At 55.9% G+C, this 48644-nt stretch carries 40 protein-coding genes and 2 tRNA genes; 17 read left to right on the top strand and 25 right to left on the bottom strand.

Annotated features, from left to right (window positions below; translation table 11 throughout):
* Positions 1-230: 230 nt before the first annotated feature.
* The gene (locus tag HMPREF2550_RS12265; protein ID WP_168167693.1) at positions 231-386 is read right to left on the bottom strand and encodes a Panacea domain-containing protein; all 156 of its coding nucleotides are present in this window, start codon (positions 384-386) and stop codon (positions 231-233) included.
* A gap of 260 nt (positions 387-646) precedes the next feature.
* Between HMPREF2550_RS12265 and HMPREF2550_RS06610 the strand changes: the two genes are divergently transcribed.
* Together HMPREF2550_RS06610 and HMPREF2550_RS06605 are read left to right on the top strand one after the other, a co-directional pair.
* Positions 647-3076 carry a DEAD/DEAH box helicase gene (locus HMPREF2550_RS06610; RefSeq protein ID WP_070790413.1) on the top strand — a complete coding sequence of 810 codons (2430 nt, stop codon included), beginning with the start codon at positions 647-649 and terminating at the stop codon, positions 3074-3076.
* A gap of 43 nt (positions 3077-3119) precedes the next feature.
* Positions 3120-3557, top strand: a complete 438-nt coding sequence (locus HMPREF2550_RS06605) for a hypothetical protein (protein ID WP_070790412.1) — start codon at positions 3120-3122, stop codon at positions 3555-3557.
* Positions 3558-3619: 62 nt separating this feature from the next.
* On the opposite strand, the gene HMPREF2550_RS06600 is transcribed toward HMPREF2550_RS06605, so the two are convergent.
* Positions 3620-3693 (bottom strand) — tRNA-Ile (locus HMPREF2550_RS06600).
* A 123-nt stretch (positions 3694-3816) separates the two neighbouring features.
* Between HMPREF2550_RS06600 and HMPREF2550_RS06595 the strand changes: the two genes are divergently transcribed.
* The 7 genes from HMPREF2550_RS06595 to HMPREF2550_RS12095 all read left to right on the top strand — a co-directional run bounded on the left by HMPREF2550_RS06595 (position 3817) and on the right by HMPREF2550_RS12095 (position 12019).
* Positions 3817-3892, top strand: a tRNA-Asn gene (locus HMPREF2550_RS06595).
* A gap of 1497 nt (positions 3893-5389) precedes the next feature.
* Positions 5390-6532, top strand: a complete 1143-nt coding sequence (locus HMPREF2550_RS06590) for a hypothetical protein (RefSeq protein ID WP_070790411.1) — start codon at positions 5390-5392, stop codon at positions 6530-6532.
* A 110-nt stretch (positions 6533-6642) separates the two neighbouring features.
* Complete coding sequence (locus HMPREF2550_RS12100) at positions 6643-8055, top strand: hypothetical protein (protein WP_141760543.1); 1413 nt, start codon at positions 6643-6645, stop codon at positions 8053-8055.
* A 17-nt stretch (positions 8056-8072) separates the two neighbouring features.
* On the top strand, positions 8073-8441 hold the full coding sequence (locus tag HMPREF2550_RS06580) for an HAD family hydrolase (RefSeq protein WP_070790409.1): 369 nt from the start codon (positions 8073-8075) through the stop codon (positions 8439-8441).
* Positions 8438-10009, top strand: a complete 1572-nt coding sequence (locus HMPREF2550_RS06575; RefSeq protein ID WP_070790408.1) for a hypothetical protein — start codon at positions 8438-8440, stop codon at positions 10007-10009. The genes HMPREF2550_RS06580 and HMPREF2550_RS06575 overlap by 4 nt, the downstream gene beginning before the upstream one ends.
* A complete protein-coding gene (locus tag HMPREF2550_RS06570; protein ID WP_070790407.1) occupies positions 10006-10740 on the top strand; it encodes a glycosyltransferase family protein in 735 nt (244 codons plus the stop codon). Before HMPREF2550_RS06575 ends, HMPREF2550_RS06570 begins: the two co-directional genes overlap by 4 nt.
* A gap of 109 nt (positions 10741-10849) precedes the next feature.
* Positions 10850-12019: a hypothetical protein gene (locus HMPREF2550_RS12095; protein WP_141760542.1), complete on the top strand. Its 1170-nt coding sequence runs from the start codon at positions 10850-10852 to the stop codon at positions 12017-12019.
* 827 nt (positions 12020-12846) lie between these two features.
* Here HMPREF2550_RS12095 and HMPREF2550_RS12090 read toward each other — a convergent pair.
* From HMPREF2550_RS12090 to HMPREF2550_RS06560, 3 genes are read right to left on the bottom strand one after another with little or no spacing between them, the layout of a single operon-like run.
* Complete coding sequence (locus HMPREF2550_RS12090; RefSeq protein ID WP_141760541.1) at positions 12847-13449, bottom strand: hypothetical protein; 603 nt, start codon at positions 13447-13449, stop codon at positions 12847-12849.
* The gene (locus HMPREF2550_RS06565; RefSeq protein ID WP_168167692.1) at positions 13439-15454 is read right to left on the bottom strand and encodes a glycosyltransferase; all 2016 of its coding nucleotides are present in this window, start codon (positions 15452-15454) and stop codon (positions 13439-13441) included. Before HMPREF2550_RS06565 ends, HMPREF2550_RS12090 begins: the two co-directional genes overlap by 11 nt.
* Before the next feature lie 16 nt (positions 15455-15470).
* On the bottom strand, positions 15471-15860 hold the full coding sequence (locus tag HMPREF2550_RS06560) for a hypothetical protein (protein WP_070790405.1): 390 nt from the start codon (positions 15858-15860) through the stop codon (positions 15471-15473).
* A 222-nt stretch (positions 15861-16082) separates the two neighbouring features.
* Between HMPREF2550_RS06560 and HMPREF2550_RS11870 the strand changes: the two genes are divergently transcribed.
* Positions 16083-17390, top strand: a complete 1308-nt coding sequence (locus HMPREF2550_RS11870) for a glycosyltransferase family 25 protein (RefSeq protein WP_083319816.1) — start codon at positions 16083-16085, stop codon at positions 17388-17390.
* 92 nt (positions 17391-17482) lie between these two features.
* Here the strand turns inward: HMPREF2550_RS11870 and HMPREF2550_RS12460 are convergent, their stop codons facing one another.
* Both HMPREF2550_RS12460 and HMPREF2550_RS06545 read right to left on the bottom strand, forming a co-directional pair.
* Positions 17483-17869: a hypothetical protein gene (locus HMPREF2550_RS12460; RefSeq protein WP_246819774.1), complete on the bottom strand. Its 387-nt coding sequence runs from the start codon at positions 17867-17869 to the stop codon at positions 17483-17485.
* A gap of 1296 nt (positions 17870-19165) precedes the next feature.
* A complete protein-coding gene (locus HMPREF2550_RS06545; RefSeq protein WP_070790403.1) occupies positions 19166-20362 on the bottom strand; it encodes a glycosyltransferase in 1197 nt (398 codons plus the stop codon).
* A 184-nt stretch (positions 20363-20546) separates the two neighbouring features.
* Between HMPREF2550_RS06545 and wecC the strand changes: the two genes are divergently transcribed.
* Complete coding sequence (gene wecC / locus HMPREF2550_RS06540; protein ID WP_070790402.1) at positions 20547-21806, top strand: UDP-N-acetyl-D-mannosamine dehydrogenase; 1260 nt, start codon at positions 20547-20549, stop codon at positions 21804-21806.
* Between the two features lie 851 nt (positions 21807-22657).
* Here wecC and HMPREF2550_RS06535 read toward each other — a convergent pair.
* The 8 genes from HMPREF2550_RS06535 to HMPREF2550_RS11845 all read right to left on the bottom strand — a co-directional run bounded on the left by HMPREF2550_RS06535 (position 22658) and on the right by HMPREF2550_RS11845 (position 34309).
* Positions 22658-24607, bottom strand: coding sequence for a glycosyltransferase (locus tag HMPREF2550_RS06535; protein ID WP_070790401.1), 1950 nt, complete (start codon positions 24605-24607; stop codon positions 22658-22660).
* An 11-nt stretch (positions 24608-24618) separates the two neighbouring features.
* The gene (locus tag HMPREF2550_RS11860; RefSeq protein WP_083319814.1) at positions 24619-26997 is read right to left on the bottom strand and encodes a CgeB family protein; all 2379 of its coding nucleotides are present in this window, start codon (positions 26995-26997) and stop codon (positions 24619-24621) included.
* A gap of 114 nt (positions 26998-27111) precedes the next feature.
* Positions 27112-27963, bottom strand: a complete 852-nt coding sequence (locus tag HMPREF2550_RS11855; RefSeq protein ID WP_168167691.1) for an ABC transporter ATP-binding protein — start codon at positions 27961-27963, stop codon at positions 27112-27114.
* Positions 27947-28810 (bottom strand): ABC transporter permease, encoded by an 864-nt coding sequence (locus HMPREF2550_RS06520; RefSeq protein ID WP_083319812.1) that lies wholly within the window; start codon positions 28808-28810, stop codon positions 27947-27949. The genes HMPREF2550_RS11855 and HMPREF2550_RS06520 overlap by 17 nt, the downstream gene beginning before the upstream one ends.
* 17 nt (positions 28811-28827) lie before the next feature.
* The gene (locus HMPREF2550_RS11850; RefSeq protein WP_168167690.1) at positions 28828-30870 is read right to left on the bottom strand and encodes a glycosyltransferase; all 2043 of its coding nucleotides are present in this window, start codon (positions 30868-30870) and stop codon (positions 28828-28830) included.
* A gap of 17 nt (positions 30871-30887) precedes the next feature.
* Positions 30888-31496, bottom strand: a complete 609-nt coding sequence (locus tag HMPREF2550_RS06515; RefSeq protein WP_141760540.1) for a hypothetical protein — start codon at positions 31494-31496, stop codon at positions 30888-30890.
* A 4-nt stretch (positions 31497-31500) separates the two neighbouring features.
* Positions 31501-32751, bottom strand: a complete 1251-nt coding sequence (locus HMPREF2550_RS06510; protein WP_246819776.1) for a glycosyltransferase family 4 protein — start codon at positions 32749-32751, stop codon at positions 31501-31503.
* Between the two features lie 136 nt (positions 32752-32887).
* A complete protein-coding gene (locus HMPREF2550_RS11845; protein WP_083319810.1) occupies positions 32888-34309 on the bottom strand; it encodes a glycosyltransferase in 1422 nt (473 codons plus the stop codon).
* A 60-nt stretch (positions 34310-34369) separates the two neighbouring features.
* Between HMPREF2550_RS11845 and HMPREF2550_RS12080 the strand changes: the two genes are divergently transcribed.
* Positions 34370-35248, top strand: a complete 879-nt coding sequence (locus HMPREF2550_RS12080; protein ID WP_141760539.1) for a hypothetical protein — start codon at positions 34370-34372, stop codon at positions 35246-35248.
* Positions 35249-35255: 7 nt separating this feature from the next.
* On the opposite strand, the gene wecB is transcribed toward HMPREF2550_RS12080, so the two are convergent.
* On the bottom strand, positions 35256-36389 hold the full coding sequence (gene wecB, locus HMPREF2550_RS06500; protein WP_070790395.1) for a non-hydrolyzing UDP-N-acetylglucosamine 2-epimerase: 1134 nt from the start codon (positions 36387-36389) through the stop codon (positions 35256-35258).
* Positions 36390-36514: 125 nt separating this feature from the next.
* Here wecB and HMPREF2550_RS06495 point away from each other — a divergent pair, with 125 nt between their 5' ends.
* On the top strand, positions 36515-36787 hold the full coding sequence (locus tag HMPREF2550_RS06495; protein ID WP_070790394.1) for a hypothetical protein: 273 nt from the start codon (positions 36515-36517) through the stop codon (positions 36785-36787).
* Here HMPREF2550_RS06495 and HMPREF2550_RS06490 read toward each other — a convergent pair.
* The 6 genes from HMPREF2550_RS06490 to HMPREF2550_RS06465 form a co-directional block, all read right to left on the bottom strand.
* Positions 36784-37728: a Ppx/GppA phosphatase family protein gene (locus HMPREF2550_RS06490; RefSeq protein WP_070790393.1), complete on the bottom strand. Its 945-nt coding sequence runs from the start codon at positions 37726-37728 to the stop codon at positions 36784-36786. The two genes, HMPREF2550_RS06495 and HMPREF2550_RS06490, sit on opposite strands and share 4 nt — an antisense overlap.
* Positions 37725-38291, bottom strand: a complete 567-nt coding sequence (locus HMPREF2550_RS06485) for a DUF501 domain-containing protein (RefSeq protein ID WP_070790392.1) — start codon at positions 38289-38291, stop codon at positions 37725-37727. The genes HMPREF2550_RS06490 and HMPREF2550_RS06485 overlap by 4 nt, the downstream gene beginning before the upstream one ends.
* A gap of 322 nt (positions 38292-38613) precedes the next feature.
* Entirely contained in the window at positions 38614-39228 is a 615-nt protein-coding gene (locus HMPREF2550_RS06480) for an FtsB family cell division protein (protein ID WP_070790391.1), read from the bottom strand.
* Between the two features lie 82 nt (positions 39229-39310).
* On the bottom strand, positions 39311-41182 hold the full coding sequence (locus HMPREF2550_RS06475; RefSeq protein WP_070790390.1) for a CAP domain-containing protein: 1872 nt from the start codon (positions 41180-41182) through the stop codon (positions 39311-39313).
* A 177-nt stretch (positions 41183-41359) separates the two neighbouring features.
* Positions 41360-42634, bottom strand: a complete 1275-nt coding sequence (gene eno, locus HMPREF2550_RS06470; RefSeq protein ID WP_070790389.1) for a phosphopyruvate hydratase — start codon at positions 42632-42634, stop codon at positions 41360-41362.
* 99 nt (positions 42635-42733) lie between these two features.
* Positions 42734-43537 (bottom strand): lytic murein transglycosylase, encoded by an 804-nt coding sequence (locus tag HMPREF2550_RS06465; protein ID WP_070790388.1) that lies wholly within the window; start codon positions 43535-43537, stop codon positions 42734-42736.
* 179 nt (positions 43538-43716) lie between these two features.
* Between HMPREF2550_RS06465 and HMPREF2550_RS06460 the strand changes: the two genes are divergently transcribed.
* Positions 43717-44133, top strand: a complete 417-nt coding sequence (locus tag HMPREF2550_RS06460; protein WP_070790387.1) for a hypothetical protein — start codon at positions 43717-43719, stop codon at positions 44131-44133.
* A 7-nt stretch (positions 44134-44140) separates the two neighbouring features.
* Here the strand turns inward: HMPREF2550_RS06460 and HMPREF2550_RS06455 are convergent, their stop codons facing one another.
* Positions 44141-44746 carry a MazG nucleotide pyrophosphohydrolase domain-containing protein gene (locus tag HMPREF2550_RS06455; protein WP_070790386.1) on the bottom strand — a complete coding sequence of 202 codons (606 nt, stop codon included), beginning with the start codon at positions 44744-44746 and terminating at the stop codon, positions 44141-44143.
* 61 nt (positions 44747-44807) lie between these two features.
* Between HMPREF2550_RS06455 and HMPREF2550_RS06450 the strand changes: the two genes are divergently transcribed.
* On the top strand, positions 44808-45443 hold the full coding sequence (locus tag HMPREF2550_RS06450; protein ID WP_070790385.1) for an 8-oxoguanine DNA glycosylase OGG fold protein: 636 nt from the start codon (positions 44808-44810) through the stop codon (positions 45441-45443).
* Between the two features lie 55 nt (positions 45444-45498).
* Here HMPREF2550_RS06450 and HMPREF2550_RS06445 read toward each other — a convergent pair whose 3' ends face one another.
* Both HMPREF2550_RS06445 and dnaG read right to left on the bottom strand, forming a co-directional pair.
* Entirely contained in the window at positions 45499-45975 is a 477-nt protein-coding gene (locus tag HMPREF2550_RS06445) for a hypothetical protein (RefSeq protein WP_070790384.1), read from the bottom strand.
* 86 nt (positions 45976-46061) lie between these two features.
* The gene (dnaG, locus tag HMPREF2550_RS06440) at positions 46062-47954 is read right to left on the bottom strand and encodes a DNA primase (RefSeq protein WP_070790383.1); all 1893 of its coding nucleotides are present in this window, start codon (positions 47952-47954) and stop codon (positions 46062-46064) included.
* Positions 47955-47977: 23 nt separating this feature from the next.
* On the opposite strand from dnaG, the gene HMPREF2550_RS06435 reads away from it, so the two are divergent.
* Entirely contained in the window at positions 47978-48346 is a 369-nt protein-coding gene (locus HMPREF2550_RS06435) for a guanyl-specific ribonuclease (RefSeq protein ID WP_083316900.1), read from the top strand.
* Complete coding sequence (locus HMPREF2550_RS06430; protein ID WP_070762223.1) at positions 48339-48602, top strand: hypothetical protein; 264 nt, start codon at positions 48339-48341, stop codon at positions 48600-48602. The genes HMPREF2550_RS06435 and HMPREF2550_RS06430 overlap by 8 nt, the downstream gene beginning before the upstream one ends.
* The last annotated feature ends 42 nt before the right edge of the window (positions 48603-48644 follow it).

Raw genomic sequence — 48644 nt, 5'->3', positions numbered from 1 at the left:
ATCAGGTGTCTACCTAACGGGGGTCAGGTCCGAGCCTCTCTCCACGCCAAACCATGGCTCATTTGAGACAGCGCTCTAGAGGTCCGCCCGCCATAGAAGCTGACAACACTTAACACCACCGCCCGTTCATAGGACGTCAGTTTGTCCGAGTTTCCCCGGGGTACGTTAGGAATCTCCCATCCACGCGCAACGGCATCCGCTTCTCGACGAAGCCTCGCAGGCACTGGCCCCTACGAGCAAGCCAGCAACTTCTCTTCAAAAAGGGGCCTACCGGTCCAAGCCAGGTGCCACCCTTGAGAAAAGAAGCACAATTTATAGAGTTTCATCTTTTCAACACTTGGAATCAGTTCCGTCACCAGTTGGCCGACATCGAATACGTTCGACATGATCGCCCCCCTTTGATATTCAAACTGAACGTCTGCCCTCGAGCCATCACGCTCTTAGCTTTGTTCTGAAAGTGTAGCCAGAATTCCGCCGAGGCAATATATCCTCGCGATCTCGACTCCATAACTGCCAGGTAAAAGCGATTTCATCGTTCGCTGGCTCCCTTTCGCGGAGCAAAGACTGTTGAAACTTCAGAATCCCCGTCCCCGCCCCAACTACACTGACCTCTTACAACCCTCTCCCCCTATCCCGCGGAGCCCCCATGCCAGATGCGCACGATCTCGAAGCCCGCGTGCAGCTGCTCGAGCGCGCGCTCGCCAAGCTGCTCGACACCGACGACTTCGAGGCCTTCCTCGCGCAACCAGAGCGCACAACAACCAACCGCAGCGCCAGCACCACCCACGCCGAAGCCCCCGCCCCACAGCTCCCGCTTGACCCCGCACTCACGCCACAAGCCGCAGCCGCGCCACACGCCGAACCCACACCTCAGCCCCAAACCACACCACCCGAACCCGCAAAAGTCACCAACACCTCCTCCCCCGACGCGAAGCTCCGCCTGTTCGCCGACTACTTCCGCGGCCGCGAGGACGTCTACGCCACCGCCTGGCACAACGGCGAGAAGAAAGGCTGGTCGCCTGCCTCCTACGGCCGCTACGACCGGAACAACCCAAACCTCAGACCACTCACCCCGCAGGTCCTCGAGCAGCACCTCCGCCGTGACAACACCCTCCACGTCGGCCTGTACCCGCTGTGCAAGGGCGATACTTGCTTCCTCCTGGCGTGCGATTTTGACGACGCCGACTTCCGCACCGCCGCCCGCACCTACGCCGACACCTGCCGCGAGTTCGGCCTCGACCCGCTCATCGAGCTCTCCCGCTCCGGCACCGGAGCACACGTCTGGCTCTTCTTCGACGAGCCCGTCTCGGCCTCCCTCGCCCGCACCGTAGGCATCGGCTTGCTCGCCAAGGCCAGCCCGAAGCAGTACTTCGCCAGCTTCGACCGCTTCTTCCCTTCCCAGGACACGCTGCCGGGCAAGCGCCGCGGCTTCGGCAACCTCATCGCACTCCCGCTCGCCGGCCAGCATCGCGCCGAGCAGCGCACCATCTTCGTCAACCACGACTTCGAGCCCGCCGACGACCAGTTCGCCGCCCTCGCCACTACAACCAAGGCCTCCAAACAACAGCTCAAACAGATCGCCGCGGCCCTCCAACCCGACCCGGAGACCCAACTTCCCCAACCACCAACCAAAGCAGAACTCAAAGCCTTAAAACGTTCCGGCAAGGTCCGCGTCACGCACGATTCCCGCGTCCACATCGACCTCGAGGGCGTCGACGCCACCACCGCCACTGCCCTTCGCCACCTCGGCGCGATCCCCAACCCGCAGTTCTACATTCGCCAGGCCCAGCGCCTGTCCACCTACCAGACTCCCCGCCTAATCATCCGCTTCGACGAACACGACGGCACACTCACCCTCGACCGCGGCACCCTCGACGACGCCATCAACATCCTCAAAACCGCCGGCTACACCGTCACCCGCCGCAGCAAAACCCCAAAGCCACGCACCATGCCTGTCGAGTTCACCGGCGAGCTCTACCCCGCGCAGCGCAAAGCCGTCAACGCAATGCGCAAGCACCGCACCGGCGTCCTCGTCGCCCCACCCGGCGCTGGCAAAACCGTCATGGCCTGCGCACTTATCGCGCACCGCCAAGTTCCCACCGCCATCATCGTCCCCAACGTGGAGCTCGCCGCCCAGTGGCGCGACGCACTCACCACTTTCCTCAACAACCCCGCCATCGGCCAGCACGGCGGCAAGTCGAAGAAACTCAGCGGCGACATCGACATCATCACCGCCCAGTCGATCAGCCGCACTGACTCTCGCACGCAGTTCCTCGCCGACTACGGCTACCTCATCATCGATGAGTGCCACCGCGTCGGCGCCGCCGGCCTCACCCGCGTGCTCGCAGACCTCAACGTCCGTTTCGTCACCGGACTGACCGCCACCCCGTTCCGCTCCGACGGCCTCGACGCGCTCCTACCGCTGATCTGCGGCCCCATCCGCCACACCATGGAGATCGAGCGCCCCGGCCCGAAGCACTACAACGTGCAGACCACCGAGTTCACCTACGACGAGCCGCACCTCTACTGGCCCGACCTCGACAACGCACTTGCCGCCGACCCCACCCGCAATGCCCTGATCGCCGAGACTATCGCCCGCGCCGCCACCAGCGGCATGAACGTCCTCGTCCTGGTCAAGCGCCGCGAGCACATCACCACATTAGAAGCACTCCTCGCCCGCAACCACCCCGATCTCCCGGTCCCCGTCTTCACGCTCCACGGCGCGCAGCACACGAAAGACCGCAGCGCCACCCGCAAGGCGCTCACCACCACTCCGCGCTTCGTGCTCATCGCCATGACTCAGATCGCCGGCGAGGGCGTGGACCTCCCGGCTCTCGACGCCCTCGTGCTTGCCGCCCCAGTCGCGTTCAAAGGCAACGTCATCCAGCAGATCGGCCGCGTCACTCGCGGGACCACGGCCTCCGCCACGGTTTTCGACTTCCACGACCACCTCGTCCCCGCGCTTACCGCCGCATTCCGCAAGCGCCGCTCCGTCATCCGCACCCAAGACTTCACCCATCCACCTGGGCTTTCGCTCCTCGACGCTTGCCAGATCCCCCACCCACCACTACCCTAAGTGACACGTGCCATATATCATCCAATTATCCCGGGAGATCACCATGAAGACACGTACCACCGCCACCCTCGCCGGTGCCACCATTGTCCTTGCGACCATCACTCTCACCGCCCCTGCAGCCAACGCCGCCACGTATACCTACTCCAACCAAAGCGGCGATGTGCGCTGCGAGATCTACAACACCCCACAGGGCCACACCACCCTGTGTGTCTCCGATAAGGCCCGAAAATCTCAGCCCGAGTGCAACCCGCCACAGGCGCTTATCCCAGCAGTGAAGGTGGAGAAGAACTGGGTCGGCACAATGTGCTGGAACCAGGGCTTCACCCAGCCCCCGGAGAAGCTCAGCCCCATGTCTGTACGCTCCGGCGGTGGAGCCACCGTCTTCGCGGCCCCTGGCGGCGACCTCTTCGTCTTCGACACCGTCAAGATGACGCTCATCCAGGTCGGTTCAACCAACAAGGTGCTGTTCCCTGGCCTCTAGGACCATCCGTGCAAACGAAAAACCGCTGGGCAGGGAATCTTCCCCGTCCAGCGGTTCTCGTGTGGGGCCAGCGGGGCTCGAACCCGCGACCAGCGGATTATGAGTCCGCGGCTCTAACCGACTGAGCTATAGCCCCATCCTTTACGCCAAAGCGCTGTAGGAACTATACCCTGCTCGGGGCTCCAGGCGAATTTCAGCCCAGGACGCAACCGAGCCAGATTTCCCATTGCAGCCGAGTCCCCATATACTGGCAGAGCATTCCTCCATAGCTCAGTTGGCAGAGCATTCGACTGTTAATCGAAGGGTCACTGGTTCGAGCCCAGTTGGAGGAGCCAAAGCCCGGGGCCTCCACACTCCCGGGCTTTATCAGTGCGCGTTTTTAAAGACTGGCTACGAAAAGTGGTAGCTACCACTCTGAGTGCGTCACGAAATCCCGCTCGGCAGGAGAGCTTCTTGAACCTGGAGGCCCGTGGACCCACAGCCAACCTCAAAACCCATCGATCCTACCCGGCACCGCATCACCGCAAGCCATGGGTTAGCCACGACGCGGGCAGATCATGGCCCTGGGTTCGCTCCCCCACTCAGCTTTTGCATCGATTGGTCCAATACTATTTGGATCGTAGTTATACTCGAGGGCTTTCTCGCACTCATCCGGCTTCCTGCGGGTACTCTCAACTTGTCAGCTGCATTAGCCTTATGGAGCAAAATCGATGAAAACCCCAGTAGTACGTCAAACTCATATAGGCCCTCCTGGGTTTTTGCCATGGCTATCGGTTCAGCAATCGGATGGGGGCATTCGCGTTACCTTTCGATTGGATCCAACAAAATGGTTGGATTGGCACAACCGTCGGATTCATCATTGGCGGCTCAATGATCGCGGTTATTGGCTTGAACTATAGTGTTGCAGTCAAGTGTCTCCCGGTTAGTGGAGGCGGTGTTGTCCATGCGCTCGCCGCCAGCGGAAGGATCCACTGCGCGATCGCAGGCTGGTCTTTAGCCCTTGGCTACAGTTCAATAGTTGCTTTGAACACCTCGGCAGTCCCACTGATTTTTAGGCCGTTGAACCCTACATCAAATGCTGGATTGCCGCTTTACACTGTCGCGGGCTGGCAAGTCTACCTGTCAGACGTTCTACTCTCAACGCTTTCGATCGTCATTTTCGCACTAATCGCTACTCGGGGAGCCAGAATCTCAGGACGCTTTCAGTCCATGTCGGTGATCATAATGATTATTACCGTTGTCACACTTCTCGTATGGACAACCACAGTGTGCAACTCCGCTGGTGCTCTCAGTAGCCAGTCACAACCCAGTGGCTTGAGCGCCTTTACAGCGGCGGGAGCAATAGTCGCAATAGCCCCTTGGGCATACGTTGGTTTCGACAGTATCCCTCAGCTTGCGGGGGAATTCTCGTTCTCCCCAGAGAAAGCCCGCCGATTACTTTTTTTGGGAATCGCAGGAGCAACGGCAATCTACATCGCGATGATCTTAGTTACTGCACTTCTGACACAGAGCAGCATTGACGATTGGCGGTTTTCCGCTTGGCCAATTGCCGATGCGGTCCTACCTTCCTGGTACCCCCAGTAGCCTCTCTTCCCAATCGCTGACTGTCCTCGCCGCCTGGCTAGGAGTGGCGACCGCGTTCTTCCTGATTAGGCGAAAGCAAATATTCGGGATGCCAACAGTTGAGCTATATGAAAACGTTTTTGGAGATAAGATACGGTCAGAGCACCATCCCTTGGTTAGAATTAGACCAATTGCCAAAAGTCAACTAGACGTACGACCCCACTCTAAACAAGAAAATAGATCAGATTCCGCAGAGTAATGGAGCCCCCATGAACGACTATAGGCACCTCAAGAAGATGATCACCGATACGGTTGCCTCCCCAGGATTGACTCGAAACAACTACAAGAGTTTCAAAAGTCGCACGAAGCTACTGCTCGATGAGGCAGTAAAGAAAGGCTGGACCCTCCACCAAGTTTGGAAAAGCACCTGGCTATTTCTCGACGACGGCAAAGTTGTCGGAGGCACCTACGAACACGCTCTGTCGAACCAAGCGCATCTAGCGCGTACCCTCTCAACCCACAAAGAGGCCACAAAGCTAGCACTTTCGACAATCGGAGTGCCTGTGCCCGCGGGCAAAGTGTATGAACCAACTGACCTTCAGATAGCAGTAGACGAATTCGCTGGAAGCACGAGAGCTAAGATTATGAAGCCATCCTCAGGGGCGACAAGCACTGCGGTGAGCTTGTCCCTGCCAGATGAGGATGCCTTTATCGAGGCTTGGTCGTTGATCAGAGAGAAGCATCCGAAAGCCAAGATACTAGTAGAAGATCTCATAGAAGGCTTCGATGTACGGGTAATTGTTATCAATGGCAAAGCAGTGGTTGCTGCAAGTCGAGTGAACCCTTTTGTCATTGGTGACGGCAAATCCACGCTCGAGGAGCTCGTTGTCCGCCGCGAGAACGATCGTGAAAAGTCAGCATACCTCAAGAGATACAGGACACCAATTGATGACAGTTTTCTTCAAAGTCAAGGGAAAAATCGCGCTTCCGTAATCCCTGACAAAGACATCGTCCTGTTAAACCGTTCAATGAACGTGACCGGCGGAGGCGAGTCTATAAACGTTTACGGTTCGATCTCCAGCGAACTACTTAGCCTTGCAGAAAAGGCAGCTTCAGCTCTCCCCTTTCAGCCGATCGTAGGCGTCGGCATCTTAACCACGGATCTGACGTCACGAGTCGGCGTCGTTTTGGAATTGAATGTACAGCCACACTTTGACCTTCACCATTACATTACCTATGGTGAGCCGGTAAATGTCGCGGCTCTGGAAATTGAATCCCTCGCAGCAGAGACGGCAGTTGGTCCAGTACACAGACTGCAGAACGACCACTCGTTATCTTCATTCACCATTAGCCTCGACGGTCCCATTGAGATTCGAATGTCATATCCGGAGTCAACAAAGGACCATTACTGAAGTCGAATTCACCCCAGAAAGATTTAATACGGCTTCGCCGTACCAAATCTTTCGAGTCGTCACCTTTGATGATCCCCCATCACTTCTATAGAATCACAAGGGTGAATCCTGTGACTACGTTGGACGAGCTGCGCGCGCTTCTTGATAAAGAATTTAAAAATGAAGGCACCGTAGAGGGTCTCTTAGCCTACAATACGTACGCACGACTTTCTATCAAACTAAATGCCACCTATGGAAAGGAATGGCGGCCAGCCGCGACGGCCCTGTTGGAAGCGTGGCTGAACGAGAACCCGTCCGCACTGGGGAATGAGCTAAGTCCACCGCAGTTCGCCAATCTCGCCGCTCTCGTACCCGCGGCAGATCAAAGATTTCCGCTTGAACAACAGCGCCTCTCCGAATTCTCAAGTCGCGATGGCTTCGTGTTTCTCCAACACGACGAAAACTTCGAACGCCTAAGAAGTTATTTGCTTGACGAGCAAACCCGTCGATGGGAACAGCTCTCGCCCGCTTTTTTGTTGGCCTTCGCCCTTTCAGTGTCGGTGCACGCACGATCTCAAGAAGATCAAATCCTAAGCAGGCTACGAACGCGTCTTTCATCCTCTAGCCCACCGATTGAGCTGATCAGAAAAGCTATATCGGTTCGCCTAACCAATAAGAAACGTTTCGCCCGGGGGAGACGAATTGAATCAGGCCAACGCGTCGCGTTGATTATTGCAGGTCAGATGCGCTCCATGGATGTGGCACTCCCAAACATCCCGAAGGCTTTCGAAGGAATCGCCCCGGATGTCTTCGTAAGCACATGGGATCAGCCAGGTCTCACTAAAGTTGAACCTGCACGGTACAAGCGACTGTTTTCTAGATCGTTGTGGCCGCAAGCTGAGGCGCTGACCCAAGATCAATGGCGGCAACTATCTGAAAGCATGATCGCACGGGAGAGAATTGCTCCTCAATGCATGAAGCGGCAGATTGAATCTGCCCTTTCTAACGCAAATTTGCGGGGTATTAACATCGATGATGAAAGCCACCCGATGTTTTCGCGCATGACCAATCACGCCAAGATGTACTGGCACAATCGCTTCTGGCCCGTCCAGCTCGGCGAGCACTACCTTTCCGATAACTACGATTACGTAATAAAGGTCCGTCCAGACATCAAGCTGACCGGTGATGCACCATTCACGATTGAGAACCTGAGAAGCTTAGACCATCGTATCGCAACCGAGACTCAGAGCTGGAAATTCGACGCTTACGGACTGGGCGTAGGAGATCAGGTCATCTATGGACGGTCAGCGGTCATGGAGCCGATTCTTTCTACATGGTGGGACAAGGGCCAATTAGTTCCCAGACTGGTAAGCTCCGTACTAGCGAAACCAGACTTGCTTCTCGGCCACCAGAACATCGGACTCGAGCTTTGGCTCAGTGGCTCCGAACCAACACGGATGTCCTTTGGCCACGGCGGTTTCTATTCCAACAAGATTTCCACGCAAGAGGAATTGGATATGCTGCTAACGACAGATAATAGCTAGCAGGGAGTGTGCGAACAATGAAAAGACTTATAATGGATGTAGACGGCACCATCAGCTATTGCCATGATGGCAATTACTCACAGGCTACTCCGAATGAAGAAGTTATTAATCGGCTTCGTGAGTATCAGCGAGAAGGTTTTGAGATAGTTCTTCACACATCCCGGAATATGCGTACATACAAGGGGTCAATCGGAAAAATCACTGCAAACACCGTCCCGATTTTGATCGAGTGGCTGCGCCGGCATGATGTTCCCTTCGATGAGATCATCGTTGGCAAGCCGTGGTGCGGGACTGAGGGCTTTTATGTGGATGATAGGGCGATTCGCCCCGATGAGTTCGTCAGTATGTCACTTGAAGAAATCTCCACCCTGACTAATACGCTATGACTATCATTCTGACTGCCGCAGCGTACGTCAAGGATGAGCTGCGCAACGAATTTGGTCTCGTACCCCCGTGTTTCCTACCGATCGGCAACCGCCCGTTGATTCACTGGCAACGCCAGCTCTTGGAATCCGCGAGAAAGGGCGAACGCACGATCGTCAGTCTGCCCGAAGAATTTGAGCTCACAGACTTACACTTAAAGTACATCGGGTCAGCCGAAATTGTCAGAGTTCCCAGCAGTCTATCGCTGGTAGAGTCACTTTTGTATGTCATAAACGTCAGCAATTCTTACGATGACGAAATTACAGTAATCCACGGGGACACCTTAGTTGATCATCTCCCTGACAAAAGCGATTTCTTAGGAGTCGCCGAGTCACTAGACGGATACGATTGGGATGAGCAATCAACTAAAGATAGCGGAGCACAGGAAGTGTGGTGCGGAGTTTTTTCTTTCAAAGATGGCTCCCAGCTAGTGCGATCGCTGGCAATCGCCGGTTCAAATTTTCGCCAAGCCGTAGAGAACTATTTCCAAATCCGGAAATTAACAATCCATCATTTTGATAGCTGGTGGGATTGCGGGCATCTAAACACCTACCTACGCGCCAAAACTAAAATTACCACCCAAAGATCCTTTAACAGCCTCATTATTGACGCAGGGTACGTTACGAAAAGTAGCGCCGACTTGACTAAAATGCGAAGAGAGGCTTGTTGGTACGACAGCCTGCCGCTTGATGCAAAACCCTATACGCCCGCGCTCTATGAATTTGATGAAATGAATGGCATCTACCGACTGGAGTATTTGCCATTCCCTTCATTAGCTGACACCTTCGTTTTTGGATATCAAGATAAAGCTCACTGGCTACGTATTCTCAATTTCTATCGTGATTGGTTTAAGCTGTCGACCTCACTGGCCAACAGAGCCCAAATGGAGGTTATCCTCAGACGTCGAAATGAACTCATCGTTAAGAAAACCGCCCAACGCCTCGAGGCAATGAAGGAAGGGCTCCAGATCGATATAGATTCACCCCTAGTGATAAACGGATCCACACTCCCTCCCCTAGCAAAAATTGCTGAGCACCTTGTGGAAGAAGCGTTGGCCAAACCGGTTGTGCCTGGAATCCTGCACGGTGACCTTTGTTTCAGTAATACTTTACTCGACTATAGAAACTCCCGAATCAGGATTTTGGACCCACGTGGTGCCGATAGTGCGGAGGAGCTGATCGGAGATATTACCTACGACGTTTCGAAAGTCCTACATTCAGCTATTGGGTATTACGATCTAATACTCGCTGGCGCGTTCTCGATCAAGTATGATCATCTTTCGTTGACTTACGACCTCGACTTAGCTATTGGATCAGCACATCAAGCGGTAAAAGACCAATTTTTCGGTTACCAACTGCTACCCCGCTTCAAATCAGTTGCGCACGACGCGATTCCGACAATGATTCTGCTGTTTTTAACCATGCCACCGCTTCACCAGGATAACCCGTACCGTCAGGCGGCCCTTCTAGCTAACGGACTACGTCTATACGATGAATACTACGAATCCAACTCTAATGGAGGTTTGCAGTGATCCTGATACCGATGCTTGGAAACTCCAGCCGCTTCTTCAATTCTGGATATTCGGTTCCCAAGTATGAGCTACTGTTGGGCGAAAAAAGTGTACTCGAACACGTCCTAGACTCTTTCGCAGCCTACTTTGAGTCCGACTCTTTCGTCTTCGGGGTGCGAAAAGATTTCAATGCGTCCGATTTCGTTTATCGAGCGGTCAACACAGTAGGAATCAACAGCTTTGAAATTATAGAATTTGAGTCAACTACTAGTGGCCAGGCGACTAGCGTATCGCAAATGCTTGCCCGGAGCAGCTTCAGCTCCCCTGACGAGGAATTAGTCGTCTTCAACGCGGATAGCTTCATCGACAATTTCACCAAGCCCGCAATCCCGGAAGGAGTTTCGGGATGTCTGGACGTTTTTCACGGCGTGGGCGACCACTGGTCCTTTGTAAAACCGGGCGAGGGTTCGACGGTACTTCAGACTGCAGAAAAGCAACGCATTTCGGACTTATGCAGTAACGGCCTTTATTATTTTGATTGCGTCGAGACTTTCGAGATGGGTTATAGGATGATGGTCGCCAACGATGATCGTGTTAACGGAGAATTCTACGTGGCACCCATCTACAACTACTTGATTGAGCAAGGCAGGCGAGTTCGATATCGTTTGGTCCGAAATTCACAAACTGTCCTTTGCGGCACGCCCGAAGAATACGAGACCCTCAGAAACAGCAACTGGAATGGTTTTAGCTAGTTAGCAGATAGAATACGCACAAACCAATAGCTCATTTGGTTAGCTGGGGACGGCTTCTTTCAGTCCTACTCTCTCTCTATTTTCTATCGATCATAGGAGCTCTCACAGCGTGAACGACAACATTGGTTCCATCACTTTTCGAAATCTTTCGATAAAGCCTCGTCGCATTGATTTAGAAGCAGTAAACAGCGAGGGATCCTACCCCCTCTGGTTTGAATTTGATAGGACGCTTACTACCTCGACAAACTTCCTCGCCGTGGCCTTGTCAACTTTGTGCGGCACGAAGTATGATCAAATTCATTTTGATTTTCCAGTTGCAAAAAAGATAGTCGATAGGCTCTCATTGTTCACCAAAGCCGCAGTCACGAGCAACGGTACCGAAGCCTCCAGCCGCCCCTTGGGCGCCAATATAACGCTGAGCTTTAGCGGCGGATTTGACTCGCTTGCAGCCCACCGCTTGTTGGATGGAGCTGCGCATTTAGTCTCGACTGATTTCGGCGGATGGTTTGAGAGGGAGGCCACGTTTTTTGAAAAGTTTAAACCTTTAGTGGTCTCAACTAACGTCCGCCGAACTCCTTCCCAAAATGATTCATTCGCCCGTAATCATTGGACTTTTATGTGCATTGGCGCAATCCTGACGGCGGAGTATTTAGAATCAGGCTTTCACGTGTTTGGATCTATTTTAGGTGAGCGGTTCGCCCGCAAGCCAGGCCGCAGATCCGTAGCTCCGCTCGAGGTACTGGGTATTAGAAACGTTCCGATTACCGATGGCATTACTGAGCTCGGCACAGCGAAAATTCTCGCTCAGACCGACGGTCCCCTAGTTGCTGAAGCTATTCAGTCCCTAGCAGGAAAAACAGACAGGAAGCGTCTACTCAAACTAATTCTAGCTACGGTGGCAGCCGAGGAGTTAGGAATAGATGTCCCACTTCCAAGTATCCCGGACAGTTGGGACAAGCCTATTACATTCGACTCATCATACACAACGGCTCTAAGTACGCTGTACCTGATAGTGAAGGGCAAAGAGCATTTGATTGATCCGCTCTACGAAAGGATTCCCGAGAGCGCATTCTCTATCGCACAAGGACTAAGTCTAGACTTCCTTATGAAGGTTAATACAGACTTCTATTCAACGCTGCCCCTCGACTTAGCAACACAAATCGCACCTAGGTTCTTGGAATTGGGGTTTTCTCCTTACACGGAAACAGACTGGGTTGAAGCCAGAATCGTCCGCGCGTACCTCAATCGCGTTTTTGATCTTGCCCCAACCAGGCGATAGCTATAGATGAGTAGTTATACAAGTCTTTCGCAGTTTGAGAAAGGGACGGCGCTCTAATCAGGTGAGCGCACCTGCAGCTGCTGTTGATAGCTGACTTATGCCAGTTTATTGCGGAAATTTGCGACCGGTGATCGCCTGGATGATTACGCCGAGGTCGGGTGGCAACAGCCGCAACATCAACATCAACAAACAGCAAATCGCCCGACATACTCAATGCCGGTGGTGCCAGGATTGGAAGAACGTCGTCGTCTGTCGTCCTTGGCTAACCTCCATCGGCAAGGCCTACCTCGCCCAAGCACAAGCACTGCTCTGCTCTGCTCAACGCAGCTTGCCGAAAGGAAGTCCGCGCGACTTTTGCACGCGATACCCCTATAGCGCTCGCAACCGAGCAAGACTTTGGCCGCGCAAACCACGTACAAGCCTGCCAGGCAGAAGCGCAAGCGGAACCAGGCCAACTCGCCCGACGGTCTACGAGACCCCCTTCCCCCCCCCCCACCTTGACCATCCGACACGGCTGGGCAGGACGATCATGAACCCAGCATGACACCTCGCGCCACCCATCCCAATCCTCCGATAGAACACGCAGTTTGTCGCTTACTCCTCACCGGGGGACCGATACGCATCGAAGATGCGGGTAGCAACACCGACTTTTGCGGTCGAGTCCTCACCCCGGAGGCGGTCTTGACGGTGCGGATTTTGAGGACTGTTGAGGTTGCCTGCAAAGGGCAAACTGACAATATGCATGGTCTGAATACCTCGAACGAGAACTCTTTCCAACATCGAGCTACGGTGCCAAGTATTCGGACAGTTGCTTAGTTGAACTGAAGCTAGCCTGCCTTCGTGTCAGTGTCAATCGCGATTCCAACTTGTCTCACGAGGTTGGACACAGCGCGAACCGGTGCAGGGAAATCCGAGTCTAGAAAAATCTCTGCCGCATCGAGCTCTTCGGCCAGCAAAACGGAGGTCGCTAATTTCGCTGTAGGATAGCCGCCTTTATCTTCAAATACGTCGGCGTTGGTTGGCACAACAAGTCCCGACGTCGATTTGAGACTTCCGTTCCAAGCCGCATTACTCAAAACCACCAAGGTTTTAGGCCCTGCCTTTTGGAGACTGTCAGCAACTGTCACGGCGTTTGAACCTCGGAAGATAGGTTTGGGATAATATTCGATAGGGCCTGGAAAAAAATCCATTCCCGCATGTGCACTAATGGCTGCGGCAGTGTTGGGACTCATCTTTTGAGGCACGACAAACTCACCACCAGACCAATTGCCGAAAATGAGATACAAAGCAACCGCTTCAAGTTCTGGGTTGATTATTGCGGGAAGTTCATCCAGCAGCCAAGTTCTCGAAGGCGGCTCAGCGTCATACTCCGATAGTTCAGCTGTATAAGCAATCTGTCGGTTCTTAGTTCGACTCTTACTAATCCGCATTTTCAATCTCCCAGTATTCGTTGCCGAAGATCATCCAATCAGAGTCTTCGACTACAGCTCGCTCTACTTCCCCAGCAGCACAAATCTTTACACTCCATGGGAAGTTCCCCGCATCGGAAGCATTGTCACGCTTAACCAAGACAAAATCTATCTTAAGCCCCTCGTCAGCGATCATCCGCCCAGCGCTTTTCAGTAGCAGCTGGATTTGGTTCCAACTGCTTGGCGTGGTTTCTTTATGAGCTGTTCGAGCCTCAACTGAGAAATCAAGGCCGGCCTGCCTAGCTGATACAAGATCATTGAAGGTGGCATTTCTTACAATAGTCAACGCCACAGGCGGCACCCCTTCGGCCCCAATGGAAACCTCGGCTTGAACCAGGTGTCCATCCCATACATCTGGGACAGACGTATTGACGGGCTGCGCCAATATGAGATCTCGGTTGGCCAAGTGATCCGGAAGGAAAAGTTCAGCTTCCTTGAGCATCTCCTCGCGAGGAGGAGTTCTAGGATACTCGCCAGATTCCTTTGCAGCGTTTTCAATATTCTTAAGGTCACCCGGGTTTAGTCGCCATTGAATGAACTTCAAAGCCGAACTCGCGCTAGTGAGCTGCCTGTCGCTGTCTAGCACAGTGACTTGTCTACTGTGCATTCGCCGAAGTGTTACGGGCTTGCCAACATGGCTAAGCTTTAATCCAGATCGAAGCAACCTGAGCATAATGTTATTGTCCACACCGCTTGTCAATGATTCGTCGTACTTCAGACTGCGAATCACATCGGTGCGAAGCATCCATGTGCTGTGCCCCGGAGCGGAGCCTTTAGGCATGGCTGTTCCTATTGTGGGTTTTTTGGACACAATAAGGTGCAGTTCCCCGGTAGTGTCGTCAAAGTTAATGAAAGACCCCACGTTGCCGACAGTACCTGGCTCAAGTCCACCAACTTGCCACTCCAAGCGCCGCGGATGCATGAGATCATCGTCATCAAGGACTGCAGTATAGATTCCACGACTCTTCTCGGCTGCTAAATTGCGAGCCGCAGAAATTCCAGCATTCTCCTGCCAGTAATAACGGATGCGATCGTCCCCGAAAGCATCCAATACTTCTTTGGTATTGTCGTCGCCGCCGTCGTCGATAACGACGATCTCGAAGTCCTGGATCGTTTGGTACAGAACTGATTGGATCGACTCCCTGATCAAGTCAGCACGGTTGTGGGTACAAATCGCAACTGTCACCAGAGGCGGGGCGTCTGTCGGGCGATGGTCCCATCGCAGATAATTGCGCACGAAGCTTGAATCGTTGTAAACAATGTCCCGATTCCGCTCAACGGTGGCGCGCCCCTCCGCGGTCTGGTCAACAATGGCGCGCGTCGAAGGGTGCCACATGTGATACATCCGCACATCGGGGTCGTTCACCCACACAGTTTTGAATCCCGCACGTCGTGCCCTTTGGGCGAAGTCGAGATCTTCACCCCCATAAGTATGGAAACGTTCATCAAAGCCGCGGATCTCAAAGAATCCCTGGCGAGAAATTGCCATCATCCCGCCCATCCCCCATCTAGGACGAATTCGGGAGCTTTTTTCCATTACCTCCCACTCGTTTGGATGAGCAGCCACCCAGTCGTCATCCATGCCCTTAGGCAAGTCTCGACACTGCAGAAAATATGCCGCTCGTGGCTGAGCGAGCGCAATTTCAAGAATTCTCTCGAATGATGTTGGCGAGAAAACCATATCGGCGTCTGTGGATACGAGAAGTCTGCCATGACTAATCGCAAATCCAGCGTTCAACGCTCGTGAACGAGACCATACGGCTGCGTCAGTGGTGTAAACGTAGCCGCAATCGAGTTCTTTTGCCAACAGTTCGTTAGCGTGAGCATCCATCGATCCATAGTCCGAGATGATCACCTCGCCGTTAAAACGCCCGAACGACCGCTTAATGCTCTCCACTGCCAGCCGGATCCGTTGGAGGCCCCAGTCTCGGAAGCCGATTACAACCGATACATCTATCGGCTTCATATCAGTTATTATTTCATTAGATGCCATTTGCTGTAAACCCAATTTGTGTTAGCTTGTTGAACACTGGCGACGGCGTCCGAATCTGCAGATCCACCCCTTGGATGTTTGCGAGTTCCTCCCGCTTAGACCATCGCACGATTTCAATCGTAAGGCTCTCGACTCCGTCAGGCAGATGAAAATAGTTCGTATACCCTACCTGCCCCACATCCTGCTCGCTGTTGTAAAGAAATAGAGCACCGAGACCTTCGGAAAAATGTAATTTGACTTCTTCAGCTAGTTCCCGGGTGGAATCAACTCCAGGAAACCGGAACTTCAAAACATAGTCCTTCGAGTTTAGGACCCCATCAGCACGGACAGCCAGTCGAGCGGGCACGTCCGTTATCGGTAACGGGAACTTTACTTGCATACGGGCTACTCTACCCTAATACGGCCTTCGACTCTCAGCACGGTCCCAGGGCTAGCCCATATCATGTCTAAGAAATTCTTTGACAGGTTTGGAAGTGCAAGGCACGTCGTGCTTTCCACGACATTTTCAAGAAGCTAGATACACCCAGCCTGACAACCAACCCGGTCAGCCCCAAGTTCCCCACGCATAACGACAACAGTATTTGTGCTAGGTATGTAAAATGTGGGACGTCTGTCGCATTTTCTAACTTTCGGGGTAGGTCCAAAGTTGATTCATCAAAGCAGCCAAGCTGCAGAAGCCTTCAAAATCGTCCAGTTGCCAGTTTCCGTCATTCAGACTGAACGACGTCAAGAGTTTGTTGATGCACTAGTCACAATATCCACCGAGTACTCCGCCTCTGCAGCATTTGATTTTCTCCGCGGTGCTCTCACCAAAGGCCTAGAGACCCCGCTGGCCGCGGTTGCCGGTCACAAGATCACACGAGCCACCAGAGATTACGCCCAGGGTGCCAGTAACTTGTCCGTGATCTACGCCGCACAACCATCAAACACTTATGTCTCTTATTTCTATGGAGATGCCCTTGCTGCTGCGGGGCTACTGGAAGAACTCCGCTCACTAGCTTGCCAAGTGTGGCAGGAGTGCTGCGACAGTCCGACACCGGACATCACGCGCAGCCGTTGGGCAACGCTATTGCTTCAATTTGGATTGTCACAGGAGGCTGCCAGCTTTATCGGCTCACTGGAAGAATCGAAGGTTACCAAGGTTCTCCGCAACCGTCTCAGCAGTTTCACGTCAGGGCTACCATCTACACGACGACCCGTCTACGTGGTAAATCTGCGAAAAGACGAGCGGAAACGCCACATTTGCGAAAGTGCACTTACTTGCGCCGGCTACAAGAATGTCACCGTGACAGCAGGGGTTGAGGCCTCCACGCTGCCCGCATCAGCAATCCGTGCAGTACTCGCGGAACCCGATGTATTCGGCAAGTTTGGATACGGAGCGGTTGGCTGTTGGTTGAGCCACGTCGCTGTCTGGGAACGAATCGCTGCCGGGAAAGACGAGTGGGCCATCATCCTTGAAGACGACGCTCTACCTGAATTCCATTCCTCTGCGCTTGATACACTCATCGAGTCCTTCGAGGATGAAAACCCATACGATTTCGTCTGGCTCAATGAGCGGATGTCCGGCAAGGCACAAGGCATAGGACCACAGCACCAACCCTCCCCCGTTGATCCGTGGGAGTTGTTGGCACTGTGGGGTCCAAACCGGTCTGCTATCGGCACCGACGCATATGCGCTCACTCGCAACGCAGCAAGCGAGTTACTCAAGTTCGCTGAGCAAGGAGTGTACGGCCATATCGACGGATTTCTCGCCGCCTGGACAATAGGACGACGAGACAATCCAACGAACCGAATACAAAATCTGGTCCTCGATTTCCAAAGTCGGTTCGATACAGCACCTGCGATTCGATCCACAGCACTAAGCATTCCGCTTTTTAAAGAAGAAAATTTTGGATACTCATCTAGGTAGCCACGTGAGAAGCGCTAGCCAGCGTTCTTCTGTTGTGTCTATAGAGTTTTTGGACACGGAATCCATGGAGTTCTTGGCCACTTTCTAGCGGATCATTTTTGCATCCTGCGCTTCGGTCGAGGCTTGGCCAGTTTCGGGTTCATCCAGGGAGGTTGGCGGTGCTTCATCCCTTCGACGAGGTTGATGTTGATTTGCCCGCCTGGTGGCCTGTGATGAAGTGTGACCGGCAGTGGCACGCTGAAGAGGAACTCACCGTCATGGGCTGTGAAAAACTCCGCGACATCGTCGTCTGTGACCGTGGCGTAGAGCTCGCGGTTTTTGAATCTCAAGCCGATGTAGAGTCCGTAGCTACACACTCGGACGACACCGTCTTTGCTCACGCGGACCTGGTCTGGGATCCCCCAGTCGTTTGTTGGTTGTGTCGTCGGCACCGTTAGTGTGGGGGTATCGGTGGGAGGTATGCCGTGTTGAGCTGCCATGTCATCGGTGCTGGTCTCGGGTGAAGTTGCCGCTTGCCCGGGACCGTTTTGCACTTCGGATGCTGACTGCGGGTTGTGTGCCTGGTTGTAGGCCAGTACACGGGCCCAGACCTAGTCAGGGTCAAGTGGTTGTGCGTGGGTCAAGGTGCTTTGGGGAAGGTGTCGAAGGCCTGGCGTGGGGTGATGTGCATCTTGCCGACCAACAGTGATTGGTGCCGTCGTCGCTCGTTGTAGACCAGCCGATACTCAGCGAGATACGTGTTGACCTCGGTAAGGCTTGCGGGGTGGCGTGTGCGTCGAGGAACTGGGTCAGCGCGCGGTGGGAGCGCTCGTATTTTCCCTAGGTTGTCGGAGCGAACCCGGCAATGGCGAGGACGCCTTCGCTGGCGAGCCACGTTTCAGTCGCCGAGAGGTATCCACGGTGGTAGGTCCTTCCTCGAATCCATTCACAACACCGACGTGCTCGTACTCGATGACTTTCTCATCACCCCGATCAACGAAGCCACCGGGCATCAACTGTTGACCATCATTGCGGAACGAGAAAACCGCGCCGAGCGACCATCGTGACATCCCAGTTCGCCCCCATCGAATGGTGCAAGTTTATCACCGACGCTGTTATCGCTGAGTCAATCCTCAATCGGCTCGCCGTCGGCGCGGAGATCATCCACTAGAAGTGTCATCCACTAGAAGGAGACAACATGCGCCTGACCCACTAACCCCACCCAACCCCCAAACGCCCGGGTGTTACTGGATACTCACCCGGGCGTTACTCGATCCTCACCATGGCGTTACTAAATCGGTGGTCTGAACAATTTAGCCACAAGGCGATTGTGAAGCGTGCTGGGGCGCGATCGGCACCGACGGAGTCGAACAAGAAATAGTAAATCGACCAGGGCCCGTAATCCAAGCCCTGCTCCGTCAACGTTTGTCTGGGATGGATGACCGCGATCTTAGCGGAGTCATCAAATTTTCCTGCCGGGTGCTTCGGGGCAGTCGAATCCGGCATGGTGCCAGATCGTCCCTTCTGTGCATCCGGTTTTTGATGTTGTGGTATGTCTGCCGCGAGATGCCTAGTTCTTTGCAAAACTGTGTGATCGTTTTGCCGTCACGAACGGGATCGAAATCTGCGACTTTTCCGCGCTTGTGCAATGGAATAGCCATCCGACTATTCCACCGCCTTAGGCGTCCAAAAAGCCATTAGACATCCTGTCCAAAAGGTCATTGGACTCCTTGCCCAAAAAGCCCTTAGACATGACATAGCTAGCGTTCTTCACACCCTTAGTTGGGGTTCGCAAATTAGTCTCGTGTGATCGCGAGCGAGTGCAGCACAAATGGCTCAGGAGTGGTACCGAACGGCTGAATTCCGATTGCCACGATTTGATATCCTTCTGGCAAGGAAACTTCCAAATCGTGTGTGTGCCGACCGGGTTCAGTAGGAAGGTAACGGAAATATCCGATGTGCTCGTATGACGATGACCACAATCCCTCCACCTCTCCACCTGCAGGAACGATGTTCCCATCCGCATCTTCAACTTTAAATTTCAAAAGTGCTGAAGTTGGATAGATTCTTTCTGCATATTCTGCGTCAACTTTAATGGAGAAAGTCGGCTGTCCAGTCTTAAGCTCAAACCAAGTCCCCTCCCCCTCAATCTTCAGAGCACTCGCTAATTCGACGTGTTTCGGGGCGACGATTCTCCCCTCAAGCGTAGGAAACGCCTCCGTAACGTCATATTGACTGTCCAGTGCCGGGAATCGCAGAAGCTGCTTCTTCACCGCTTCCTTCGGAGAAGTCCCCCCATAGACCGTGTCCTGACCTACATGTCGTGTCCATAGCCATGAGACCTTCTCCGCGTTGACGACCACAGACCCATAACGGTCCGACCGGTTATGCGCTACATCCGGAGGAGCTATCATTTTGCCGTTGACGACACCGCCAAAAATCGACATCAGACCGATGGCAATCTGTGGCATGTAACAGTCACGAAATTGACTGAAACTTCCATCCTCATAAAGGGCCGTCACGCCCCGAGCCAGAGAAACACGCATCCCCGCAAACTCCGGCCGTACATAGCGAGCTACCTGATCAAAGAAGTCCACCGAAACGAGGTCATCATCGTCTAGGCGGTACATTCCAAACCCACACGAATTCATGTCGTAGCCAATCTGGTAAGGATTAACCGAGCTCTTTCCAGCGGTGTGAGGCTCAAGTACGACGAAGCTAAAACGATCTGCAAGGCTTTGAAGCTGCGTTTTATATCTTTCTGGCATCTCTTCCGAATAACGAACGATATGCTTAAGGCAATATTTCTCTGCTGCCGCTGCTAACAGTGGAAGACTGAGTTCCCCGAAGATCTGCAAACGTGGCTCAATCCTCTCCGGTGCGTACAAATAGTCGATGTATGCCTGCTCGGACTTTCCAGCCGCGCGCGATGACAACCACGCATCCGACTCGGGCGAGAACAAGCTAAACCGCGTGATGCCAAGGAAGTACATAGCAATTCTTTCAAGGTTGTGGACAACGAAGTACGCAAAGAGCGAGTAGCACTACCGCCAGTTAATCAACCTTCAGCACCCTCACACAAAGGAAGCGCACTTAGACGATCGTACTATAGTAGATGTGTTACGGCCGATATACTCAAACAGGTCAACCAAGACTCTCAAGAGAAGGTAGCGCTACATGAAACCAGATATCGCATTCGTCGGACTCGGCTACATCGGACTTCCCACGGCAGTGGTAATGGCGAATTCAGGGTTGAACGTCGTCGGAGTCGACGTCATGGCTGACAAGGTTACTTCTGTCAACGCAGGCGAAGTCCCGATCGTTGAGCCTGGCCTCGAAACAGCCCTCAAGGAGGCCCTTGCATCCGGCAGGTTCTACGCAACCACCGAGATGCCACACGCCAGCGCCTACATCATCGCGGTGCCAACACCGTTTGACGAGCATCACGCGGTGGACATGCGGTACATCTACTCTGCAGCTGAAGCAATCGCTCCACACCTCGAGGGCGACGAACTAATCGTGCTTGAGTCAACTTCTCCGCCTATGACCACAGAAAAGATGGCTCAACGCATTTTTGAGCTACGCCCCGACTTATCCGCTGACCATGAAAACGAGCACAACGAAACTACTTCTAAGGTTATCCACTTCGCGCATTGCCCCGAACGTATTCTTCCCGGACATGCAATGGAGGAACTCCGGACTAACGACAGAATCATTGGAGGTACTACGATACGCGGTACCGAACGAGCAAAAGCTATCTACGCCCAGTTCTGCGAAGGGGAGTTGTTGGAGACGAACGCTCGTACCGCAGAGTTGGCGAAGTTAACGGAAAACTCGTTTCGAGATGTTAACATCGCCTTTGCCAATGAACTTTCCATGATTGCAGATGACTTCGGAATCAACGTTTGGGAGCTCATTGAACTGGCAAACCACCACCCCCGGGTCAATATCCTGCAGCCTGGGCCTGGCGTAGGTGGCCACTGTATCGCAGTAGATCCTTGGTTCATCGTTGCCTCGTCCCCCGAACAGGCGAATTTAATTCGCACCGCACGCGAAGTCAACGATTCTAAGCCTGACTGGGTCTTGGAAAAGGTGAGCGAGGCGATCAAGCGAACGAACGCCACACAGATCGCCGTGCTCGGCCTAGCTTTCAAGCCTGACATCGATGACTTGCGAGAGTCACCGTCGTTGAAACTCGCCGAGTCGATCACGACATCGCACCCTGACTGCCAGATCCTTGCTGCTGAACCAAATATCAAGGCACTACCGCCACAACTCGCCAAATTTCCAAACGTACAACTGGCAGAGGCCGATCAAGCCATCAGACAGGCCCAGGTAGTTGTCTTGCTCGTTAACCACAAAGAGTTCAGAACTCTATCTGCAACGTCGCTGAGGGGAAAGGAACTCGTCGACACTAAAGGAATCTGGGACTCCTAAGAACTGGGCTACCCAGGTGTTGTCCTAAGCCAGTTATGTCCATAGAGTCTTTGGACACGGAGTCCACTGACTTCTTGGACACTTTCTAGCGGATCATTCTCGTGGTCTCTGCTGCGGTCACGAGCGAGACAGTCACGGGGCACCTCACCGTGTTCGACGGTGCTTCGCTGCTTCGACAAGGTGATGTTGGCTACTTATGACAGGCCACGCTGCCACTGCATCACCGAAACACGGTACTTCCAGAAGCAACTATGAAGGAGCCCTGCAGTACCGAGTACGCGGAATCGTGGTACCAACTACCCCGAATCGACGGACTGACGGACATCAAGAATGGGCTTGGGCCGTTCCTGAAGCGAGATGGACTGCAACCGGGCTTGGTTCAATTTGGTGGCGAAGAGTCGGGCCGACAGTGGAGGCTTCCGCGGCATAGCTCCAAATTCATCAGCGGACTCCATCCGGTACGTGCCGCACCCGAGTGAAGCGGATACAGGAACCATCACCCACGCAACTTGAGCCGCTACCGGATAGTCACGACACTGCCACCAAATAGCCGGTCGCAACATGGAACCTCTCGAAGCTGTCGGCAGCGACCAGGGCTTAAAGCACGGGCTCCTTGAGCCTTAGGTTGATCGGCGGATCGGCGGCTATAGACGCACCGTTGCTCAGGCATAGGTGGCCTTGGATTCTCATCCGCCTTTCTGGACTATGCCGTCGCAGTGATGGCTTTGTCGACATGATGGGACTCGTCGCCAACCAGCTCGCAGCGGTTTTCTTTAGCGAATACCATTCGGTCTTTCCGCTACTGGGAATGTCCAATAAGTCATTAACCCTGTAAACATGACAGTGTCATCCTACGGCACACTGTACGGCACCGGGACCGCCTTAGTATACAAATCCAAGAAACGCTGCATCGCGTAACGGTCCTGCACATACCGGATCCCCTCCTCAGCTTCGCGTTCAAAAACGGAGTAGTCGCGACACCGCAAAACGTAATCCCGCATAGCGTCGAGACTATCGAAAATGTACTTGTTAGGGTACATGTACTCTGCTCCCGCCCAAGGGCGGAGTATCGTAATATTGCCGGCTGCGAACCCCTCAGCAGCTGCGACGTGAGAGCCTTCGGCATCGCTTAAGGAGAGGACAAACCCCTTGTCTGCTAGCTCAGTCTTGGTATCCACCCAACCGACGAATCGCACTGCAGATTCTAGCCCGTTAACCCGGACAAACCGCTCACACTCGGCGAAATACTCGCGCTCTGCGGGATCATTGTACACCCACCCTAGCTCTTCCGGACGCTTGCCATACACGGTCAAAGTGTACCTACTATCAATTGCCCTTAATGATTTCAAGAGCTCTAGCGCACGGCGGTAACCTTTCCGAATCGGGATGCTGCCGACCATTACCAAGTTAAACACCTTATTCACATCATCAGAGCGTTCGTACTTCTCAGATTCGATGTAGTTCGGGATATAGGTTACCTTTTCCCGATCGAAGCCAAACACACGCTGAGTTTCCTCGAACATCGCAGGTGCGATGGTGATGATTCGGTCAACGTTCTCACGGTCAAGTTCGTTGCCATAGTTTTTCGAAGTTTCGAACCTATGTAACCTAATAGTGAGCGACTGCCTCGGCCGTTTGTTCTTAGAGTACCAGACAGCGTTTCCAAGCATCCATTCACAATGGATCGCATCAGCCCAGTCGAGTAGTCGCGTGCTCTGCTTTTCGTCGTGAGCTTCGTGGCCCTTCCATTCGTCGATACGAACCTGGTAATAGCGCTCAAGCTCTGGCACCGAGGGAAGAATGAACCGGAGATCAGGACCAGCAATCAACAACCGAATCTTGATCGCCTCGAGGAACTTCTCGAACTCCCCATCGATAATGAATTGGCAAATCTCCGCAAAACGAGACCCATAGGTAAACTGGCCAACTGCCTCAGCGTGGTCAGCAAAAAATTCGCGCAGGCTTTCAAACTGCGATCGAGAAAACCCACCAGTGTTAAAGCGGATCATATTCTGGATTGCTGCTGAAAGTGCAACTTGACCGCGCAGTGCAAAATAGTCGATCCCGAGGTTTCCAAGGATCTCAGAAGATAACCTCCATGCGCGCACGTGATTCGACAACTCGCGGTCTTGGTACTGCTGTGTGCTCGACTCGTTCCCGCTTTTAACAGCGACATGGTACACAAAGTCTGGCTCATCCGAGTATTCAACCTTGCCGTAACTCAACGCTCTGTATAGGTAGATGGCGTCTTCCGCCAAACGTAGATCAGTAGGCCACTCCATATCGTGCCGCAGCAAGAAATCACGCCGGTAAAGGGAACAGACGGTAGTGCTATGTTCACGAACTATTGTCACCGCACGTTCGTGAGCCGAGGTAAGCTTGTCCCACCCGTTTATACGGTTCATTACTACCCGCTCGCGTCCATTATCGCGGATCAGTGGCGCACGCACAGCGTCGGCACCAGTGGCTTTCGCTATCGCGATCTCTGCTAGAACACCGCTTGGTAGGATTTCGTCGTCTGGGTCAAGGTGAAATACAAACTCCCCGGTAGAGATTCCCAAGCCGGTGTTGCGAGGGACCGAAGGGGTCCCAGTATTCTCCGCTAGCCTGAATGTCTTTACCCACGGGCGGGTGGCTGCAAATTCCAGGATCTTTGCATAGGTACCGTCCGTCGAACAGTCGTCAACAAAGACTATCTCGATGCTCTCCAACTGTTTGTAGAGTTCGTCCAGGGAATCAAAACACTTTGATATTTTTGACGAGACATTAAAACTTGGAATAATTACCGAAAGTGTGGTCACGACACAGTCCTTTATACGTTATAGACGGTAGCTGGGGTCCCGGATGCAAGGTGCCGAAGAAAAGCGGCCAAATTAGCAGGTTGCACGAACACCGCAGTGAAGTGCTGGCGTTGACTGAATGTATACTTCCGAGCTCCTTCTACGCCCACTGCATCGAAGTCGGTGATCACCACAGGAAGATCGGAGTACTGAACATGGTTGCGTGCCGCCACAAACGTGGCCGAGTCAATGGAAGAACTCCGCAAAATATTTAGTCTGACCAGTAGCGCGTCGGTACTTCCACTAAATAGTTCAAACATTTCCGTCTCACCGTTGAGCAGAAGCGGCTCGTACACAACGCGAACGCCATCACGGTTGTATTCCGTTAATGCGTCTGCATACTCCAAATTCGTCAACCCTGATCCCAGCAATAGAACCTTCGCGCCGAGCCACTGCCCCATATCACGCAAGATCGAAAACGCTTCCCCAGCTTCCTCAACAGAGTTAACGCGCACTACGATCGGATATTCCTCTACAGTAGCAGCATGGGGGATACCACTGACCTGCAATATCTTTTCGAACCTCTTGCGATATGTGTGCTGCGAGAGGACTAACTCTAGATTTTCCTGACGGGCTCGTTCTAGCTCTTGTTGCGTAAGCTTCGAAAGTCCGTTCGGGTCGCGGTCAAGGTAGAGGACGTTGGAACCGAAAATCGCATCGACGCCCTCCGAGTAGTTCGAGATCACGTAGGTATTACATGCCATCAACTCGAAGATGCGGCGAGCGAACATCGTCGGGCTCTTTGTCACTGTGTTGATCGTAATACCAATTTCTGATTCTTTATATACATCACCCATCTGATCCCCTGCGACAGCGGCATTCAACGCAGATTGGAAGCGCTCGGGAAACTCGTGGCTTGGGTCATCGGACTCGTAAAAGCGGTCATATATCTTCAGCGTGCGGCCGGAGTTACGCACTGAGTCGAAAATCTGCCCCATTTTCTCACTACGCCCAGCATGGTTCGAGTACCAGCCACCAGCGAAAATAACATCATCTGAGCGGATTTGCTTCTCAACGGGATTAAACAGTCGAGGTTGCACAGCGAAGGGCAACACATGCACACTGCGGTGCCCATAATCTTCACTATATCTGTCAACACAATCGGCATCAGTAGTGAATATATGATCAAACTTGAGAGCGGTGTCTACGAAGTTGTGTTTCTTGTCCTCGTAATGGGCTGGATCTTCCTTGTTCCAGAACACCGTCGGTATGCCCCGTTGGTTACAGTAGTCCAAGATCTTGAGCAACTCTCCACGGTTCTCGGAACTGAAGTTTTCAGATGCGTAAACGCGTCCCTTCCAAGGGCGCAACGCTGAGTCGGCTCCACTCCAAGCCGACTCACAAAGAAACAGGTCTGGTTGGAACTGATCCAGCGCTTCTTTCCAGCCAGAGTACGGTAGCTCGATCAAGTCGCATTCAAATTTGAAGGAGTTGTGGGAAAACTCATCCAGGATCGCCGCAACTTTCACATCACGTGGATCACGCTTGGCTAAAGCTACGGAATCCATGCCATGCAATACCACACGTACAAAATTTCGTAACTCAGCTTCACCCGCCCAACTGTACAGCGACAGTCGTAATTTACTTGCATGTGAGGGCAAAGCGACGACTACCTTATTCTCGCTACTCACACCATTTGTGGCAAGGTAACGAAAACTTCCGTACTTGTCGGACTGGCTGGGGAGGCACCGAAAATCAATTTCTTGCCCGTTAGCATCCAGCGCCGCCGCAACGACAATGGCGGCCTTCTGGTTCGGCAAGGCTTCACGGGTGCACAAAGTGAAGTCGCACACTGCACTGGTATGGTTGTTAAGTTCAATGTCGATCGTAATGGGCGACTTGCTCAAGCGTACCGACTCGTAGGGGGCAAAAACCTTATCCACTGCGTATTCTAGGTCTGTCACGGTATCCCCAGGTTTTACGGATTGCTCGCGACTCAATAGTTCCGGCGAATTCCCGACCCGTGATGACTTATGAGCTGCGGACTGGGCTGGTTTACCAGTCTCGACCTGTGCTGTAGTCGCAACTTCGGAACCGTTGGCTGCATGAATACGCTCCACACGCGCCACTAGCTGATCAGCATGCCGGGTTAATGCCCCCAGCAGTTCCTGATCGTCTTTTTTAGTCGCCTGCAGTGATGCGATGGCACGATTCACTCGCTGATTCTGGCGCTCCGAGCGAATTGCCGCCAGCAAAAGCGCTCCCCCGAGTGCGCCAAAAGCAACTGCGCCACTGCCAAGTAGTAGTCCGATCCGACCGGTGGTTAAAAATCCAACAAGGGCAAACACGCCGAAGAAGGTGGCGCAGGTTAACGCCGTCCCGACGACCACAAACAAGATCGGTTTCTTCATGTCACTTCAACTCCGAATAGTTTCTTTCACCTGTTTTGCAATATACGACCGCTTCGCCAGACCATGAAACGAAGCACTACAACGAAAGTCACACTTCGTTATGGCAGCGCATCACTAGGCACAATAGTCACTCAAAAGAATAGTCGGTTTTTGGTAAGCTTCTCTCAACTGGTCCAAATGTTCCCAAGCCGGCGCTTTATCGTCCTTGCCCATCAGTCTGGCCCACTCATGATATTCGGGCGAAACTGATTCCGTCGGCCCATCCGCCACTACTTCACCCTCATGGATCCAAATACAACGCTCGCACAGCTGCTCAACCGTACCGATTGCGTGGGAGACCAGGAATAGGTTGCCAGCACGCCCGATCACCCCGCCGATCCGCTCTTCTGCCTTTGCGGCGAACGCCGCGTCACCAGTGGAAAGTGCTTCGTCTATAAGCAGAATCTCTGGCTCTACCGCAGTCGAAATTGCAAAACTCAAGCGCGCTCCCATGCCTGAGGAATAGGTAGACATTGGACGCTTAATGGCCTCACCAAGCTCAGTCCATTGCGCAATCTCGATTACCTGTTCTTGTGCTTGCGCCGGACTCATCCCCAGAGCAAGGCACCCAAGAAGTATATTTTGTTCACCTGTCAAGTCTCCCTGCAACGCCGGAGAAACCCCCAGTAGCATCGGCTTAGATCGCACACGAATTAGTCCAGAAGTGACTTCCTCTCCTCCAGAAATCAAACGCAGCAGTGTGGACTTACCAGATCCATTTAACCCTATAATCCCAATGGTTTCTCCCGCCTTTGCGACGAAAGACACACCTTTCAGCGCGTCTACCCGCATCCGAGCCCGAAGAAATGTGGTCTTACGAAAATCTTCGGAAGTACCACGACCAATCAAGTAAGTTTTGCACACATTATCAACAACGACAGTTGGAGAATCTACAACTAGTTCTGAGGTACTAGGTAAGCCGGACATATTTTTCCTCTGCACGCCAAAAATACACCAAACCGATGACGAAGATTCCGAATGTCCACGCAAAGAGCACAAGCCACTCCTGCCCTGCCGGGGGAATCCCATACAGCACGCTGCCTCGAATCACATCCAAAAACTGATACCCCGGATTAAACGTCATAATCGTATGCAGCAAATGGTGGTCAACGAAACGATCAATTGAAAACATCACACCGGAAAGAAAGAACCAAGCTTGACCAAAAAAGTTGATCAACGCTCTTGTATCAGGTACTTCGGCAGTTAAGCGTGCTGAAATGAACATAATCCCACAGCCAAAGATATGGATCATTATGAATAGAGGTACAACAGCCAAGATTGAAAGATGGAGAGGCTGGCCAAACTGAAATGCCAATGCAACGACAACCGCGATAGTAGCCGGCAATATATTGTCGATTAAATGTCGGAGCCCATGAGCTAGCACAAGCGTGGCTCGAGGAAACTGGAACGTTTGCACCATGCCACGCGAGTTCCTAATGAGCATTACGCCCTGGGACATCAAGGCTACCGGCATTCGCATAAAAATAACGCCGAGGATTAAAAACCCAACAAAGTTATCGATGCCTCGAGAAGTCTTTAGAATTAACCCAAACAGCAAGCCATAAAATGCGACGTCCATGACCGGTTGCAGAATCAGCCACAACCGCCACATCCGATAATCCTTCGTAGTACGTAACGCCTTAAAACGCGCGTCGGTAACAATGAAGTGCCGTCGCTCCCATAGCTCAAGGCAGTATTGCCAAAACGGGGGACGCGCCTGTAGCGGCTGAAGCTTACCAGCAGCAACGCGTATAACTACCTGCCCATCAGCCATGATGCTTCCTCTCTTTCCTAGCGCAGCGTTCTTATCATACGTGCCAACTCCCGAGCAGCGCCCGAGGCATCATCTAGATTAGACTTATACTCGGTTGCGTATCCATCTAAGGGTGAACCCGGCTCTACCACTGCCCAGATCGGGACACCCGCACCAGCATAATCGGATACTTTTGACGGCAAGAACGGATTGCATGCGTAGCGAGAACGCCTCGTGTCGGCGTCCACCACCAGTAAAACATCACACTGCGTTGCTGCATTTAGAAATTCTAAATATGGCAGGACCCCATACGCTTCTACAGCTATGGAAGTGCCATTTCGCGCGATATACTCATAAACAGCCTCCGGATGCTTCGTAAACACATGCAGCACTATCTCGTGCTTGCCTGTGTCTAGCGCACTTGCAGCAGCCAGTAACTCCTTCAGTCCTCTATTCTCATAAAAGCTTCCGAAATAACCGATGTTTAACGCACCGGCGCGACGATTTACCCTTGCAGGTACAGCGCTATATGCCGTTTCCGGTGGCTGCGGCTGGGGAGCGATCACAGCTTTTCCCCGTACGAATTCCTGCAGTGCTCCAGGATAAGGTGCTACCACGGCCTCGAGCTGGTTTACGTTACTGAAACTCAATGTGTCGGCTAGCACAAATGTAGCAAGCTCAGTAAGCGCAAAGTGAGAACCAATCGGCAGCGCACCCCAGCCAGCCTGCTTAATCGCTCGTCGTAACTTCACCGCTACCCGATGGCGGGAAATCTCACCCTCACGGAAATTACCCTCCGCATCAAAACACAATGGGTCTGAAAACTCCGCTTCCCAATGAACAGCCGGATGCTTTAACTTGTACAAGCACCCCGCAACATGCGAGCCAGTCCACAGCGCTCTGGAATACACGGATTCGTACGAACCTTTCGCCCTGCGCACGGCAGCCTGGGCGAAACGAGCAATAAGGTTCCACGAGGCAAATGAAGGATACACCTCAACCACACTTCGGCCCACCAGCCATGGTTCCACGATTGCCATGCTGGATGGATCTGTCTGGCGTACCGGGGACATATCGGCACAGATGACATCCACTAACTGCTCTCGCTCTGCAATTCGCTTAGCCACCACGTTCGCCGCAGGATCAGCAAATGGCGGGAAGCAGAAGGCAAACACAAGGTGATGAGGTTTTTTGGCATCAATACTGGACCACGGAAGACCGTGCACCCCCCGAGACAGTGCGGCGCTGGCCACATTTGCCCGTTTCTCCGGCTGACGCTCCAAGTAATCAGCCACAAACGTAAACTGCGAACGCACCAAGGAATCAATTGCCTCCCGCTGCGGTCCATCCACCGAAATACTCTGTAAAGCAGCTATTACATCAAGGCGCTGCTCAACTGAGAAATCAAAGCTTTGTCCTTTACGAGAAACCGAATCCGAGCGCATGCGGCGAAGATATGCAGTGGCGTTAAACGATGACGGAACGGCAATTTTTAACTCCGGGTGTTGGAGCAGCTGTGCGAAAAAAGCGACATCCTCGCCAGAACGTAAAGATTGATCGTAACGGTACCGTTCCAAATAACGCGCAGGCACCAATTTGCATGCATTAAAACCAAGCGCCCATGGAGCGAGCGCTAAAGGCACGCATTGCCCACGCATCCCAGCAATACGCGTATATAACAGCCCACGAAGGAGCTCGGCTGCTTTGCCATCGGGTTGCGGATGCTCGTCTAATATTGGCAGAAGCGCAATTGTCTCCGCATCCACTGTAGCTAGCCCCGTGGCGAGGAACTCCGGCTGCAGCGAATCATCATCATCTAGGAATGTCACATACGAAAAACGCACTGCTGCTAGGCCTGCGTTTCGTGCCGAACTTGCGCCCGCTTCAGGTACATGAAAAACACGCATGCTTATGCTGCTTCTCGCTTGCCAATTACGCAAAACGCTCAATGAGCCATCGTCCGCACCATTGTGCACAACGATGACTTCCCACTCTGTCACGGGCAGCGTCTGTGCCTCGAGAGAAGCGAGAACGCGAGGCAGACGATCGACTCCCTTATAGGTTGGAACGATGATGCTCACGCCCGGTTGGTAAGCTCTCATCGAAACCTCTCAAGCATCTTGTAGGACACATGTACGGCCCAGTGCGGCAAAAATTTCTTTACCGGCTTCGCCTGCTTAACTGCTTTCGCAATTAATACTGCTCGCAATGAGAACTCATTGAGTGTGCCTTGCGCAGCGGCAACCACTCGCTGCTCATCCGCCTGGACCCCACCTTCCAGAAGCATCCCAAACAACTCCCGAATATCTTCGCTCCCTCGGTCCTCTGGAGTACTGTTAGTCAAGTAAAACTTCACCCAGGAATCGTCAACCTCACAACCCAAAATCGCCCAAGCATCGTCCACAGTGAAAACTTCAACTACCAATGACGGCTGACTCTTGTCCACCCAAACCTCAACACAGTCTGCTCCTGCGTTATTATGTGAATCCAGCACCCGTTCAATAGCTTCTCGTTCTCCGTTGACCACAATCATCCGTGAGTATCCCACCACTGCAGCCAGATCAATGAGCGCAACGTCCTGCGTGATCATACTGCCGTTTTCGATGAGGGATAAGTCAACTTGGTCCTCCAAGTTCTTGATCACTACAAAGCAGTTGCCATATTCCTTCGAACGATACTGTTCTAGCTGTGGATCTAACTTAGTCAAGGATCTAATCCGCACTGAAACCACCGACCTGATAAATCAGCTCTAGGAAGTTCCGTGGAGCGATTTCCTCCCGCTGGTATTTCACCCATTCGCGCGCTTTTACGCCACGATGCAGGAGCTTTTTATTCTTGGCCAGCCTCGCCCACAGATGCGCTAGCGCCTCTGGATTGTTCGGTTCAACCAAATCACCCGCTTCGAGGTCGCCGATTAGTCTTGCTGTCTCACCTTGTACCACTCCGCTAATGTGTATTTGATTCTCCATCAGCTCATACGTCTTCGATGGAATTGCAGCCCGTAGGGACTCCCAGCTAGTTAAGTGCACCAAAGCTGTGTCAGCCCATTGGTAGTAGGAGTCTAGTTCCTCTAAGGATTTTTGGTGATCGAGCTGCAGACGTACGCCCAGTTGATCTGCTGTTTCTCGTAGAGAGTCCCAGGTGGCACCGTCGCCCACGAAATGTAAATCAACTTGCACCCCCTGTTTTTGAGCAAGTGCTGCCGCTCTGAGAGCATTCTCTAGCTTTTGTGCTCGTCCTAGCGTACCAGCATAGAGTACTCGCAACCTTGCGTTGGATCCTGCGGTAACGACTTCCTGGTTGCCCTGCTGCTTCATCGCTGGAGGAAAGACGTTGCGGACTGTCGCAACTGGCGTTGAAAGATCCTCCTGCAATTGAAGGGACAAGCATTCCGAGGTCGTAATGATGCCAGACGCATGCCGCAACGCAATAGTAATGGCTCGCTCGGCGATAGAAACCAACAGTTGAAAAGGACCACGTGAAAAAACACGTTCGCGGATCGAAGGTTCACCGGTTCCCGCATTCCAATCAGCGCTTTCGCGGAATAATGCCGGCCAGGCATCCCGTAGATCAATCACATAGGGCACACCAAAACGTCGAGATGCTAGGTAAGTTACAACTGCAGTCGGTAACGCGGGCACTGTCCCAATCACCAAATCTGGCTTGTAGGAGCGTAAAGCCCCCTGCTTCCTCACAACTCCTATGCTCATGGCAACGGCCGTCCACGCCTGATTGAAAATGCGGTGCGTCATCGACCTGCCGGAAGGGAAATAACCACTTCGCAGCACGCACTCACCATTCGGACCCTGGACTTGTTGAAATGAAGTCTTGTACCCCTTTGCCTCAACCCAGCTTCGCATGGAGACCTTCCGCTTATAGTGCGGGGGCGGAGCTACGACTACTACCTCATGGCCAGCGTCAAGCAGAATTTTAGTAAGCCACTCCCATCTACGCTGCGGCACCCCATTTTCCGGATGCCAGTATTGGGAAAGTACAAGGACTTTCACGCGTGCCTTACCTCCACACAATACAATGGCAACACTGATGATTCTGCGAAAAAACTAGAAAAATCGAGCGGCTTCTTGTAATCAAAACACTTTAAGAGAGTCTAGCAGCGACAGCGCGAATGACGGAATCTGTCCGGCCTTGTCCCAGGAGTTGCACCATTACCTTTCTTACCTTTGGCTGGAGCCAACGCCCGACAGAAAAAAGCTGTTTCTTAACTTCTGCACGTCGTGAAATACGCCGCGCCGTCGCCAGTTCGACTTCATTCAACACAGCTCGGTTTGCATTGTGCACACAAGAAACCGACGCAACAGAGATATCCCTCGCTTCTTCAACCAATGGAACAACTCTGGCTTTACGCACCGTCACGCCATCAGCCAAATACACACTTGCCATCGCCCGAAATCTGCCGGGTTTAATATCGAAGTATTTAAAATGTCCGATGGCTGAATTCGGTGACGTTGCCACTCCAATGACAGAAGATGCCTTAGCCACTCTACCTAAGCGTCGGGTTAGCTCCAAAGATAAGGCTACTGGATGCGCGCGCAGCCCGTCAGCCGCCTCTCCCTCGAGAATGACAGTCACTCCCGAGGCTCCTCCTTCAAGCGCAAACTCCCACCCGTTATCGAGTGATTTATCTACGGCAAATGTAGAAGTGGAACTATCTCCGAGAATAATGTCGCTAACCGCTGGAAAGTTCTCCCGGATCACCTGCGGAGAAGACACAGCTGGAAACCTATCCATATTCGCAAGCAATAGCGGAAGCATATTTTCCTGCCTGTGGCGCAGCAGGTTGTCTTGCCCTTCATGATTGGAACGAAGGTACCCAATTTGACGAGCATCCAATATCACCGGGGCATAGCGATCAGATTTATCGTGAGGTCCCGCGATTGGGGCAATTATTTTTTTATCGTCACCAACCTGGCAAACGTACAGTAACCCCATCGAATTCATTGGCATGTGTGCTTCACGAAAATTAAAATATTGCCCACCGTCCATCACAGCCTCGATACCTAGCGGTAGACTAACCGCAGTGCCTACAAATCGCTCATTAACATAGCGCGCCATTGCTGTAAAGTACTGCTTTGCCAGTACGTCATCATCATCAAGCCTGTATCTTCCGTAAACGCCAGAAACGTTGGCTTGAATATATGCATCAATCTCACCCGCGCCACTGGCCCCATCAGGCAGTTTCAACAACTTCAAAATAGGATAACGCCGCGCGGTACGCTCCAATGAAGTTTGATATTTTTCCGGGAGTGATTCCGAGTAAGTAACAAAGTGAACAACATTGTGCCCTTCTGCCGCACTTGCTAGCGCAGGTGCTGTCAGATTAGTAAAAATATAATCTCGAAAATCAAGTCGCAGAGGGTCATAAAGATACCGTTTATACTGCGCATCGGGGAGGACCTGATCCTCTCCCGCTGGCGATGCCGCTCCAGCACTTGCCCGCCAAGCTGCTGAGCGTGGAATATAGAGGCTATACCGTGTCTGACCAATGAAGTAAGGATTCATACGCGTAATATTAGCTGCTTCAAGTAGGAACTAGCTCGTACACCAATCCTAGGAGATCTGTTGGCATCCAAGTATCTGCATAATCGCAACTTTGAACGCTATGCTGAGCTCTCTCAAGGCGTCGTAATGCACCACGCAGGCTTGCAAGCTTTTCTGAAAGCTCCTGCAAAAGCTGGCATCTCGACAATTGCTTTCCCACAAACCACCCTCGATCTGATGCTCTTGCAACGCAATTCCCCTACGCTCACCATAATTTTCCACGCGGCAGCAGATCCCGCTCAGGTCACACTACCTCTATTCGTTGGCCAACACCTTGCGGAAGACCTCGATTCCTCAGTTCTTTTTGTGTCGGAACCAGCCCTCGAGCTCGGGGCCCCAATCGGTTGGTATGCAGGCTGTAAGACCGGACCTCGACAAAGTGACTTCCAGGATATTTTTGAGCATATCCAATCAAGTATCGGAGCGACGTCGTTAATTTTTTATGGCTGCTCAGCAGGAGGATTTGCTTCGCTTTACTATTCACACCAAACCCCTGGATCCCTGGCCATTGCAGTAAACCCCCAGACTGACATTCAAAAATATCACTCTGACAAAGTCGCTACTTTCACCGAAAAATGTTGGCCCGGTGGTTTCCCTTCATCTCAAGACGCTCACACAAATATGGTGCAACTATATGAGGCACCCTTTGCAAATCATGTTCTCTACGTCCAGAACATTGACGACCAATTTCACCGCAGCAACCACTTTGATCCCTGGTATTCAGAGTTTAAAGCTGGCATTGGGCACGACTGGGCTTTTCTTTTTGGAAACTGGGGAAAGGGACACACAGCTCCACCTGCATTCTTACAATCTGTAATTCTCAAGTATGCAGTAGCGCTGCGAGAAGACTGGCCAACTCTTATGCGCGATCCCGAGTTTAACCAATTGCCAAATCCGTAGGCACCAGTCAGTGCCCAGCGGTAAACTCCGCAACCCGTTCACCAACGCCAACTAGCTCCGCCACCGCCGCTACCGCGCGTTTAGCGGCGTGACCATCACCGTACGGATTGACCGCGTTTGCCATTGCATCATAAGCAGCGGGCTGATCAAGCAGGTTCCTTGCCTCTGCCACAATCCGCTTGCGGTCAGTTCCCACCAGCTTCACGGTACCTGCGACCACTGCCTCAGGGCGTTCCGTATTCTCTCGCATCACCAGGACTGGTTTCCCCAAGGAAGGAGCCTCCTCCTGGACCCCGCCGGAGTCGGTTAGTACTAGGTAGGCACGGTTCAGCAATGCGGTGAACTGATCGTATGGGAGAGGATCCGTAATGATGACGTTCGCCAAGCTCTCCACCTCGGGGAGTACCGCATCGCGGACCCTTGGGTTGAGGTGAAGCGGAAGCGCAAACACAAAATCGGGATACGCCTTCGCCAGGTCCTGCACGGCTTCGCCAATTTCTGCCATTGCATCGAGGTTTTCTCGACGATGAGTCGTGACTAGAATTACCTTTTGATCGCAATTTTGCAGCGCCTGCAAGCGCTGATCGTCAAAGCTGACATCCCATTCTTTAGCGGTCAGCAGGGCATCAATCACTGTGTTGCCGGTGACTACAATGTCTTTGCTTCGGAAGTTTTCTCTCCTGAGATTCTCTTTTGATTGCTCAGTCGGCGCGAGGTGAAGACTTGCGAGCTGCCCGATGATCTTGCGGTTCGCCTCTTCAGGGAATGGGGAGAAGATGTTGCCAGTCCGGAGGCCTGCTTCAAGGTGGACAATCTTCACACCGCGATGGAAACCCGCAAGAGCAGCAACCATTGCGGTAGATGTATCTCCCTGCGAAATAATCACATCCGGCTGTTCTTCCTCAATGATTGGGTCCAAGCCCTGAATCGCGCGGGAAACCAGCTCATTCAAGCTCTGCCCCGGCTTCATCAGTCCCATGTCGTGATCGGGCTCAATGCCGAAGCGTTTGTTCACCTGCTCCAGCATCTCGCGGTGCTGGCCGGTGGAAACAACGATGGATGCAAACCTGTCATCTTCCTCCAGCTCCTTAATGACTGGGGCAACCTTGATCGCCTCCGGGCGCGTGCCGTAGACGGTCATTACTTTAGGTTTGTGAGAAGACACGATTCCTCGCAGCCGGGTCAGTTTCTAGATACTTCTATTTAAACTACCGCATCGACCGCGATGACGTTGTCTCAGCATGCCTCATCAGTATTGTGGTAGCCATGTACCAATTTGTTGTCGGAGCAGCCGCCGGGTACGTGTTCGGCACGAAGGCCGGCCGCAAGCGTTACCACCAGATTGTCAACGCCACCCAAGCGGCGATGAACTCGCCTGTGACCAAGCAGGTGGTGGAGTCCACCCGCAAGGCCATCGCGAACAAGATCGACCCGGAACCGCGCATGCGCGAGGTGAAGGACCTGCGTAAAGGTCGCACACTGCGGGGGAAGAAGAACCCGGAGCTCGAGGATCAGATCCTCGAGCCCGACGAGGACTAGTCTGCGAGCAGTCCTGCGACAATCCCGTCGAGAATGTCCTTCTCGCTGATGATGAAAGAGGACGCACCAGCTTCTCGCTCGAAGGCGTCCATCAGCTCCTCCACGACTGTCGATCCGGACCCAATCACGTCCGCTCGCCCGGGGTGCATCGGTCCATATTCGAGGCGCTGCTTAGAGGTGCGGACGCGCAGATCCGCGGTGGCCTCTCGCATGCGGTCGAAAGGAATCTCCGACATGTGGATGCGCTCCGGGTCGTAGGAGTCAAGCCCTTGCGCCAGCGCCGAGAGCGTAGTGAAAGTACCCGCACAGCCTACGAACGTGCTCGCCTGAGCAAAGGGGACGGCCTCAGCTGCTTCCGCGATGCGCTCCCGGATATAGGTACGGGCTGCCGCCGTTTCCTCTTCGGTCGGCGGGTCGGTACGCATGAAGCGCTCCGTGACGCGCACACACCCCATCTGAGTGGATCGCGCTCCCTGCTCCATGACGAATTCGGTTGAGCCGCCGCCGAGGTCGATGACGCAGAAAGGGCCACGGGCCGGGTCGATGTCAGCGGTGGCTCCCCGGAACGATAGGTGCGCTTCTTCGTCGCCGGAGATCACCTCAGCCTGCGCACCCGGCTGGATCTGGCCGAGGAGCTCGCGGGTCATGGCGAAGAATTCTTCACGGTTCTCCGCGTCGCGTGTCGCTGACGTGGCGACCATGCGTACACACTCCACGCCCTCGGCGCGCATGCGTTCGGTGTAAGCGTCAAGCGCCTGGCGGGTCCGCTCGATTGCCTCCGGGTTAAAGCGGCCGGTCTCGTCCACGCCCTGGCCGAGTCGGACGATGGTGTTCTCGCGCGTGATCTCGGAAAGCGTGCCGTCGGCTTCTCGGCGGGTAATGAGCAGGCGGATGGAGTTGGTGCCGCAGTCGACAGCAGCGACGGTCAGCGGGGCTGTCATGCAAGCCCCTCCCCTGCTTCGTCGAGGGCGATACCGAGATCCTCGAGCGAGGGCCAATCCGCTGGAATTGCGGTGCCACGCAAGTTGCCGTGCTCGGCCGCAAGGGCAACGGCCTCGTCACCGAAACGGACGCGGCTCGGGCCTTCGGCGAGGGCGTAGGCGATGAGGACGTGGAGGCACTTGACTCGCTCCGGCATCCCGCCGCCGGAGAAATCGGTGCCCAGGTCCTCGATGGCGTTGCGCTCGGCAAGGTAGTGCTCGTGCGCAGCGAGGTAGTCCTTGCGCAGTGCTTCGCCGCTTTCGGAGTCCTCGTTAAGCCGGGACTCCATCCACTTCATCACCTGGGCGACTTCGAGTCGGGACGCTTCGGCGGTGAGGCGTGGGTCTGTGAGGTAGTAGAGGGTGGGGAATGGCGTGCCGTCGTCAAGCTTTGGAGCGGTCTTGAGCACGGCGGGCTGGCCGTCGGGCGTGCGGTAGGCGATCGCGAGCACGCCGCGGGGTACGCGGCCGAGCTGGTCGGCGACTGTGGCGAGATCCTCCGGGGTGGGTGATTCATGTTGCATGAGCCATATTGTGGCACAGGGCGGGGTGGGACAAAGTCAGAGTCACCCTAAGGCCAGCTTTAACCGCTGCGATGTGCTGGCGGATTCCGGCACAACAGGGACAGCTCGAATGGCCTTGCCCACCGTGTCCTTAGCCAGCAAGCTTTTGACCGTGGATCGCCGTCCGGCGGTCTACTGCGTATCTCGGCAAGCTGAGGTGCCGCCTAGGGCACAAAACGCAAAGGGGCACTAACCCCCGGAGCAAAGGAGTTCTCGGCCTGAAGCCTTACTCCCATTCGGGAACCCAGCTGTATCCTTCTGGGGTTGGTGCCCGCGCAAAAGCTTACTGCGTTGAATCTGGGTTCGGGGCGTCGGCCAGAGACTGTGGTGCTTCCGGTGCTTCTTGCTCAGGCGAGTCCGCGGGGACGGGCGCGGGTGCCGGTTTCTCCGGTTCCGGGAGCTCGCGGAGTGAATCCCACATGACTTCGCTCCAGGAGCGCTCGTCGGGAACCTCGTCGGTGGTGATGGACGGGCTGTGGGACATCCGCGGGTCGATGATGCGCCATGCAGACTCCCCTTCCGCCATCACACCGAGGCGGCGGCGCGCCTCCTGCTCCACGTAGGCGGGGTCCTCGTACTTGGCAATGTCCTCTTCTAACTCCGCCTTGCGGCGCTCGAGCTGCTCGATGGAGGACTGCGCGCGGGCAATCTCGGCGCGTCCCTCGTAGTAGTTGCGCAGCGGGACGGCGATGGCGATGAGGACGGCGATCACCAGGGCGATCAAGATCGCGGTGCTGGTGATGTCCTGCTGGAACATCGCAGGCAGGCGGCGTTTCTTCGCCGTTGCCTTGGCAGCGCGTTGGTCCTTGCCGCGCTCGCGGGAGGCCACCGGAACGGTGCGGGGCGTTTTGCCTCGCCCGCGTTTCCGGTTGCGTGACTGCGATGCGCGTGGGGACATAGTGGTAATTGAGTTTAGCCCGTCGGGTAGCCCGGGTGCGAAGGCGCGCGGGCAGGCGTTCGGGTTCAGCTGGCACGCTCCGCTAAGCGATCGTGATGCCCAGCTGTGGTGCAAGCGCGATGCCGGCCGCGAGAATTGCCAGCAGCGCCACGATGACGGCAACTGCGGTCCCTGCGGTGCTGCTCCCCTCTTCGGTCGCTACTTTCGTCGGAGGTGCCGGCTTTTCGCTTTGTACGCGCTTGAGCTCCACGTTGGCTTGGTCAAGCGCTGCTTGTGCGTCCACGCGTGCAGACTGACGTGCAGCCAGTTCTTCCTCCTGGCGCTCCACAGTGGCAGTGGATTCCTTGACCGCGGCGTTAGCATCGGCGACGGCCTGCTCGAAAGGCTCGCGTGGGGTGGCCTTCGCGTTTTCGAGTGCCGCGGTGGCGTCATCGAGTGCAGTCCGCTCGCTGCTCAATGCTCCCTCGGCGCGACCGGCCGTGTCCTGTGCGTCTCGCAGGCGTGCGGCGGTGTCGGTTGCGTGTTGGTTGGCGGATGCGGCAGCGTCGATAAGCTGCTTGAGCGATGCCTGACGCTCCGGCATCAATTCGTTGATCTTTTCCGTGTAGGCATCCACCAGTGCGATGTAGGCGTTGAGCGCCTTGATCTCTTCGTCGTAATCAACGGGCGTGACGCGCGAGTCCAGTGCGGTGGACTTGTCCCGCGACTTGTCCAGGCCAGAAGTATTCACCAGAGCGTAGGAAGGCTCTTCGCCGGGGTTGTACTCCGGGTTAGTCAGCCGCTTGGCCCGCATCACCTCGATCGCGCCGTGAGGCAGGTAAAACGGTTCGCCACTTGCCTTCGCTTTGGTGGTCATGCCGTCTTCGGAGTAGAACGCACCATTTTTCAGGCGCGTGTCCTCGATGAAGAACATGGTGGTAGCGTAAACGCGGCCGTCGTGAGCAACCTCGATGCCAACCGCCATGCCCTGGGAGGTCGGCGAAAGCATGTTCTTATTATGACCAGAGGACTCACGCCAGCCATCGAAGAGTTTGTAGGGCATGTTGTGCCACGAATTGCGATCCCAGGTTACGGGGTCGGACTGCCAGTCGTCGACAAAGTTGTACATGATGTTTTCGCCCGAATGACCCCAGGTCTCGCCGTCAGAGTGACGGAACGACTCTTTGCTGCCTGTGGTGTCATAATCCCACACCATCTGGCGCGACCACGCCTCCGCCTGCGCCCGGTACACCGGGTGCGTAACAAGCTCATGCAAACCGTGCGCACGACGGTATTGGTTAATCATCTCTTCAACTGCCTGGGCAGTGAGCCGTTTCCAGTCGTCCTGGGAGTAGTCCGCCCCCGTCTCGTCGCGACGCTTGGTCTCTGCGAGCGCATTCGTGGCGTTCTCGCGCTCCTGTGCAAACTTGCGCAGGGCATCTTCGGTGTCGTCCACGAGTTGCTGCTGCTCGTCGCGCTTGGCAACCGCCTCAGCGAGCTCGGAGTCTGCAGCATCTTGAGCGGCGCGTGCGTCGCTGACGGACTGGTTAGCTTCGCGCAGGGTGCGCTCCGCTTCCGCGACAGCGTTCTTCGCGTCCTGCTGCGCCGCCTCAAGTGCAGCTATGTCGAGCTTGGCGAGTTCGGCCTTCGCCTGCGCGTGCTGTGTTTTAGCCGCTTCGAGGTCCTCTAATGCGGTATCCACTTGCTCGCGTTGGGAGTCCTCTGCGGACTGTGCCTCTGCCAGCTTCGCCTCTGCCTCGGTGACAGCCTGTTCCGCGGCACTGACGCGCTCTTGCCACACGGCGAGCTCATCCTCGTAGGACTGCGGGGATGTCTCCGCAGGCTCAGTGTCAGTGTTGATGCTGGCGGTGGCAGTTGCCGTTACCGGCTCTTGGGCGAGCGCGTGCGGGGCCGGGGTAAGCGCGAGGGTAAGCGACGTTGCCGTAGCAATAGCGACAAGGGTGCGGGAGTACACGGTAGTGGGCCTTTCTGGGCACGAGGAATGACACGGGACGCGTCATACGCAAGTGTATCGCGTTATACACAGAAAGCCCCAAGGGTCGCCCAAGAATTCTGCAAGAAAGTGCAGGCATGCGAGCACCCCTTCGCCGCGGCGCGGGGCCGGGCGAAGGGGGCGTCGACAAGCAGGTGCTTACTTGAAGCGCGGGAAGGCGGAGCGGCCCGCGTAAACGGCAGCGTCGTCAAGCTCCTGCTCGATGCGCAGCAGCTGGTTGTACTTGGCCACGCGCTCGGAACGAGCCGGGGCACCCGTCTTGATCTGGCCGCAGCCAAGCGCGACGGCGAGGTCGGCGATGGTGGTGTCCTCGGTCTCGCCGGAACGGTGCGACATCATGGTGCGGTAGCCGTTGCGGTGCGCGAGGTCGACCGCGTCGAAGGTCTCGGTGAGCGTACCGATCTGGTTGACCTTGACCAGCAGGGCGTTGGCGGCCTTCTCCTCGATGCCGCGGGCGAGGCGCTCCGGGTTCGTGACGAAGAAGTCGTCGCCGACAATCTGGACCTTGTCGCCAATAGCGGCGGTGAGCTTGGTGTAGCCCTCCCAGTCGTCCTCCTGCAGCGGGTCCTCGATGGAGACGATCGGGTACTCGTTGATCAGCTCCTCGTAAACCTTGGCCATGTCCTCGGCGGAGTGCTCGCCGCCCTCGAACTTGTACACGCCGTCCTCGAAGAACTCGGAGGAGGCGACGTCGAGCGCCAGGGCGATGTCCTCGCCCGGCTTCAGGCCAGCCTTTTCGATAGCCTCGACGATGAGGTCGAGCGCAGCCTTGGTGGACTCGACGGACGGAGCGAAGCCGCCCTCGTCGCCCAGGCCGGTGGACAGGCCTTTGTCCTTAATGACGGCCTTGAGCGCGTGGTAGACCTCAGTGCCCTGACGCAGTGCCTCGGAGAAGGTCTCAGCACCGATCGGGGCGATCATGAACTCCTGGACGTCCACGCCGGAGTCTGCGTGGGAGCCGCCGTTGAGAATGTTCATCATCGGCACCGGCAGGATGTGCGCGTTCGGGCCGCCGATGTAGCGGTACAGCGGCAGGCCGGCGGACTCCGCGGCAGCCTTCGCCGCAGCGATGGACACGCCCAGGATGGCGTTAGCGCCCAGGCGGGACTTGTTGTCGGTGCCATCCAGCTCGATCATGGCCTGGTCGATCAGACGCTGGTCGTCCGCCTCGATGCCGGCGATGGCGTCAGCGATCTCCTCGTTGACGTTCTCCACTGCCTTCTGCACGCCCTTGCCCAGGTAGCGGTCGCCGCCGTCGCGCAGCTCGTGCGCCTCGTGCACACCCGTCGACGCGCCGGAGGGCACACCGGCGACACCGTTGGACATGTCGTCCAGCAGCACCTCGGCTTCGACGGTGGGGTTACCGCGGGAATCAAGAATCTCGCGAGCGAAGGCGTGGATAATCATAGCCATTTTTGGACACAACTCCTTTGAAGAGTGAATGGAAGTTTCCAGCCCCCAATTGTTCCAGAACTTCGCCAAAAATGCTCGTGTGTGGTGTGATCTTTTGCGCTAGCGGCGGGCGGGCTGGTTCAGCGCGTAGTTCGCTGCGGCGTCGCGGACCTTGGCCACGTAGTCGTTGGAGTTGTTGTAGCCGAACACGGCGGCGCGCCAGCCCTGCTCGGTGGCCAGGTCTCCGCCCTTTGCGCACAGGAGGTTAGCGGCGGCGAGTGCGGCGTCGTCGATCTGCTGGGGGTTCGGGTAGCCGTCGCCATCCGCGTCGCGACCGTAGTGGTGCCATGACTCCGGGATGAACTGCATGGGGCCCAAAGCGCGGTCGTATACGGTGTCGCCGTCGAGTGCCCCGCCGTCGGTGTCGTGGACGGTGGCGAAGTTGCCCGAGCCGTCGAGTGCGGGGCCGATGATGTGGGGATCGGCGATACCCGCGTCGTTGAGCCGGCCCGGGTCGAAGGCGTGGCCGGTATAGGTGCCGTGACGGGTTTCCACCCAGCCGATGCCCGCGAGCGTGTTCCACGTGATGTTGCAGGTGGGCCAGGCTTCGGCGGCGATGAGCGCGGCGTTGCCGTAGGCGCGCACAGCCTGGGGGTCGATGCCAGTGGCGTCTGCGATCGGGGCGGCCCATTCGGTGAGCTGGTCGGCGGTGCGGCCGGGACCGTGGACGTCAATAAGCGGCGGCGCTTGCGCAGCGGCCGGGGGGATCGTGGTGGGGACCGGCTCGCGGGTTTGGCCGGGCAATGGTTCACCAAGGAAGGACAGGACCCACGCCACAAGGGTGATCGCCAAGATGATGGCAAGCATGACTACGAGGAGCCCGGCGCAGCCGCAGCCCCTCGCGATGCGGCGGGGGTTAGTCATGAGGACACAGCTTACCCACGCCGGGTTAGGCGCTGGCGGTGGGTGGAAACAGCCTGTTCGGCTTTCACATCGGTCACTTAATTCACACCTGCCACACCAGTTACGTGTAAAGTGTGGCGCGGACGGTCACGCTTCGTGGCCGACGCTTCCCCAGAACCCATTCGAAAGGACACGAAACCATGAAGCGCATCACCACCGCCCTCGTTGCTGGCGCACTCGCCTTCGGCGCGCTCGCCGCACCCGCCAACGCGCAGACCAACTACGGCGAGCTCCTCCGCGTGCTCAACGGCAACGTGAAGACCATGGACTGCAACGCACTGCGCACCGTCGTCCGCGGCGCTGGCCTGGCGGGCGAGAACACCACCCGCTCCGAGTTCGTGGGCAACGTGAACAAGGCCGTCGGCGAGGATGCCGCGCTGCGCCTTGTTGCTGCGCCGACCGTGAACACGCTGGGCGACCGCGCGCTGGAGTGCGGCATTGTGAAGCCGGACGAGGTCACCCCGCTCAACCAGGCCATCGCCATGAGCTCCCAGATGTCCTCGCAGGCGGGTCTGCCGGAGATCCGCAACCTGATCCCGGCGCTGCCGACGCGCTAAGTCGGAATTACTCGGCCTGCTCGCGGGCCTTGCCCTCGGCCCAGAGGCGCTCCTGCGTCTCTAGGTCGACCAGCCCCGTCGAACCGTCGAAGAAGTACGGGGCACGTACACGCATCTTTTCTACGAACGCCGCCGCGACGTCCGCGAAGTTGAAAGCTTCGCGCTCGGCGGCGATTTCGGCGTGGAAGAGGACTTGCAGGAGGACGTCGGAAAGCTCTTTTTTGAGCTCCTCATCGCTGGCGCCCGACTCGATTGCTTCGGCGAGCTCGGCGCATTCCTCGCGCAGGTAGGGCACGAGTTCCTTGTGAGACATCGAGCGCTCCCACTCGCCCCGGCGGCGGGCCTGTGCCATCACGCGCACGGCCTCGGCGACCGGATCCTGCAGGGAGGGCACGGTGAGGACCTCCTCGCCGGCTGCCGCGCGCTCGCGCACCTGGGGGTCGTCGGGGTCGGTCGTGACAAGCCACGGAGTGCCCACCGTGGAGGCGGGATTGAGCGACCAGCGCACCGAAATGGGCACCTCCGCCGTAAACTCCAGCGGACCCACGAGCCTTTGCGCAACGTCCACCGGCACCATCTGCGGCCACCTAGCATCAAGCACCAACACAGTCATACCCCGCATTGTAAACGCGGGGCGTTGCCACCAACGCGTGCGGACATGCAAGGATAGACGCATGACTATCGCAGAAGCGCTTTCCGCCCAGAAACCGACCGCCGAGGACGTCGCCGCAGCGTCGTCGACCTTCTCCCCCATCCGCTGGAAAACCGGCTGGCCACACCACCTGCGCCGCGTCCCACCCTTCCGCGACGACGCCACCGCGTCGCTGACCCGCCGCGATGTGTTCCTCTTCGCGCAGGACGTGGTGGACTCTGGCTACAACCGCGACCAGATCATCGACTTCCTCGGTGCTGCGTTTGCGTTTGCCGCAGGCCAGACCAATCAGGTCCTGCAGCTGCAGCAGTTCTTGCGCAACAAGCACAACGCGAACCAGCTACTGCAGGCAATCCGTGGGATTGAGGGCAAGGACGCCGTTGGTGCCTACGGCGCGCTCGTGGGGACCGGGCTCGCGCCGAAGTTCGCCTCGCACCTGGCGTACTTCCTCGCAGGGCCGCAGGAGGCCGCAGACGAGAAGCCGGTGATCATCTGCTCCAAGCGCGCCGCCGCGGCCGGGCTGGCAAAGACCGCGGACTGGACGGCAGAGGACTACGCCGAGTACCTCGCCGCGCTGAAGAAGGCGCGCGACGAGTACGACTCGTCGCTGCCGCTGGATGCGGTGGAGTACGCGATCCGCAAGAACGCGGACGCGTAGAGCCTCGCGATATACGGGGGCTGGTTTGCTGCCAGCCCCCATTGTTGACGCGAAACTAGCTGCTCAGGCCCCCGCCGGTGGTGCCGAGGTTGTTGAACTTGTAGCCAATCGCCAGGAAGAAGCCGATCACCGGAGCAAACGGGGCGATCTTTGCGTCAGTGGTGATCGTCCTGGGGTAGCCGGAGAACTCCGTGATCTTCTGATCCTTGACGTAGCACTCCTGTTGCCCGCCCTTGTTGGCTACGCAGAGGATGCGGTCTGAGGGGTAGTCGCCTACCACGCGCACGCCTTGGGCACCGTAGTCGAAGAACTTCGGATCCCCGAACTTGATCACCTTGTAGCTGCGCCAGTAGGAGGCGTAGCCGGGGTCGTAGGGGTAGTCCTTCTCGGGGACGTAGTAGCCGCCGGTCCAGTCGGGGCCGTCGAAGGAGTCGTCCGCGAGCGCGGTGCCGGTGCCGACGACGGAGGTAGCGGAAAGTGTGAGGGCTGCTGAGAGGGCGGCGATGCGGGCCGCGTGCGTCTTCTTAGTCATACTCTAAAAATCTACGCCTGTACGGCTGGCGTTACGGGCGTTGTGATTGTTTTGGTACGAAAATCTGACGCGGGCGTGACGCGCGCTTAGGCTCGCGAAGCGCGGTCGTTGAGCTCCCGGCGCGCCTGCTCGAGTGCTACCAGGTCGGAGAAGAGCGCGTTGTAGGCCTCCGGTTCCTCCGAGGGGCGCATGCGCTCGAGTTGAGATTTTAGCTGCGCGATCTGGTCGCCTACCCGGGTTTCCTGCAGGCGGGAGAGGACAGAGTCGACGTAGCGGTCGATGTCGTCGGCGTGGATTGGCTCGACTGCGAGCTCGGAGACGAAGTTGCGGCCGGCCAAGTCGCGCATCTCGCCGGCGACCGCGGCGAGGAAGTTCGGGCCGTGCTCGGCAGCGGCTGCCAGGCCGCCGGCGTTGCCGATGGCTTCGCGGACTTGGCGGTAGGCGTCGTTGGTAAACGCGTCCGGGTTGATGCCCTCGAAATACGTACCGGCCTTGTCCGGGTACTGCAGCGCGACCTTGAGCGCTTCGCGCTGCGGCCACAGGATCGGGTCCCGCGGGTTCGGCGGCTGCAGCGCGGGCGGTTGGCCGGGTGCCACGGTTTCTGTATCGCGCTTGACCGCGACGCGGCGCTGGTCCTTCTTCGGGCGCTTCGCCTCGGCGCGTACCTGGTCGAGGACTTCGTCCGGGTTTGGCCAGCCCACCCAGCCAGCCAATCTGCGCGCGTATTCCTTTTGCAGGACTTGATCTTCGATGGCGGCGACGACGGGCACGGTGCGTCGTAAAGCTTGCACCCGGCCTTCAGCGGAATCGAGCGAGTAGTCCTTGAGCAGCGACTCGATGACGAACTCGAACATGGGCACGCGGTGGGCGACGAGGTCACGCAGGGCCGCATCGCCCTGGGCCAGGCGCAGGTCGCAAGGGTCCATACCCTCGGGCGCGACGGCGACGAAGGACTGGCCGGTGAACTGCTGGTCGCCCTCGAAGGCGCGCATCGCAGCCTTCTGGCCGGCCTCGTCGCCGTCGAAGGTGTAGATGAGCTCGCCGCGGAAGTAGCTGTCGTCGAGCATGTGGCGGCGGATGGCGGCGAGGTGCTCCGCACCGAAGGCGGTACCGCAGGAGGCGACCGCCGTGGTCACGCCCGCGGCGTGCATGGCCATGACGTCGGTGTAGCCCTCCACGATGACGGTCTGGTGTCGCTCGGAAATGTTGCGCTTGGCCAGATCCAGCCCGAAGAGCACCTTGGACTTGTGGTAGAGCAAGGTGTCCTGGGTGTTCATGTACTTGCCCATGGGGTCATCGTCGAAAAGCTTGCGGGCGCCGAAGCCGATCGTGTTGCCGGCGGCGTCCTTGATCGGCCAGATCAGGCGGCGGCGGAACTTGTCGATGGGGCCGCGGCGGCCCATGGAGGAGATGCCGGCGTCGATAAGCTCTTGCACCTCGAAGCCGCGGCGAAGCAGGTGCTTGGTGAGTGTGTCCCAGCCGTCGGGCGCGTAGCCGCACTCGAAGCGGTAGATGAGCTCCTTGTCGAAGCCGCGCTCCAGCAGGAAGTTGCGGCCCGGCTCCGCCTCAGGGGTTTCGAGCTGCTCGCGGTAGAACTCGTGCGCCGCCTTGTTGGCAGCGAGCAGGCGCTTGCGGGTGCCCGGCTTGACGTCGCGCGCGCCCGTGGAACCGCCCTGGTAATTGATGTGGTAGCCGATCGTGTCGGCGACCGCCTCCACCGCCTCCGGGAAGGTCAGCTGCTCCAACTCCATGAGGAAGTTGAAGACATCGCCACCCTTGCCCGTGGAAAAGCAGTGGTAGTAGCCGCGGGCTGGGCGGACGTGGAAACTCGGGGTCTTCTCGTCCTTGAATGGGCTGAGTCCCTTCAGCGAGTCGTGCCCGGCGGGCTTGAGCTGGACATACTCGCCGACGATCTCTTCAATCGCCGCGCGCTCGCGGATCGCCTCGATATCGCTTTCCGGAATCCTGCCCCTTGCCATGCGCCCAATCGTAGTGTGCAACAATGCGTGGCGTGAAAAAGCTCGTCGTCGCCCTCGCCGGCCTCTGCAGCGCGTGCGCGTTTGTTGATGCGCCTGTCTCTGATTCTGTTCCTGCCTGCGACAACCTGCCCGCGGAGGCGCGAGACACCATCTCGCTCGTGCAAGAAGGTGGGCCATACCCCTACCCCGACAACGACAACGCGCGCTTCGGCAACTACGAAGGCGTGCTGCCCGACGAGGAGCTCGGCTACTACCACGAGTACACCGTGGACACGCCTGGGCTGTCGCACCGGGGCGCGCGGCGTATCGTCACTGGCGGCGGAGACGACCCAGAGGTGTGGTACTACACCGACGACCACTACGAATCCTTCTGCGAGGTGACCGATGTATAGAACAGGACACGGCCGAAGCCGTAACCCGGTACTCCTGACGGCGCCGGTGGCAAGCGTCGCCGACGTGTGCGCCGCGCTTTCCGTGGCCGTGTTCGGGAGGGAGCGGCCGGCGCCGACGAACCTCGACGGACTCGCGGATCTCTTGCGCGAGGCGCACCCGGCGCGCGTGGTCGCCTGCGACTGGCAGCTGCCCGCGGACGAGACGCGGAAAGTCGTGGCGGTGTTTCGGGACAACCGCGTGGAGCTGGTGCGGTAGGGCGGTTTGTGCGCTGATGACTGTTTTTGATTTTGACGAAAA

The organism is Corynebacterium sp. HMSC074A01 (assembly GCF_001831515.1).
GTDB lineage: Bacteria > Actinomycetota > Actinomycetes > Mycobacteriales > Mycobacteriaceae > Corynebacterium.
Note: the sequence above shows the minus strand (reverse complement) of the source record. Positions and strands in the feature narration are given on the sequence as shown.

Bases quoted from the DNA above. Each gene is read 5' to 3' on its own strand.
- HMPREF2550_RS06565 (WP_168167692.1), bottom strand. From the start codon at position 15,454: ATGAAGCCGATAGATGTATCGGTTGTAATCGGCTTCCGAGACTGGGGC.
- HMPREF2550_RS06575 (WP_070790408.1), top strand. From the start codon at position 8,438: ATGACTATCATTCTGACTGCCGCAGCGTACGTCAAGGATGAGCTGCGC.
- HMPREF2550_RS11845 (WP_083319810.1), bottom strand. From the start codon at position 34,309: ATGAATCCTTACTTCATTGGTCAGACACGGTATAGCCTCTATATTCCA.
- HMPREF2550_RS06545 (WP_070790403.1), bottom strand. From the start codon at position 20,362: ATGTACTTCCTTGGCATCACGCGGTTTAGCTTGTTCTCGCCCGAGTCG.
- HMPREF2550_RS06450 (WP_070790385.1), top strand. From the start codon at position 44,808: ATGACTATCGCAGAAGCGCTTTCCGCCCAGAAACCGACCGCCGAGGAC.
- HMPREF2550_RS06460 (WP_070790387.1), top strand. From the start codon at position 43,717: ATGAAGCGCATCACCACCGCCCTCGTTGCTGGCGCACTCGCCTTCGGC.
- HMPREF2550_RS06435 (WP_083316900.1), top strand. From the start codon at position 47,978: ATGCGTGGCGTGAAAAAGCTCGTCGTCGCCCTCGCCGGCCTCTGCAGC.
- wecC (WP_070790402.1), top strand. From the start codon at position 20,547: ATGAAACCAGATATCGCATTCGTCGGACTCGGCTACATCGGACTTCCC.
- HMPREF2550_RS06455 (WP_070790386.1), bottom strand. From the start codon at position 44,746: ATGACTGTGTTGGTGCTTGATGCTAGGTGGCCGCAGATGGTGCCGGTG.
- HMPREF2550_RS06590 (WP_070790411.1), top strand. From the start codon at position 5,390: ATGAACGACTATAGGCACCTCAAGAAGATGATCACCGATACGGTTGCC.
- HMPREF2550_RS06520 (WP_083319812.1), bottom strand. From the start codon at position 28,810: ATGGCTGATGGGCAGGTAGTTATACGCGTTGCTGCTGGTAAGCTTCAG.
- HMPREF2550_RS11860 (WP_083319814.1), bottom strand. From the start codon at position 26,997: ATGAAGAAACCGATCTTGTTTGTGGTCGTCGGGACGGCGTTAACCTGC.
- HMPREF2550_RS06490 (WP_070790393.1), bottom strand. From the start codon at position 37,728: ATGACAGCCCCGCTGACCGTCGCTGCTGTCGACTGCGGCACCAACTCC.
- HMPREF2550_RS06610 (WP_070790413.1), top strand. From the start codon at position 647: ATGCCAGATGCGCACGATCTCGAAGCCCGCGTGCAGCTGCTCGAGCGC.
- HMPREF2550_RS06430 (WP_070762223.1), top strand. From the start codon at position 48,339: ATGTATAGAACAGGACACGGCCGAAGCCGTAACCCGGTACTCCTGACG.
- HMPREF2550_RS06495 (WP_070790394.1), top strand. From the start codon at position 36,515: ATGTACCAATTTGTTGTCGGAGCAGCCGCCGGGTACGTGTTCGGCACG.
- HMPREF2550_RS06485 (WP_070790392.1), bottom strand. From the start codon at position 38,291: ATGCAACATGAATCACCCACCCCGGAGGATCTCGCCACAGTCGCCGAC.
- eno (WP_070790389.1), bottom strand. From the start codon at position 42,634: ATGGCTATGATTATCCACGCCTTCGCTCGCGAGATTCTTGATTCCCGC.
- HMPREF2550_RS12090 (WP_141760541.1), bottom strand. From the start codon at position 13,449: ATGCGGATTAGTAAGAGTCGAACTAAGAACCGACAGATTGCTTATACA.
- HMPREF2550_RS06580 (WP_070790409.1), top strand. From the start codon at position 8,073: ATGAAAAGACTTATAATGGATGTAGACGGCACCATCAGCTATTGCCAT.
- HMPREF2550_RS06560 (WP_070790405.1), bottom strand. From the start codon at position 15,860: ATGCAAGTAAAGTTCCCGTTACCGATAACGGACGTGCCCGCTCGACTG.
- HMPREF2550_RS06445 (WP_070790384.1), bottom strand. From the start codon at position 45,975: ATGACTAAGAAGACGCACGCGGCCCGCATCGCCGCCCTCTCAGCAGCC.
- HMPREF2550_RS12460 (WP_246819774.1), bottom strand. From the start codon at position 17,869: ATGGCAGCTCAACACGGCATACCTCCCACCGATACCCCCACACTAACG.
- HMPREF2550_RS06605 (WP_070790412.1), top strand. From the start codon at position 3,120: ATGAAGACACGTACCACCGCCACCCTCGCCGGTGCCACCATTGTCCTT.
- wecB (WP_070790395.1), bottom strand. From the start codon at position 36,389: ATGACCGTCTACGGCACGCGCCCGGAGGCGATCAAGGTTGCCCCAGTC.
- dnaG (WP_070790383.1), bottom strand. From the start codon at position 47,954: ATGGCAAGGGGCAGGATTCCGGAAAGCGATATCGAGGCGATCCGCGAG.
- HMPREF2550_RS06465 (WP_070790388.1), bottom strand. From the start codon at position 43,537: ATGACTAACCCCCGCCGCATCGCGAGGGGCTGCGGCTGCGCCGGGCTC.
- HMPREF2550_RS06480 (WP_070790391.1), bottom strand. From the start codon at position 39,228: ATGTCCCCACGCGCATCGCAGTCACGCAACCGGAAACGCGGGCGAGGC.
- HMPREF2550_RS11855 (WP_168167691.1), bottom strand. From the start codon at position 27,963: ATGTCCGGCTTACCTAGTACCTCAGAACTAGTTGTAGATTCTCCAACT.
- HMPREF2550_RS12265 (WP_168167693.1), bottom strand. From the start codon at position 386: ATGTCGAACGTATTCGATGTCGGCCAACTGGTGACGGAACTGATTCCA.